Below are 42546 nucleotides of genomic sequence, written 5' to 3'. Positions count from 1 at the left end.
CCTGATCCCATCCCGAACTCAGCAGTGAAACGATGCATCGCCGATGGTAGTGTGGGGTTTCCCCATGTGAGAGTAGGTCATCGTCAAGATTGAATTCCCAGGACCCCTGTCTGCTGATGCAGACAGGGGTTTTGTCGTTTTTGGGCCGGTAATCGGATCGAGCCTCTGATGCCCCGGCAAACCCCCAATGCCGTTGCTATGCTGTTGTAGTCGGGTTTTGGCGACCCAAAGCCCGCGACGGTCACTGGTCATGGGGATTCCAATAATGAAAAACCCTTATGCTCCCGGCTTTTGGTGTGCGACTGCGGCATTGCTGCTGCTCTCAGCCACTTATTTCTATGGTGTCATGCTCACTCACCAGATCGACAAGGCGCTCTTGTTCCTCGATAGCGCTGCGGCGTTGATTGGCGTGATATCCATTGCAATCGTGGCCTGGGCATCGCTTCAGGGCCAACGCATCAAGAAAAAACACCTCGAGCAAGGCAAGACCCTGGTGCTGATTTGGGACACCAAAGTGGCGCTGCGCCGTGTCGAAACGGTGTTTGACCGTTATTTCTGGGGCAGCTATTGGCAGCCAGGCCGCACCTTCCAGGAAGTCATGGGCGAGCTCACCGGCACCCCGCTGGAGAAAAGCCTGGAGGCTCTGAAAACCCAATGCGCAGCCTTGGACAAGCAAGTCACCCAAGAAGGCTGGCACTGGCTCAACAACGCCCGTGAATTGTGTGACGTGGCTAACGCCATGGCCCGGGAGCGCTATCAACTGGACTTTTGCGATTCACGCGCAGAGTCATCGGGGGCGGCGGTGATCAATCGCGATTTTGAAGTGCTGGTGTACACCTGGACGGCCCGACTCAAGACTTTCGATCATCAGCTCGACGAAATCGAAGTCCAATATTCGTAGACCACCTCTCAAGAAAACGTTTTTACCCCTATAAACATTGGGCCCGCAAGGGTGCCTGATGGTAATCTCCCCTCCTCTTTACGGCGTCGAGCCACACCCTTCGCGGGTCAGGGAAGACGACGGCTTTCTTCAACCATGGATATCGATCGGGTCACTCATGAATAAATCAGCAAGCGTACTTCTGGGAATCGTTGTGGCTGTCGGAGCTATCAGCGCGGGTGGCGCCTGGTACACCGGAACCAAACTCGAAGGCGTGTTGAAAAATGCTATTGCCGATAGCAATAAGCAGATGCAGACAGCCTTGTCCGGATCCAACAGCACTGCCGCCCTGGAGCTGGTTTCCATGGACCGTGGCACATTCAGCAGCACCGCCCACTACCGCCTCAAAGGCGAAGGCGAGATATTCGGCGGCGAGTCGGTCGAGCTGCTCTTCGTCGACCGGATCGAGCACGGCCCACTACCATTCTCGCGTTTGATTACGCTCAAGTGGCTGCCGGTCATGGCCACCAGTCACACCGCTCTCGAGCGCAATCCACTGACAGACAAGTGGTTCGCTGCCACCAAGGACCAGTCCCCGCTCAAAGGTGTGGTCAACCTGGGTTACGACGAGTCCATCAACGGCACCTATGAGCTGCTGCCATTGGAGACGAAGCTGGATGAGCAGTCCCAACTCACCTTCTCCGGCCTGAAGATCGACGTGGCCGCCAGCGCCCAGGGACAGAAGGTCAAGGCTGACGGCTACATGGACAGCTTCAAGTTGACCACCGTCGCCGAAGACCAGACACCAGTGCAGGTCGAGCTGAACGGCCTGACATTGGCCAGTAACCTGAGCAAAAGCACCTACGGTTACTACATGGGTGACAACACCCTGCTGATGAGCAGCACCAAGGCCACCTTTGGCGAGCCGAAGTCAGTGCTGGGCCTGAAAAACTTCGAAATGAAGAACAGCAGCAGCGAGAACGGCACCAGCGCTTCGGGGCGTGCCGATTACAAGATCGGTGAGTTGTCGTTCAACGACAAGACCATTGGTTCGGCGCAGATGGCGGTCAGCCTGAAGAACCTGGACATCCCGGCCACCATGTCGCTGATGCAGATTTACCAGACCAAGCTGCAACCCTATGAAAAAGCCGCTGCCGAGGCTGCGGCGGCCGGTGAGCCAGCGCCAGAGTTGAGCCTGACCGAAGCCGAGGAAGCCCAGGTCAAGGCCGACCTGGAAAAACTCCTGGCCGGTGCTCCGCAAGTGGCTTTGGAAAACCTGTCGTTCAACACCGCCAACGGTGAAAGCCGTGCCAGCCTGATCGTTGATCTGGCCAAGCCGCAGTCCATGGACTTGCCACCAGATGAATTGGGCCGTCAATTGCTCGCCCTGCTGGATTTCAATCTCAAGGTTTCCAAGCCGATGCTGGTGGACCTGATGACCGTGCAGGCACAGATGGAAGGCCAGACGGATGCCAAGCTGATCGCCGATCAAGCCACCGCCACCAGCGACATGTTCAGTGCGATGGCAGTGGGTACTCAGCTGGCGACCCTTGAAGGCAACGATGTGGTCACCAAGCTGCACTATGCCAACAATCAGGTCGACTTCAACGGCCAGAAAATGACCGTTGAGCAATTCACGGCATTTGTGATGAGCAAGCTGGGTGGTGGTGGCGTCGCCGTCCAGTAACGCGTTCGAGCAATACCCCAAGCCCGGCCCGTGCATGATGCATGGGCCGGGTTTTTTTATGCCCACCGATCTGCCCTGCGCCGAAATCTGTATCGATTCTGAAGAATTGTGGCGTTCCTGAATATGCCCCGTCCGAGGGTGCAAGACTAGGCCCATTAGAGCTTGGCTGGATTCCTTGATCCGGCTTCCTGTTTGATGGGCAAGGGGGCACTGCGACCCGGCTGGCCATGTAAGGATGCTGACGAATGCCGCGTACTGTGGGTCCTTTTATTCATCGTGGTTTGCGCCCGTTGTTTCGCGTCGCGCTGTGCAGCCAATTGTGCTGGCCGATGCTGGTGCTTGCCGATACCGCCTATGACCAAATGGTGCTCGATGCCCGTGCGGGCCATTACACGCCTGCGCTGACCGCGCTGCGCCAGGTGCCGGCCGACCGGGCCAGCGCCGCGCAGATCAGTGACCACCTGCAAATCGCCAGTTGGGCCGATCTCGACGCCGAGGTGGTGAACGTCTATGAGGCCCAGGGCCGTTATCGAACGCTGCCCGTCCAGGCGTTGACTGCAACGGCCCGTGCCTATCGCAACCTCAAGCGCTGGGATTCGGCGGCCGAGCTGTACCGCCAGGCCTTGGTGATCGACCCTCAGAATCCTGATTTGCAACTCGGCTTGGCCTTGACCCAGGCCGATGCAGGCCGGCCCGACGAAGCTGTCACGCGCGCCAAGGCCCTGGTGGCTGCCAAGCCGACAGATCCGATGCGTCGACTGGCCCTGGGTTATGCCTTGACCCGCGCCGACAGCCCCCACGAAGCGCTGTTTGAATACGACCAAGCCTTCACCCGCGCCGGCAACAGCCCAGAGGTGGCACGCGAATACATCTACGCCCTGCAACGCGCGCGGCTGCCGGAGCCGGCGCTGCGCTTGGCGCGTCTACAGCCGGGGTTGATCGACCGTGGCGTGCAGCGGCGCCTGGAGGGTGACGTCGCGGCCGAACGGGTGCGCCTGGCGGACATGGCCAGCCGCAGCGAACAGGAGCGCTTCGTCATTGCCGACCGCGCCCTGGCCGACTACGACAAGTTGCTCGCCACCTGGACTCCGGTAGCCGAAGCCAAAGACGACGTGCTCCGTTGGCGCATCGATCGCATGGGCGCCCTCAATGCCCGTGCCCGTCGGGCCGAAGTGATTGCCGAATATCAGAAGTTGCTCGCCGAGGCTGTGAGTATTCCTACCTATGCCCTGCGCTGGGTGGCTTCTTCCTATCTGGAGCAGCGGGAGCCGGAGATCGCCGTCGACCTGTACCGCCGGGTCCTGATCGCGCCGGATGCCGATCCTGCGGAGCGCTTTGAAGACAGCACCGCGCTCTACTACGCGCTGTTGGAAAGTGAAAAATCCGAAGAGGCCCGTGCCCTGGCCGAAGACATGGCGAAAGCCCAGCGTCCACGCGTCGAACTCAAGGGCCTGCCGATCGGTAACCCCAACGATGAATGGATGGACGCCCAGCAACTCGCTGCCCAGGCCGGCACCTACGGCGCCGACCTGCCTTCTGCCGAAGCACGCCTGGAAACCTTGGTCAATCAAGGTCCCGGGAACACGGGTATGCGCCTGGCCCAGGCCGATCTGTACCAGGCCCGTGACTGGCCGCGCCGTTCGGAAAGCCTGCTCAAGGAAGTCGAGGCGACGATCCCGCGCAACCGTGATCTGGAAGTCGCCCAGGCGCGTGCCGCCATGGATTTGCAGGAATGGCGGCAGATGGATGCGCTGACCGACGACGTGGTCGCCCGCTACCCGGAAAATGCCCACGTCAAACGCCTGCAACGCCAGCGTGAGGTCCACGACATGGCCGAGCTGCGCATCGAGGCCTATACCGGCAAGAGCTATGGCGGTGGTAGCGGTGACGCCGGTGCAGTCACTGGCAGCCGGGACTTTGGCATCGAAACGCTGCTCTACAGCCCACCCATCGATGAAGACTGGCGGTTGTTCGGCGGTGCCGGCTACGCCACTGGTGATTTCGAGGAAGGCACCGGCCATCACCGCTGGCAGCGCCTGGGTGTGGAGCGTCGCACCCGCGACATGACGCTGGAGGCCGAGGTGTCCAATCACTCTTATGGTTCCGGTGACAAGCAGGGCGCGCGCGTGGCGGTGGCTCGGGACATCGACGATCACTGGCAGTACGGCGGCAGTTTGGATTATCTCTCGGCCAATACCCCGCTGCGGGCCCTCAACAGCGGGATTCGCGCCAATGGCGGTAGCGGCTTCGTCCGGTGGCGTGCCCATGAAAGCCGCGAGTGGCGACTGGCTGTCAGCCCGTCCCATTTCAGCGACGGCAACAACCGCCTCGAAGCCCTGCTGACGGGTCGCGAGGGCATCTACAGCGCGCCGCGCCTGCAAGTGGAACTGGGCCTGGAAGTGGGCGCAAGCCGCAACAGCGGCTCCAACGAAGTGCCTTATTTCAATCCGGAATCGGATTTCAGCGTCATGCCGACCGTGAGCGCCAACCACGTGTTGTACCGCCGCTACGAAACCACGTGGAGCCAGCAATTCCAGGCCGGCGCGGGTACCTACAGCCAGCGCGACTACGGCACTGGGGCCATGGGATTGCTCAGCTACGGTCAGCGTTTCATCTGGAACGACGTACTGGAGGCCGGTGCCGCGCTGAGCTGGCTCAACCGCCCCTACGACGGCGATCGTGAAAGCGATCTGCGCCTGCTTGTCGACCTCACCTATCGCTTCTAGAAGAGTTTGAAGATGCCTGTCATTTCGCGATTCATCCTTCTGCTGGGGGCCTTGCTGATCAGCGCTTGTGCCCAGCAAGCCCCGGCCTTCGCGCCACCTTCGCAGCGTCCGCTGGCGGCCAATGACGCCCCGTGGCCGAAGAACCATGTGCTCGGCATCGCCTACCACGATGTCGACGACCGAGACCCGGACCAGGCACTGGTGGCCGTGCGCACCGAACGCTTGATCGAACAACTGGCGTGGCTGCGGGAAAACAACTACCAGCCGGTCACGGTGGATCAGATCATCACCGCCCGCAATGGTGGCCCGGAATTGCCGCCGCGTGCGGTGCTGCTCAGCTTCGACGACGGCTACTCGAGCTTCTATACCCGCGTCATGCCCATCCTGCGCGCCTATAACTGGCCGGCGATCCTCGCCCCGGTCGGCAGTTGGGTGGATACGCCGCTGAACCAAACGGTGGATTTCGCCGGGGTGCCGCGCAAGCGTTCCGAGTTCCTGACCTGGGAGCAGATTCGCGAGGTGTCCAAATCGGGCCTGGTGGAAATCGCCGCCCATACCGACGCCAATCACAAGGGCATCCTCGCCAACCCGCAAGGTAACCAGCAACCCGCCGCGACCACCCGGCGCTACGACCCCGCCACCGGTCGTTATGAGACCGAGGCCGATTTCCAGGCCCGCCTGCGCAAGGACGTGGCGGCCATATCCGAGAAGATCCGCAAGGTCGCCGGCTACAGCCCGCGCGTCTGGGTCTGGCCTTACGGTGAAGCCGACGGCACGGCGTTGCAGGTGATTGGCAGCGAGGGTTATCAAATGGCCCTGACCTTGGAGGACGGCCTCGACAGCCTGGATAACCTGATGAGCGGCCCACGCTTCCTGGTGGCGTCCGATCCCGATGGCGCTCATTTCGCCGAAAGCATCGTGTCCGTGCAGACGATGGACCCGATGCGCGTGGTGCATGTCGACCTGGATTACGTCTATGACGCGGACCCGGTGCAGCAGGAAGCCAACGTCGGCAAGCTGGTCCAGCGCATTTCCGACCTGGGCGCCAATACCGTATTTCTCCAAGCCTTCGCCGATCCGAAAGGCGACGGCCTCGTGCATTCGTTGTACTTCCCCAACCGTCACCTGCCGGTACGCGCTGACCTGTTTGACCGGGTTGCCTGGCAGTTGCGTACCCGGGCCAATGCCAACGTTTATGCCTGGATGCCGGTGCTCAGTTTCGCCCTGGACGCGAAACTGCCACGGGTCCAGCGCTGGGACCCGGAAACCGGCAAGATCGGCGTCGCCCCGGACCAATACGTGCGCCTGTCGCCATTTGATCCGAAGGTGCGCCAGGTCATCGGCGAAATTTACCAGGACCTGGCGCGGATGAGTTCGTTGGATGGCGTTCTGTACCATGACGACGCGGTGTTCTCCGATTTCGAGGATGCCAGCCCCGCGGCCCTGAAAGTCTATGCCGCCCACGGCTTGCCGACGTCCATCGCCGCCCTGCGGGACGATCCTGCGGCGATGCAGCGCTGGACCCGCTTCAAGAGCCGCTACCTGATCGACTTCACCCATGAGCTGACCGCCAAGGTGCGGGCGATTCGCGGCCCGCAGATCCTGACGGCGCGCAACATCTTTGCCGAACCGATGCTCAATCCGGAAAGCGAAGCCTGGTTCGCCCAAAACCTCGACGACTTCCTCGGCGCCTACGACTGGACGGCACCGATGGCCATGCCACTGATGGAAAAGCAGACCCCCGAACAATCCGGCCCCTGGCTCGAGCGCCTGGTGGACACCGTCAAGGCTCGTCCCGGCGCGCTCAAGCGCACGGTGTTCGAATTGCAGGCCCGTGACTGGCATAGCAAGCCGGCCAGCGACATCGACGGCAAACAACTGGCCGACTGGATGGGACGTCTCAAGCGCAAAGGCGTGACCAGTTTCGGCTACTACCCGGACAACTTCATCGAAGACCAGCCGGCGGTGAAAACCGTGCGGCCGGCGCTCTCCAACAAGTGGAATCCTTGACATGCTCGACAGACTGCTCGCCCTGCTGGTGCTGGCGATCGTCCTTGGGGTGCCCCTGGGCCTGATCTTCCTGGTCACCGGGCAATTCCTGATGGACTTCGTGTTCTTTTACCCGCTGTTCATGTCCGGGCTGTGGATCGCCGGCGGCCTGTATTTCTGGCTGCACTGGGAGCGCCACTGGCCTTGGAAGGACGACACCTTGCCACCGGCCCTGGCAGGCGAGCCGCTGATCAGCATCCTGATCCCGTGCTTCAACGAAGGCGACAACGTCGCCGACACCATTCACGCGGCGCTGGGCCAGCATTATCCGAACATCGAAGTCATCGCCATCAACGACGGCTCCAAAGACAACACCGCCCAGATGCTCGATCAATTGGCGGCCGAAGACCCGCGCCTGCGCGTCCTGCACCTGGCGGACAACCAGGGCAAGGCCGTGGCCCTGCGCATGGGGGCCATCGCGGCGCGCAGCGAATACCTGGTGTGCATCGACGGTGATGCGCTGCTGGCGCCGAACACTTGTGCCTACCTGGTGGCGCCGATGCTGGACAACGCCCGCCTCGGCGCGGTGACGGGCAACCCGCGCATCCGTACCCGTTCAACGTTGATCGGTCGGGTCCAGGTCGGTGAGTTTTCCTCGATCATCGGCCTGATCAAGCGCACCCAGCGGGTCTTCGGGCGAATCTTCACCGTGTCCGGCGTGATCGTCGCGTTCCGTCGCACGGCCCTGCACCGGGTGGGCTACTGGAGCCCGGACATGATCACCGAAGACATCGACATCAGTTGGAAGCTGCAGTTGGATCACTGGAGCATCTTTTACGAGCCCCGTGCGCTGTGCTGGATTCTCATGCCTGAAACCCTGCGCGGCCTTTGGCGGCAACGGCTGCGCTGGGCCCAGGGCGGCGCCGAGGTGCTGTTCAAGAACATCCGTGGCATCTGGCAATACCGCCACCGCTACCTGTGGCCGTTGCTGTTCGAATACTGTCTGTCCACCGGTTGGGCGTTCACCTTCCTGCTGTCGGTGATCTTCTGGGGCGCCGGTAAATTCGTCGAGATGCCAGCCGCCATTGCCGTGGATCACCTGATGCCGCCGGCGTTCACCGGCCTGTTGCTGGCGGTGGTGTGCCTGCTGCAATTCGCGGTGAGCATCCTGATCGACCGGCGCTACGAAAAAGGCCTGTGGCACATCATGTTCTGGGTGGTCTGGTACCCGTTGGTGTTCTGGCTGATCAGCCTGTTCACCACCCTGGTGAGCTTTCCCAAAGTGCTGTTCGGGCAGCATCAGAAGCGTGCGCGCTGGATCAGTCCGGATCGCGGCATCAAACCGTTCGACGATCAGGAAGAGGAAGTGATCCGATGAAAATTATCAGGACCCGGCAACGGCCTTTTCTGGTGGTCATCGATGCGTTTTTCACCGTGCTGGCGTGGGTGGGGCTTTTGTATTTGCTGGTCAATGGGCTATGGCCGCTGCTCGACAGCCAGGCAGGTCCGCGCCTGGGCGGGTCGCTGTTCGACACCCTGGCTACCTTGCAGGTCTATGGTTGGATTGCGTTGGTCAACGCGGTGCTGTTGATTACCTGGGCCCGTTATCAACAGCGCAAAAGCCGCAGCTTCGCCCAGCGTCGACTGCCGGTGCCGGCGGTGGATGACCAAGGCTTGAGCGCCAGTTTCAAGTTGACCGACGAGCGTCTGGACACCTTGCGCCAGCCTGGCTCGAAGATCATCCACAACAACCAGGAAGGCGACATCAGCCACGTCGTGCCGCATTTCCATCTGCTCAGTCCGGAGTTGCAACCTCCGCCCCTGGCGCCGTTGGAGCGGCCACGGGTGATTCACTTACCGGCGGATCAGTCCGTACATTGATGCAAGCTGTGCCGACGCTTTCGCGAGCAGGCTCGCTCCCACAGGGGCTTGGGGTTGTGGCGGATAGTTCGGTCCACACAGAACAAAACTGTGGGAGCGGGCTTGCTCGCGAATGCTGCGTGTCAGTCAATATTGATGCCGGCTGACACACCGCTTTCGCGAGCAAGCCCGCCCCCACGGGGGATTTGGGGCTAGGACGAAAAATCCCGGATCAGCCGCCACGCCTCGTCCACCGGCAACGGTTGTTTCATGCGCTGGGCCAGCGCCGCCATCGCCCGGCCTTCATCGCAGGCCACGGCGGCGGCGACTAGGCCGTTCTTGCCCAGCACGGCGATAAAGGGCGGATGCTCGGGCGTACCCTTGAATTCCACTTCGTCCCAATGCTCGGCGTGACCGAGGTAGTCGTAGCGTTTGCCAAAGTGATACGTCCAGAAAAACGGCACGTCCAGATAGTGCTCGTCGCCCCCGAGCATATTTGCGGCGGCGATGCGCGCCTGTTGCTGGGCCAGGCGCCAATGTTCGATGCGCACAGGCGCGCCGTTCAGGGGGAAGGTCGCGATATCACCCACGGCCCATACGCCATCCGCCACACGCATGCCCGCGTCAACCGACAGCGACTCGTCCTGTTCCCGTGGCAGCTGTGCAAACGGCTCGGTGGCCGGGCGCACGCCGACGCCGATGACCACCAGGTCCGCGGCAAAACGCTGGCCGTTATCCAGCACCACGGCTTCGACCTTGTGCGAGCCCTCGATCCGCGCCGCTTCGCCGTCGGTGTGGTACACCACGCCGTTGGCCCGATGCCGGGCAAGGATGGCCTGGCCGACGCTTTCCCCCAACTGCGCGGCGAACGGCACCGGGTGCCGGGCCAGGACAGTGACGCTCAGCTCGCGCTTGCGCAGGGACGAAGCGACTTCCAGGGCAATGAAACTGTCGCCGATGACCACCGTCCGTTGCCCTGGCCGGACCGCGTCGAGAATCTGGCGGGCGTGGGCGATGGAACGCAGCACGAAGACTTGCGGCAAATCGATGCCAGGCAACGCTAGCGTCTTCGGCTCCCCGCCCGTGGCGATGAGCGCGGCGTCGTAGTCCAGGCGCCGGCCATCGGCGAGGTGGATTTGCCGGGCACCAGGGTCCAAATGGGTGGCCTCGCCATGGAGCCTTTCGATGCGTTGCTGGGTGAAGTAAGTTTCATCGCGCAGCGGCGCCGTCTCGTTGACCGCCATGTCGCCGGCCAACACATATTTGCTCAGCACCGTGCGGTCGTAGCCGGCTTCGGCTTCGCGGTCGATCATCAGGATGCGTCCGCCAAAGCCCCTCTCCCGCAACGCCGCCGCGCAAGCCGTGCCGGCCGCACCGGCACCGATAATGACGAACGTGCGCGCGTCATCGGCCGGCGGGACTTTATCGGCCGGCAGTGGCTGGTCATCGACCCAGACGTCACCGTCCCGCACCTCGACGTGATAGCGCGTCAGGCTGTCGAGGGCCGGCGGCTCGCACAGGGCGCCGTCTTCAGCCCGGAACGCCGCCTTGTGCCATGGGCATATCAGCCGTCCATGACACACCGCGCCCTTCGCCAGAGGGGCGCCGGCATGGGGGCATTTGCCTTGGAAGGCGCGCACCTGATCGCCTGCACGCAGCAGCAGGATAGGGGTGTCGTTGATCTTGACTTCGAGGCCGCGGTCTTCGCGAACGTCGGCAAAACGGGCGACTTGATGCAGAGACATGATCGTTCTCCGGCTGGCGTTTCCCGTTGGAGTCGCAGGGCCGGAACGAGGTTCAGCGCAATTGTCACTGCACCCTTGGCGAAGCTGCGGCTATAGTTCGCAAGCCGTCCATGGCCTGACACGCACAAGGTGCCCCGGTATGACCCGATTGAAGATTCTCACCCCTTGGCTGGCGGCCGTCGCCCTGGTGCTGTGCGCACAAGGGGCTGCCCAGGCCGAGGAGCGTTTTACCCTCAGTATTCCCGGCGTGTCGGACGACCGTCTCTTCACTGCCGCGCAGGCCAGTGACGCCAACACCTGCGGTGGCAAGAACATTTCCCCGGCGCTGAGCTGGAACGCCGGCCCGCCAGGCACCCTCAGCTACGCCATCGTCATGTTGGACCCGGACGGCCAACGGGGCCAGGGTGTCGACCACTGGATCCACTACGGCATCAAGGCCTCCACGCGGCAGATTCCGACGGGCGCCGGAACCAAGTCCTCGTTGGAAGGCATGAGCGGTATCAACAGCAAGAACACCCACGGCTACATCGGCCCATGCCCGCCTATCGGCGACAGCGCTCACCATTACCTGATCCAGCTCTTCGCCCTCGACCTGCCGCCGGAAGCCTTGCCCGCCGGCCTCACACGGGCCCAACTGATGGAAAAAATCAAAGGTCACGTCCTGCGCAACAGTAGCGTCGTGCGCCGCTACCACCGCTAGACAACGCAACTCCCCGTGGCGAGGGAGCTTGCTCCCGCTGGGCTGCAAAGCAGCCCCCATGACGCTGGCCCAGACACAACATTGGCATCACGCGCCAAAAGCGAGCACTATCGAGCCCCTGTTCACTCATGCCGGAGGATGGCGATGACGCAGAAACCCGACGGCATCGCCCGCCTCTTGAACTGCCCCACCAAGGGCGACGAAATACGCCGGGCCATTGCCCAGAGCCGCAAGGATTTCCTGCCTGTCGACGAGGCCGAAGACGCCGAGCCAGGCCAGCCACCGGTTGAACCGGTGGACAATGATCGCGACGACTGAGCCGTCGCCTCTTTCAACCGACTTGTTCAAATCTGCCTATGACTGCTGCCACTGTTCTAACCGGTGATCGATTCAGCCGCTCCGATTACAAAACCCTGGGCCTGGCCGCCTTGGGCGGCGCGCTGGAAATCTACGATTTCATCATCTTCGTCTTTTTCGCCCTGACCCTCAGCCAGTTGTTCTTCCCGCCGGAAATGCCCGATTGGCTGCGCTTGCTGCAAAGCTTCGGGATTTTCGCCACCGGTTACCTGGCCCGACCCCTGGGCGGCATCCTCATGGCGCACTTTGCCGATCGCCTGGGGCGCAAGCGCGTGTTCAGCCTGAGCATCCTGATGATGGCCTTGCCGTGCCTGCTCATCGGGGTGATGCCGACCTACGCGCAAATCGGTTATTTCGCTCCGTTGCTGTTGCTGGCGCTGCGTATTTTGCAGGGCGCGGCGGTGGGCGGCGAGGTGCCCAGCGCCTGGGTGTTCGTGGCCGAACATGCGCCGTTGCATCATCGCGGCTATGCCCTGGGTTTCCTCCAGGCCGGCCTGACCTTCGGCTACTTGCTGGGTGCCTTGACCGCAACGGCGCTGGCGCGGATCTACACGCCGGCGGAGATTCTCGATTACGCCTGGCGTCTGCCGTTCCTGCTGGGGGGCGTCTTCGGGGTGATCGGCGTCTGGTTGCGCCGTTGGTTGAGCGAAACGCCGATCTTCGTGGCCCTGCAAGCCAATCGCGAAGGCGCTGCGGAACTGCCGTTGCGCACGGTCCTGCGCGACCACCGCCAGGCCTTGCTGCCCGCCGCCATCCTGACCTGCGTGCTGACCTCGGCCGTGGTGGTGTTCGTGGTCATCACCCCGACCGTGATGCAAAAAAGCTTCGGCATGACCCCCAGCCACACCTTCGCCCTGAGCAGCCTGGGCATCGTCTTCCTGAACATCGGCTGCGTCCTCGCCGGCCTGATCGTCGACCGCATCGGCGCCTGGCGCACCGTCATGCTCTACAGCCTGCTGCTGCCCCTGGGCATCGCCGTGCTCTACGCCAGCCTGATCAGCGGCAGCGCCTGGCTGGGCCTGGCCTACGCCGTGGCCGGCCTGGGCTGTGGCGTGGTCGGCGCGGTGCCATCGGTGATGGTCAGCCTGTTTCCGCCGAAGATCCGCGTGTCCGGCATCTCGCTCACGTACAACATCGCCTATGCCCTGTGGGCGAGCATGACCCCGTTGATGCTGATCGCCCTGGTGCCGTGGAGCCCGTGGGTGTGCGTGGGGTATTGCGTGGTGATGGGCGCGGTGGGCGTGGCTGCGGCGGCGTATTTTCCCGGGCGGCATGGCAAGGCAGCGCAGCAGTCATTGGCGTGTGAAGCCTAATCGGGATTTTCAATCGGACCGCACTCTGCAAGACCAGACAACTTGAGCGCGCGTTCAAACCCCGTAGAATGCAGCCGCCATTCACGCCGCTACCCCTCAAGGACGAATTCAAACATGCGAGTATTTAGCCTCTTCCTGGCCCTCTGCCTTATGGCAGGCTGCGCTTCCAAGCCCGATTACTACATTTCCCCTGCGCCGGTGGCGATCCCCGAGACCGCCACCTATTGGATCGACACGTTCAACGTTGAAGTCGTCGGCAAAAACGAACGCTTCCTGCCTGACGAAAAAGTTCGCGACAAGTTGCACACCGACCTGATCGTCCGCCTGCTCGACGGCAATCGTTATGCCTCCAGCAAGGAAACCGCGGACTATCTGTTGGATATCAATGCCGTCTATGCGCGCCGTATTCAAGATACCCAAGGTGGCTTCATGAGCAATATCGTTGCCGACGGTACGTATCTGGCCAGTGTCGATTTCAATTATCAGGTCAAGGTGAAGAAGGCCGGTGTCGAGGTGTTGCACTTTGCCCAGGCCCGCCAGGGGCTGATGCCGGGAGGGGCGGTCGGCCAACTTGAGGCCATGAGAGGCATTGCGGGCGCCCTGACGAACAGGGGCAACTCCGATGTCGAAGACTATTACACCGGTCATTTGAGCGGATTCATCGACGACGACCTGCGGGGCATTCCGTCCCGCTAGCAATGCCTGCGTAGCGGGCACCGGGCTGGCCACGTTCAAGGTGGCCAGCCCCGTCTTTGCAGCGTTGGAAAAAATATTTCTTGGTCGTTAACCCGAACCGCGTGTGCCCTGCGTCTGACGCTGTGAACGGATCATTCATTCACGAGGTTCAGCCCATGTCCCGTCCACTTCTTTTTATGCGTCCTGCTGCCCAAGGTTTCGCCGTGACTTTGCTGGTGGCGTTGGCCGGTTGTGGGTTGTCTTCCTCCCGGGAGACGGCCATTCCATCCGAACCGGTGTCCGTGGCGCCCAGCGTCGTACCGCAAGGCGAGATCGCCGAAGTGCGTCAGTCGACGGTCAAGCGCATGCTCATGAAGCCGGCAGCGATGCCGGCCCCCAGCGTAGCGAGCGATGCCATCGCTGCGGGTTATCGCGCCGAGCCGCGTGAACAGTACGAAAAGCTCCCGGACAACCCGATCCACAGCGTGGCCGAAACGCCGGTCTCGACCTTCAGCGTGGATGTCGATACCGGCAGCTATGCCAATGTGCGACGTCTGCTCAACCAAGGCAGCCTGCCACCCGAAGGGGCGGTGCGGCTGGAGGAAATGGTCAATTATTTTCCGTACAGCTACGCCCTGCCCACCGACGGTTCACCCTTTGGCGTGACCACCGAAGTGGCCCCGTCACCGTGGAACCCCCACACCCGCTTGCTGCGCATCGGCATCAAGGCCAGCGACCGCGCCGTGGCGGACCTGGCGCCGGCCAACCTGGTCTTCCTGGTGGACGTTTCCGGCTCCATGGACCGTCGCGAAGGCCTGCCGCTGGTCAAGAGCACGCTGAAACTGCTGGTGGACCAATTGCGCGACCAGGACCGAGTGTCGCTGGTGGTTTATGCCGGTGAATCCCGGGTGGTGCTCAAGCCCACGTCGGGTCGCGACAAGGCGACAATCCGCAACGCCATCGATCAACTCGACGCCGGTGGTTCCACGGCGGGCGCTTCGGGTATCGAGCTGGCCTATCAGATGGCGCGGGAGAGCTTCATCGACAAAGGCATCAACCGCATCCTGCTGGCCACCGATGGCGACTTCAACGTCGGGGTCAGTGATTTCGACAGCCTCAAGCAGATGGCGGTGGACCAGCGCAAAAGCGGGGTATCCCTGACGACGCTGGGCTTCGGTGTGGATAACTACAACGAACACCTGATGGAGCAATTGGCCGACGCCGGTGATGGTAACTACGCCTACATCGACAACCTGCTCGAAGCGCGCAAGGTCCTGGTGGACCAACTCAGTTCCACCCTGGCGGTGGTGGCGCGGGACGTGAAGTTGCAGGTGGAATTCAACCCCGCCCAGGTCAGCGAATATCGCCTGTTGGGCTATGAGAATCGTGCATTGAAGCGTGAGGACTTCAACAATGACAAGGTCGACGCGGGCGAGATCGGCGCCGGGCATACGGTGACGGCCTTGTATGAAATCGTTCCGAAGGGCGCGCCGGGCTGGTTGGAGCCGCTGCGCTATGGCAGTACCCCTAAGTCGGAGGGCACCTTGGGTGAGTTGGCCATGTTGCGCGTACGCTACAAGCCGGCGGAGGGCGGCAGCAGCCGATTGATCGAGCATCCCATCGCCAGCGTACAGAACGACCGCAAGCCCAGCGATGACCTGCGCTTCTCCGCCGCCGTGGCGGCCTTCGCCCAACAGCTCAAGGGCGATGGGCGCTACACTGGGACGATGACCTTGAAGGACACCGCGCAATTGGCGCGCTCGGCCCGCGGTGACGATCCGTTCGGGCTGCGTGGCGAGTTTGTGCAGTTGGTGGAGCTGGCCCAGAGCCTTGAGCCTGCGGCCAAGCGCTGATCCCGAGCGCAACGCGGATCAAATGTGGGAGCTGGCTTGCCTGCGAAGGCGGGGTGTCAGGCACAGAAGTTTCGCCTGGCGCGCCGCCTTCGCGGGCAAGCCCGGCTCCCACAAGGTCCTCTGCAATTGGCAAGACCGTGTTCTACATCGAAAGGAGTTCGCCCCCCACATGCCCGCTGCGCTTGATCCTCCCAGCGACGAATCGCTGCTGGCCCGCTACCGCAATGGCGACGGGGCTTCTTTCGAAGCGTTGTACGCCCGCCATCGACAAGGGCTTTACCGCTTTCTCGTGTCCTTGAGCAACAAAGCCGAACTGGCCGAGGAAGTGTTCCAGGACACCTGGCTCAGCCTGATCCGCAGCACCACCCAGCCACAAGGCCGGGCGAGTTTTCGCACATGGCTGTTCCAGATCGCCCGCAACCGCTTGATCGACCACTGGCGCAAACACGGCGTCCATAACCCGTTGCACGACAGCTACGACGAGCAACTGCACGTCCAGCCCGACGACACCAGCGGCCCCGAGCAACAGCTGAGCCTGAGTCGCGACCAGGCGCGTCTCGATGCCGCGTTGCAGGCCTTGCCCGAGGACCAGCGCGAAGTCTTCCTGCTGCGCCTGCACGGCGACCTGGAGCTGCCACAGATTGCCGCCCTGACCGGTGCCCCGCTGGAAACGGTCAAGAGCCGCTTGCGTTACGCCCAGCAGAAACTGCAGCGACTGCTGGCCGAGGAGGTACCCGCATGATCGACCCCAAACACACCCCGGACCTCGACGACGAAAGGCTTGTCGAGCATTACCGCCAACACGCCAGCGGCGAGCCGCCGGCCTCCCTGGACGCCTTCATTCTCGCCACCGCCCGTCGCGAAGCCCCCGCGCCTGCGCCCAGCCTGTGGCAACGCTGGCTGCAGATGTGCCAACAGCCGCGCTGGCAGATGGCATTCGCCACGGTCGCCGGCGTGGCGCTGATGATCGGCCTGGTGGTGCGCACCCCAGCGCCCCACGACGAGCTGGCGGCATCCGCGCCGATGGAGTTTTCCGCCGATCGGCAAGCGCCCGCCGTTGCCGCTGCACCGCCGCCGGCCATGCCCGCCCCCGCACCGATCACCCGCATGGCGCCCCAGGGCGAACTGGCCCGAGCACCGATAAGCCCCGTGCAATCGTTGGCGGAAAAGCCCGCGGCGAAGATGAGCAAATCCGCGCCGGCTGCGTTGCCGTCGCTGGAGCAAGGCTTGATGGAAATCCTGCGTTTGCGGCAGGCGGGGGATACCAAGGCCGCAGATGAAAAACTGCTGGCGCTGCACAAACGTTTTCCCAAGGAAGACTTGCCGGCGCGGTTGGAGGCGTTGCGCAAGCGTTGAAGTTGGCAACGTCCGTGGCGAGGGAGCTTGCTCCCGCTGGGCTGCGCAGCAGCTCCAAAACCATTCAACAGGGGAGCATCAGGAAACGGCTGTCAGGTTTTTACGACTGCTGCGCAGCCGAGCGGGAGCAAGCTCCCTCGCCACAAGGCAGCAAAAACAAGAAAACCCGCACAAGGCGGGTTTTTGGAGAGACTCGTAGACTGTCCGGGACAGGTCTAGCTTTTTCGATATGGTGCACCAGGCGGGATTCGAACCCACGACCCCTGCCTTCGGAGGGCAGTACTCTATCCAGCTGAGCTACTGGTGCAGCGCGGGCGCCATGATACTCATATGCGTGGCGGGCGTCCATGCTACTGAATCGCCTGCGTTTTCGTGCGGCTCGGCGGCTGTTGGCTACGCTGATCAGAAAAAACGGGCAAATGAGGCTTTTTCGTTCTTTTTTTCGAACAGGCTATTGTCCTTCACCCCTATCGGCCCTAGGATTCGTTTGAGATTTCAAACGCTCTTGTCTGGGTGCTGAACCGCACGTCTGTGCTTATGTGCGTTATTTCTGTGCTTCAGCCCGGTGAATGATTTCCCTGACGGCAGCCCCCGAGGCGCCTTTCTACAACTCTAATTCGCTCCGCGTGCGCGCGGTGCTGTTAAGGAAAGCCGACATGCAGCTTAAAGACACCCAGTTGTTCCGCCAGCAAGCCTTTATCGATGGCGCTTGGGTCGATGCGGACAATGGTCAGACGATCAAGGTCACCAACCCGGCGACGGGCGAAGTACTGGGCACTGTGCCGAAGATGGGCGCCGCCGAAACCCGTCGTGCGATCGAAGCCGCCGACAAGGCGCTGCCGGCCTGGCGTGCGTTGACTGCCAAGGAGCGCGCCAACAAGCTGCGCCGCTGGTATGAATTGCTGATTGAAAACCAGGACGACCTCGGTCGCCTGATGACCCTCGAACAAGGCAAGCCGCTGGCCGAAGCCAAGGGCGAAATCGTCTATGCCGCCTCGTTCATCGAATGGTTCGCGGAAGAAGCCAAGCGCATCTACGGTGACGTGATTCCCGGCCACCAGCCCGACAAGCGCCTGATCGTGATCAAGCAGCCAATCGGCGTGACCGCAGCCATTACCCCGTGGAACTTCCCGGCCGCGATGATCACCCGCAAGGCTGGCCCGGCCCTGGCTGCCGGTTGCACCATGGTCATCAAGCCGGCTTCGCAAACGCCGTTCTCGGCACTGGCCCTGGTGGAACTGGCGCACCGTGCCGGCATTCCGCAAGGCGTGCTGAGCGTGGTCACCGGCAGCGCCGGCGACATCGGCGGCGAGCTGACCAGCAACCCGATCGTGCGCAAGCTGTCCTTCACCGGTTCGACCGAGATCGGTCGCCAACTGATGGCCGAATGTGCCAAGGACATCAAGAAAGTTTCCCTGGAACTGGGCGGCAACGCGCCGTTCATCGTGTTCGACGACGCGGACCTGGATAAGGCCGTCGAAGGCGCGATCATTTCCAAATACCGCAACAACGGCCAGACCTGCGTTTGCGCCAACCGCCTGTACATCCAGGATTCGGTGTACGACGCGTTCGCTGAAAAACTCAAGGTGGCGGTGGCCAAGCTCAAGATCGGCAACGGCCTGGACGATGGCACCACCACCGGTCCGTTGATTGATGGCAAAGCGGTCGCCAAGGTGCAGGAACACATCGCCGATGCCGTCAGCAAAGGCGCGACCGTGCTGTCGGGCGGCAAGGCGATGGAAGGCAACTTCTTCGAGCCGACCATCCTGACCAACGTACCGAAAAACGCCGCCGTGGCGAAGGAAGAAACCTTCGGCCCGCTGGCGCCGTTGTTCCGCTTCAAAGACGAAGCCGAAGTGATCGCGATGTCCAACGACACCGAGTTCGGCCTGGCCTCGTACTTCTATGCTCGCGACCTGGGCCGTGTGTTCCGTGTGGCCGAGGCCCTGGAATATGGCATGGTCGGCGTCAATACCGGGTTGATTTCCAACGAAGTCGCGCCGTTCGGCGGCATCAAGGCTTCGGGTCTGGGCCGTGAAGGCTCCAAATACGGCATCGAGGATTACCTGGAAATCAAATACCTCTGCCTGGGTATCTGATCTGCTTCAAGCGCAAAGGGCACGAGAGCGCTGTCCCTTTGCGCGTTTCACCCGTTCTGTTTCTTGTGGCCGGAACGTTGCGGCAGTCGATCATCGCATGCTGTCGCAGTCGCCTCCCCGCCATGTACGCCTTGAGCTACGCCGACCGATGAGCGGCGAATGAGGACTGTAATGAGCAAGACTAACGCTGACTTGATGGCCCGCCGTACCGCCGCTGTTCCCCGTGGCGTCGGCCAGATTCACCCGATCTTTGCCGAATCGGCGAAGAACGCCACGGTGACCGACGTTGAAGGTCGTGAGTTCATCGACTTCGCCGGCGGTATCGCCGTGCTGAACACCGGCCACGTGCACCCGAAAATCATCGCCGCCGTGACCGCACAGCTGAACAAGCTGACCCACACCTGCTTCCAGGTCCTGGCCTATGAGCCGTACGTGGAACTGTGCGAGAAAATCAACGCCAAGGTCCCAGGTGATTTCGCCAAGAAAACCTTGCTCGTGACTACCGGTTCGGAAGCGGTGGAAAACGCCGTGAAAATCGCCCGTGCCGCCACTGGCCGTGCCGGTGTGATCGCGTTCACCGGCGCGTACCACGGTCGTACCATGATGACCCTGGGCCTGACCGGTAAAGTCGTGCCGTACTCGGCCGGCATGGGCCTGATGCCCGGTGGCATCTTCCGCGCCCTGTACCCGAACGAACTGCACGGCGTGAGCATCGACGATTCCATCGCCAGCATCGAGCGCATTTTCAAGAACGACGCCGAGCCCCGTGATATCGCCGCCATCATCATCGAGCCGGTCCAGGGCGAGGGTGGTTTCTATGTGGCGCCGAAAGCATTCATGCAGCGCCTGCGCGCCTTGTGCGACCAGCACGGCATCCTGCTGATCGCTGACGAAGTGCAGACCGGTGCCGGCCGTACCGGCACGTTCTTCGCCATGGAACAGATGGGCGTTGCCGCCGACCTGACCACCTTCGCCAAATCCATCGCCGGCGGCTTCCCGTTGGCCGGTGTGTGCGGCAAGGCCGAGTACATGGACGCCATCGCACCGGGTGGCCTGGGCGGCACCTATGCCGGTAGCCCGATCGCCTGTGCGGCGGCGCTGGCGGTAATGGACGTGTTCGAAGAAGAACACCTGCTGGACCGTTGCAAGGCCGTGGGCGAGCGCCTGGTGACTGGCCTCAAGGCGATCCAGAAGAAGTACCCGGTCATCGGTGAAGTGCGTGCCCTGGGCGCGATGATCGCCGTGGAACTGTTCGAAAACGGCGACACCCACAAACCGAACGCCGCGGCTGTGGCCCAGGTGGTGGCCAAGGCCCGTGACAAGGGCCTGATCCTGCTGTCCTGCGGCACCTACGGCAACGTCCTGCGGGTGCTGGTGCCGCTGACCTCGCCGGACGAGCAATTGGACAAGGGCCTGGCGATTATCGAAGAGTGCTTCTCCGAACTCTGAGTTTGTGCGCTGACCCACAAAAAACCCGCTTCGGCGGGTTTTTTCATATCCGGCATCCGCTCCCTGGCGTTTCGAGCTGTCTGGAACGGCGGTTATTGTCTAAGGTGCATGTATTGCAAGGGAGCGATGCGGCATGACTGCTGTGGATTTACCCGCTGTACCGCGTGTGCTGATCGCCGAGGCCGATCCGGCGTCCAGGGAGTTGCTTGAACAGGTGTTGTCAGGTGTGCGCTGTGATGCCCGGATAGACACGTGCGGCGAAGGGCGGCAGGCCCTTGAGCTGTTGGCCCATAATCCTTACGACCTGGTGATCGCCGATTGGGAGCTGCCAGGTGTCGATGGCCTGAGCATTCTGCGTGGCTTGCGCCAACAGCATCGTACGCCGGCGTTGCCGTTCATCCTTGTGAGCCAGCGTAACGACAGCGCCAGCGTGCGCGAGGTCTTGCCGCTGGCGCCGACGGCCTATCTGACCAAGCCCTTGAACCGGGAGAGCCTGGCCCAACGTTTGCTGGGGCTGCTTCTGAGTGGTGAAGACACTTCCAACGCCGCGCCGATTCCAGGGCCGGGACTGACTTTGCCCACCTTTCTGGAGCGTCGGCGTGACCTGTCCGAAGGCGCGCCCTTGATGACCGATGTGCAAGTGGCGATCAAGCGCAGCCTCAACCCCGGCGGCCTGGATCTGAAACTGCTCGAAGAAGAACTGCGCACCGACCCGCAGATCACCGCGGTGCTGATCGCTGCGGCCAACAGCGCTGCCCAGCATCAGGGCGGCGGTCCGGTGCAGACCGTGGCCCAGGCGCTGCACCAGCTCGGCACCGGGCAAAGCATGAACCTGATCCTCGGCCTGACCCTCAAGCGTTGCGCCCGGCTCAGCGTTCCGTGCCTGGCGGACTATGCCGAGCGTTACTGGGAGCTGTCGCTGCACACCGCCGAGTACGCCCGGACGATGGCCCGCTTGCTGGACCTGGAGCAGGAGCGCTGTTACTGCGCCGGGTTATTGCATCGCCTGGGTGACCTGGCGTTATTGCGCTGCCTGGAGGAATGGAAGCAGGCCGGTGGCGAGCTGGATGAGCCGGAGGAAGTCGGCGACTCGCTGGAAAAATTCGGCGCCAGTTTCGGCTCGGCATTGCGTGCCCGCTGGCGTTTGCCGCTGGAGCTCAGAGAGCTGATCGCGGCGGTCTACGGCCTGGGTGGCGGGGTATATTCCCGTGAAGCCTTGGTGATGAACATGGCGGCGCAGATGGCGCATCTGCCCGCCCATGAAGGCCTTGAAGAACTGGCCCGTGGCCGCACGGCGCGGTTGCTGAAGATCGGCTTGCCGGAATTGATGCGGTTGCGCCGCAAGTAGCCCCACCACCTGACCCTGTGGGAGCGAGCCTGCTCGCGATGGCGCCAGTCCAGACAACCCAGAACCCGTGGCGAGGGAGCTTGCTCCCGCTGGCCTGCGCAGCAGGCCCCCAGCATGCTGACAGGCAGAACGCGTTGTTCGATTTTACGACTGCTGCGCAGCCGAGCGGGAGCAAGCTCCCTCGCCACAGGGTCTGTGGCATGGCTGGATTCAATTGAGCTGCGATTGGCGTCAAGCCGCGATGATGCGGTTCTTCCCCTTGCGCTTGGCCTCGTACATGGCCGCGTCGGCGCGGGCGAACAGGCTGTCGAGGGACTGGTCCTCGGGAGTAATGGCGGTGAGCCCCTGGCTGACGGTAATGCCGAAGGTCTGCTCGCCGCAGCGGAACATCAGCCGCTGGATTTCCCGTTGCAAGCGCTCGGCTACTTGCAAGGCCATGTCGGGGGGGCAGCCGGGGAACACTGCCGCGAACTCTTCGCCACCGATGCGCCCGAACAGGTCACCGCGCCGCAGCACGGATCGGCCGCTTTCGGCGATCTTCTGCAACACGGTATCGCCTTCCTGATGGCCGTAGGTGTCGTTGATTACCTTGAAGTCATCGATGTCCAGCAACAGGAACGCCATGGGCGTCCCTTGTAGCCGCGCCTGCTCGAATTCACGGTTGGCGCATTCGAAGAAATGCCGGCGATTGCTGCTCTGGGTCAGCACATCGGTGGTCGCCAGTCGCTGCAGTTCACTTTCCAGCAGCTTCTTTTCAGTGATGTCTTCGGCGATGCCGACCACGATCACGGGTTGCCCGGGCTCGGCCTGACGGTTGATGAAGCACTTGTCGCTCAGCCAGCGCACCTGGCCGTCGCCGGCGATGATGCGGTATTCACGGTCTTCGACGGCGCCCTTGACCAGCACCTCGGCCAGGCTGCGTTCGGCGTACTCCAGGTCGTCGGGGTAAATTGCGTCGCGCCATTCGTTGTAGTCCGCCAGGACCAGGCCGGCGGGACGGCCGAAGATGCGCTCGTAGGCGGGGCTGACATACAGCACTTGCCGGGTTTCCCAGTTGAACGCCCAAAGCACGGCATTGACGCTGACCAGCAGCGAGCTGAACAGCTGCTCGCGCTCGCTCAGTCGCGCCACTTCACCCTGGGCATGCATCAGCGCCATGAGCGTCTGGGCCGCCTCGGGCCAATGAGGTAGGGAGTAATCCTGCAGGTTCTTGTCGACCATCGGCACAAATCTCAAAGAGCGTGCACTGCTGTGGGTTCGCACGCACTTTTCTCCAAAGCCCGCCTGGATGGCGAAGTGCTCTTTGAGATAGGGGATTTGGGACGAAGTTCCTTTTCAGGCGACGAAGGGCGGGGGATTTAGCGAGTCAGATACCACGTGTTGAACCTGTGGCGAGGGAGCTTGCTCCCGCTGGGCTGCGGAGCAGCCCCAAGACGGTCAATTCAATTGATCTGATGCACCGAGCCAGCGGGTTTCAGGGCTGCTGCGCAGCCCAGCGGGAGCAAGCTCCCTCGCCACAAGAAGCCCTTTCCACATGGCGTTGTCGGGTCAGGCCGTGGCAGGCCGTAGCGAGTAGGTCTTGAGCTGATCGGCAAAGTCGCGCAGGGACTGGATGCCGCTGGCCTCGGCTTCACTGACCCATTCCTTGATGGCAGCGAGCATGTCGTGGCCGTTGCTGCTGGTCTTGACCCAGATCTGCTGCAAGGCCAGGCGTTTCTCGTAGATCACCTTCAGCGCCTGGCTGTGTTCGAGCATGTTCTGGATGCGCACATGGTGACGGTCGTCCAGCAGGCTGGTCTCCCGCGACAGCAGGCGTTTGGCGCGGTGGAACTGATGACGCACCGAGTGATCGACCTTCTCCAGTTCCTGCTTGACCAGCGGCGCAATGACCAGCCGGCGGTACTGCGCCATGATCTGGAAGCGGTTGTTGAGAATCGCCATGGCCGTGTCCATGTCCAGGTGGCCCTTGCCTTCGACCCGGTGGGCGATCGGCGCAACGCGCTGGACCTTGGCCAGGCGCAGGAAACTGAACACCTTGATCCAGGCCCAGCCCAAATCGAATTCCCACTTGCGCACCGACAGCTTGGCCGAGTTGGGGTAGGTGTGGTGGTTGTTGTGCAGTTCTTCACCGCCAATCAGGATGCCCCAGGGCACCAGGTTGGTCGCCGCGTCGCGGCATTCGAAGTTGCGATAGCCCACGGCATGGCCCAGGCCATTGACCACGCCGGCGGCCCAGACGGGGATCCACATCATCTGGATGGCCCAGATGGTGATACCGATGGTGCCGAACAGCAGCAGGTCGATGACGCCCATGATCGCCACGCCCAACAGCGGGAAGCGGCTGTAGAGGTTGCGCTCGATCCAGTCGTCGGGGCAGTTCTTGCCGTAGATGCGCAGGGTTTCGGGATTTTCCGCCTCGGCGCGGTACAGCTCGGCGCCTTTGCGCAACACCGTGGACAAGCCCTTGATGACCGGGCTGTGGGGGTCATCCTCGGTTTCGCATTTGGCGTGGTGCTTGCGGTGGATGGCGGTCCACTCGCGGGTGTTCTGCGCCGTGGTCAACCACAGCCAGAAGCGGAAGAAATGTTTGAGACCGGCGTTGAGCTCCAGGGAGCGATGCGCCGAATAACGGTGCAGGTAGACCGTGACGGCAATGATTGTGACGTGGGTCATCAGCAGGGTGACTGCCACCAGTGACCAGGCCGACAAGCCAAGAAAACCTTCGTACCACATAGGCTGTAGGGCCCTCGATAAAGATAGAAACCGCCGTTGCATTATCACCAGCCCCACAGATAAAACCAGTCGGCCTTTCAGATAAGAGTGGCTGAATGTTTCTTCCTCTATAATCCCATCACTTTGTAGGGACATGGATGGCCGAATGCCTGCCTATCAACGCAGTGCCATGCGCGTAGCGCTGCTTTACCTCGTGCTGTCAGTCACCTGGCTGCAGCTGATTGGTTATTTATTGAGCAGTTTCTTCGATCAATTCGTCGATAGGCAGCGCTGGCTGCTGATCAACGGTTATGCCTGGGTGCTGCTCAGCGCCGGGCTTATCTTCCTGGCCCGGGCGCGAATCTCGCGGTTTTTCGCCAAGGGTGAGCACGGCATCGATCGCGAGCGCCTGCGCCAGGCCGCCGCCGTCTTCGATTGCACCCGCGAAGGGGTGTTGGTGACGGACCGCAATGGCTTGATCGTGCACGTGAACCGGGCGTTCATGGCGATCACCGGTTATGCCCGGGACGAAGTACTGGGGCAGCGCCCCAATCTGTTCAAGTCCGGACGCCATGGGCCGGAGTTCTATCGCGACATGTTTACCACCCTGGCCAGCCAGGGCGAGTGGAGCGGTGAGATCTGGAACCGACGTAAAAGTGGTGAGATCTATCCGCAATGGCAGACGATTCGTGTCATTCACGATGATAACGACCAGGTCAGTCATTACGTCGCGGTGTTTTCGGACATCAGCGCCATCAAGGATTCGGAGCATGAGCTGGCGCACCTGGCCCATCACGACCCGCTGACAGGCTTGCCCAACCGGCTGCTGTTTTCCGATCGCGCGGAGCAAGCCGTGGCGTCGGCGCAGCTTCACAAGCGCGGATGTGCGCTTCTGCTGCTGGATCTGGATCATTTCAAGAACATCAACGACAGCCTTGGGCACAACGTCGGTGACGAGTTGCTCAAAGGCGTGGCCGAGCGTTTTCTCGGGCTGTTTGCGCCGGGTATAACCCTGGCGCGACTAGGCGGTGACGAGTTCGCGGTGCTCGCGGAAAACTGCTCGCAGCCAGGTCAGGCGGCGGCCTTGGCCCGGCGTATCCTCGATGCGCTGAAAGAGCCGGTGCAGCTCGGCGACCAGTCCTTGTTTATCAACGCCAGTATCGGCATCAGCCTGTTCCCCGGTGATGCCCTCAGCGCCGGGCAATTGCTGCGCAACGCCGACTCGGCGCTGTTCAAGGCCAAGAGCGCCGGGCGCGACGGCTACGCCCTGTACACCGAAGAGCTCACCGCCCACGCCCAGCAACGGGTCGAAATTGCCTTCGAACTGCGTCGTGCGCTGCAACAGCAAGAGTTGCGTGTTCATTACCAGCCGGTACACGACCTGGCGAGCAGCCGTTTGATCGGTGTCGAGGCGCTGGTGCGTTGGGAGCATCCGACGCGGGGGCTGGTGTCGCCGGCCGAGTTCATTCCCATCGCCGAGCGTACCGGGCTGATTGCCCAGATCGACGCCTGGGTCATGGACCAGGCCTGTCGGCAGATGTGCCGGTGGCAACAGGCGGGTGTGGCGCTGTCGTTCGTCGCCGTCAACGTATCGAGTCGGTTGTTTGCCCGTCGTGAGTTGTATGACCAGGTCGCCCAGGTGTTGCACGACACGGGCCTGGATCCGGCGTGTCTGGAGCTGGAAGTGACGGAAAGCGCGGTGATGGAAGACCCGGAGGTGGCGCTGGAGCAGATGCATCGCCTGCGGGAGTTGGGCGTGCGGCTGGCCATCGACGATTTTGGCACGGGGTATTCGTCGCTGCTGCGGCTCAAGCGTTTGCCGGTACAGAAGCTCAAGATTGATCAGGGTTTTGTCGCGGGGTTGCCGTGGGATGAGGATGACGCCGCGATCGTCCGGGTGATCATTGCCTTGGCCCATAGCATGGGGATGCAAGTGCACGCCGAAGGAATCGAGCAGCGCGAGCAAGCGGCGTTCTTGCTTGGACTGGCGTGTGAGCTGGGGCAGGGCTACTGGTTTGGCCGGCCCGTCGCGGCGGCGCAGTTGGATTGGGAGCGGGCGCCGGCTATTGCTTGAGCGTCAGTGGTATTGATGTTGGTTGACCCACCGCCATCGCGAGCAAGCTTTGCTCCCACAGTTGTTTTTGGGGTGATCGAAATATCCGCAACACCCCCAATCCCCTGTGGGAGCGGGCTTGCTCGCGAAGGCGTCTGTTCAGTCTGTATCCATGTCGCCTGATACTCCGCTTTCGCGAGCAAGCCCGCTCCCACAATGGTTTTGTGTTGAACTTGAGATTCGGTTCGAAACAGAACCCTGTGGGAGCAAAGCTTGCTCGCGATGGCGTCGGCTCAGCTTGCATCAGAGCAAAGCGCTACCCCTTGGCCCCAGGTGCCGCCATCTCCTTGGTTTCCAAATGATCCAACGCCCGCTCAACCAGCAACTGAACCCCATCGGCCATGCGACTGATCGCCAGGGCGACGCAGCGGCGTGAGTCATCCACGTCATCAGCCAGGTCGGCGGCGATGGTGCTGATGGAGAGCAGGTCTTCGGAGGCGTTGGCGAGCAGGGTTTCGGTGTCTATGTGGGGGGACACGATGAAGAGTTGGTTTTTGTCGGGTTCGGGCGGTGAGGCGGGCTTGGGCTTGAGGTAGTAGTCGAGGGCGCGGGTGGCGGCGTCATCGAGCTTTTTTTCTTCCTGCGCTTGGACGCGGGATTTGTGGCCGCTTTGCGGCGGGTTCGGCGTAGGTTTGAACATGGGTAGGTTTCCTATAGAGAACCGCCCTGGATCGCTTGCACGCAATGAAGGGTGGCAGCTGTGTGCGAGTGTGCAAGACCGAGCAACCATACCCAAAACTCGGCAGATCCGAAGATCTCCCGAACACAGCCGCCATAAAACACGGGCGCGAACGCGCCACGAATGGCTAGAAGCATTAAGGGTTGGTGTTTTACCCGGACTTGCACGTCCGTGTCACCGTTTTTTGCGATGACGAACCAAGGTTAGCGGTGCAAAACCAGGGTGCCTAGTTCATGCACAGCCCTACGTCTTGAAGGAAATCTCCGAGGATTGGGCCGGGAAAAAGTCCCCAATCACTCCTGCCGTAGGACCCCGGCTACTTTCTGTTATTTTGGTTATATAAAAATTCTTAAATAGTCTTTTTAAGAATATCTGCACTTATCTAGTATTGCTCCCACGCCGCAAGCAGTGCCGCCCACTGCCAGGCATTCATTCAAAGGAGCAGCAGCATGAGCGCATCTCTACGTAGCGTTGACGGCCAGGACGAAGCAACCATCTTGCGCGAGATCCAGAGCGCGTTGCGCGACCTGCGTTTTGGGGCAGTGGAAATCACCGTGCACAACGCCCAGGTGGTGCAGATCGAGCGCAAGGAAAAATTCCGCTTGCAGCAACCCAGTCATAAGCCGTCTTGAAAGCCAAAAGATCGCAGCCTTCGGCAGCTCCTACGGGGGGCTTGGCGCAGGAGCTGCCGAAGGCTGCGACCTCTTTCTAAAAGCCAAACGAATTTCCAGAAGCCATAAGAAAACCAGAATTCCAGGAGCTTTCACCATGTCGTCCATTCGTCGTTATGCCCTGGCCGCGCTGGCCAGTGCTGTTTTTGCAGGTTCCGCCGTCGCCAAGGATTACGAGTTGCTCAACGTGTCCTACGACCCGACGCGCGAGCTGTACCAGGATTACAACGCCGAATTCGTCAATTTCTGGAAGAAGGCGCACCCGGACGACAGCGTGAAGATCCAGCAATCCCATGGTGGCTCGGGCAAACAAGGCCGGGCGGTGATCGATGGTCTGCGCGCCGACGTGGTGACCCTGGCCCTGGCCGGTGACATCGATGAAATCGCCAAGCTGGGCAAGTCCCTGCCGGCGGACTGGCAAACACGCCTGCCGGACGCCAGCACGCCCTACACCTCGACCATCGTGTTCCTGGTGCGCAAGGGCAACCCCAAGGGCATCAAGGATTGGGATGACCTGATCAAGAACGACGTGTCGGTCATCACCCCGAACCCGAAGACCTCCGGCGGCGCTCGCTGGAATTTCCTCGCCGCCTGGGCCTATGGCCTGAAGGCCAATGGGGGTGACGAAGCCAAGGCCAAGGAATACGTGCAGGCGCTGTTCAAGCACGTGCCGATCCTCGACACCGGCGCTCGTGGCTCGACCATTACTTTCGTCAACAACGGTCAGGGCGACGTGTTGCTGGCCTGGGAAAACGAAGCCTTCCTGGCGCTGAAAGAAGACGGTGGCGCCGACAAATTCGACATCGTCGTGCCGTCGCTGTCGATCCTCGCCGAACCGCCGGTGGCGGTGGTGGACAAGAACGCCGAGAAGAAGGGCAATGCCGAGATCGCCGAAGCGTACCTCAAGCACCTCTATAGCCCGGCCGGCCAGGAAATCGCCGCGAAAAACTACTATCGCCCGCGTGACAAGGATGTGGCCGCCAAGTACGCCCGACAATTTCCAAAGGTGGAGCTGGTGACCATCGACAAGGACTTCGGCGGCTGGAAAACTGCCCAGCCGAAGTTCTTCAACGATGGCGGCGTGTTCGACCAGATCTATCAGGCGCAGTAAGCTGGGCTAGTCGGATTCAGGCCGTAATTCATTGTGGCGAGGGAGCTTGCTCCCGCTGGACCGGGCTGGCGCTCCAGTGCGAAGCGCTCCCAGAGTTTTCTGGGGCTACTTCGTAGCCCAGCGGGAGCAAGCTCCCTCGCCACGGTAAGCGCGTTCTCAACCAAGGACCTTTATGTCGCGTCGCATATCCCCCGTCATACCCGGCTTCGGGCTGACGCTGGGCTACACCCTGGTGTACCTCAGCCTGATTGTGCTCATCCCCCTGGCGGCGATGTTCGTGCATGCCGCTCAACTCACCTGGGAACAATTCTGGGCGATCATCTCGGCGCCCCGGGTGCTGGCGGCCTTGAAGCTCAGCTTCGGCACCGCGCTGTACGCCGCGATCATCAACGGCGTGATCGGTACGCTGCTGGCCTGGGTGCTGGTGCGCTACACCTTCCCCGGCCGCAAGATCATCGACGCAATGATCGACCTGCCGTTCGCCCTGCCCACCGCCGTGGCCGGTATCGCGCTGACGGCGTTGTACGCGCCGACCGGCCTGGTGGGCCAATTCGCCACTGACCTGGGCTTCAAGATCGCCTACACCCCGCTGGGCATCACCCTGGCGCTGACCTTCGTGACGCTGCCGTTCGTGGTGCGCACGGTGCAGCCGGTGCTGGCCGATATCCCCCGTGAAGTCGAAGAAGCCGCCGCCTGCCTCGGTGCCAAGCCGTGGCAGGTGTTCCGCCACATCCTCGTGCCGGCGCTGTTGCCAGCCTGGCTGACCGGTTTCGCCCTGGCCTTTGCCCGTGGCGTGGGCGAGTACGGTTCGGTGATTTTCATCGCCGGCAACATGCCGATGAAAACCGAGATCCTGCCGTTGCTGATCATGGTCAAGCTCGACCAATACGACTACACCGGCGCCACTTCCATCGGCGTGCTGATGCTGGTGGTTTCCTTCGTCCTGTTGCTGCTGATCAACCTGCTGCAGCGGCGCATCGAAACCCCATAAGGAGGCGCGAATCATGTCTCAATCGTCTATTTCCGCAGCCTCTACCAACGCTGCCCGTCGTGGCAGTGCGACGTCGCGGCGGGTCTTGATCGGCCTCGGCTGGCTGATTTTTGCGCTGTTCTTGCTGTTGCCACTGTTCATCGTCGTGTCCCAAGGGCTGAAGCTCGGACTGGGGGCGTTCTTCACCGCGATCTTCGAACCCGACGCGCTGTCGGCGCTGAAGCTCACCGTGATTGCCGTGCTGATCTCGGTGCCGCTGAACCTGGTATTCGGCGTCAGTGCCGCGTGGTGCGTGAGCAAATATTCGTTCCGCGGCAAGAGCATGCTGGTGACGCTGATCGACCTGCCGTTCTCGGTGTCGCCAGTGATCGCCGGTCTTGTCTACGTGCTGATGTTCGGCGCCCAGGGCCTGTTCGGGCCGTGGCTGTCGGATCACGACATCCAGATCGTGTTTGCGCTGCCGGGCATTGTGCTGGCGACGATCTTCGTTACCGTGCCGTTCGTGGCCCGTGAGCTGATCCCGCTGATGCAGGAACAAGGCACCCAGGAAGAAGAGGCCGCGCGCCTGCTGGGCGCCAATGGCTGGCAGATGTTCTGGCATGTCACCGTGCCGAACATCAAGTGGGGCCTGATCTATGGCGTGGTGCTGTGTACCGCCCGGGCCATGGGTGAGTTCGGCGCGGTGTCGGTGGTCTCCGGGCACATTCGCGGGGTGACCAACACCCTGCCGCTGCACGTCGAGATCCTCTACAACGAATACAACCACGTGGCCGCGTTCGCCGTGGCGAGCCTGTTGCTGATCCTGGCGCTCTTCATCCTGCTGCTCAAGCAGTGGAGCGAAAACCGAATCAACCGCCTGCGCGCCAGCGCCGCGGAGGAATAAGTCATGTCGATCGAAGTCCGTAACGTCAGCAAGAATTTCAACGCCTTCCGGGCCCTGGACGACATCAGCCTGGACATCCAGAGCGGTGAGCTGGTAGCGCTGCTCGGGCCATCCGGTTGCGGCAAGACCACCTTGCTGCGGATCATCGCCGGCCTCGAGACCCCGGACCAAGGCAACATTGTGTTCCACGGCGAGGATGTCTCCGGCCACGACGTGCGTGATCGCAACGTCGGTTTCGTGTTCCAGCACTACGCCTTGTTCCGCCACATGACGGTGTTCGACAACGTTGCTTTCGGCCTGCGCATGAAGCCCAAGGGCCAGCGTCCGAACGAAAGCCAGATCGCGACCAAGGTCCATGAACTGCTGAACATGGTGCAATTGGACTGGCTCGCCGACCGTTACCCCGAGCAGTTGTCCGGCGGCCAGCGCCAGCGTATCGCCCTGGCTCGCGCCTTGGCGGTGGAGCCCAAGGTGCTGCTACTGGACGAACCGTTTGGCGCCCTCGACGCCAAGGTCCGCAAGGAACTGCGCCGCTGGCTGGCGCGGTTGCACGAGGACATCAACCTGACGTCGGTGTTTGTGACCCACGACCAGGAAGAAGCCATGGAAGTCGCCGACCGCATTGTGGTGATGAACAAGGGCGTGATCGAGCAGATCGGCTCGCCGGGGGATGTCTACGAAAACCCGGCCAGCGACTTTGTGTATCACTTCCTTGGCGACTCGAACCGCCTGCATTTGGGTGAGGACCGGCATGTGCTGTTCCGCCCGCACGAAGTCTCGCTGTCGCGCTCGGAGCTGGAAGACCACCACGCCGCCGAAGTGCGCGACATCCGCCCGCTCGGCGCTACCACTCGGGTGACCCTGAAGGTGGAAGGCCAGAGCGAACTGATCGAGGCGGAAGTGGTGAAGGACCATGACAGCCTGGTGGGGCTGGCGAAGGGTGAGACGCTGTTCTTCAAGCCGAAGGTCTGGCAGAAAGTCGCCAACCTTTAAAGGCATCCCGAGCACGGGATTTGTGAACGGCGCAGACCTATCGTGGGAGCGGGCTTGCTCGCGAAAGCGGTGGGCCAATTGACGACGATATTGATTGTGCCGCCGTCTTCGCGAGCAAGCCCGCTCCCACAAGGAGATTTGTGTACGACGCAGATCCATTGTGGGAGCAAGGCTTGCCCGCGATGCAAACACCTCGGTGTAGCTGATAGACCGAGGCGATGCCATCGCGGGCAAGCCTTGCCCCCACAGGTTCGCGCTCCACAAGGGTGGCAGGCTGGTATGGCAGTGTTGTCAGGCCGCCGAACGCTGGTTGCGCAACGCCACCGGCCCGGCGCGCTCTTCGATGGCGCGCTTCAGTTCGCCGCGAAGCCCCAGCAGGAAGCCGGCTTCCACCACCACAAACAGCGGCCCGACAATCAGCCCGGTGAGGTCGTCGACGAACGCCGGCTTGCGGCCTTCGTAATAGTGGCCGACGAACTGGATCACCCAGCCCACCACGAACATGCCCAGGCCACTGCCCAGCCACACCGAGGTGCTTTGTGCGGCAAGTACCTGGCCCAGCCAGACGGCGAGTCCCAGCAGCACCGTCATCAGCACGCCTAGTTGTAATTCCAGGCGCAGATAGAACCAGGCACTGGCCACCGCCACCAGCAGCGCCGGCGACACCAGCACCGGGCCCACTGGCCATCCCGGCCGTGACAGCAGCACGGCGACGGCGACGAAAATCAGCGGGATCCCGATGAAGTGGCTGGCGATGTTGCGCGGGTCGCGATGATACGCGGCGTATTGACTGAGATGATCGACGAGGCTTTTCATTGTTGTTCCTCCTGAGGTGATGCCTGCATGATGCCCGGGTATCACCAGGCGTTCTGTCAGTTAGCCGACACTTGTCCCGGAGTTTCCATGAATTCCCATCCCTGGCACTCACACCTGATGGCGGGCCACTGGTACAGCCACCTGACTGCTGAGTTACAGAATAGTCTGCTGGGCATGGCGCGGGTGCGCCATCTGCCGCCGGGCCACCGGCTGTTCCAGCGCGGCGATCCACCCTGTGGGTTGTATGCCGTGCTGGAAGGCGCGGTGCGCGTCGGTGCGGTGAACGAGCAGGGCAAGGAGGCGTTGCTGAGCGTCGTGGAAGCGCCTCATTGGTTCGGTGAAATCTGCCTGTTCGATGGCCAGCCACGGACCCATGATGCGGTTGTGGTGGGTCAAGGCGTGCTGCTGCACGTGCCCCAGGCGCCGTTGTTGGCTTTCCTGCAGGAGCAACCGATCCACTGGCGCCATCTTGCCTTGTTGATGAGCCACAAACTGCGCCTGACCTTCATCAACCTCGAACACTTGAGCCTGATGCCCGCCCCGGCCCGCCTGGCCCACCGTCTGCTGATGATCGCCGAAGGCTACGGCGAAACCGAACCGGCCCGGCGGGTCCTGCAACTGCCTCAGGAACAACTGGCGCTGATGCTCTCGCTGTCACGCCAGACCACCAACCAGATCCTCAAGGACCTGCAGGCCCAGGGCATTCTTCACCTGGGCTACGGCGAGATCGAGATCGTCGACATCGAGCGGTTGCGAGCCCTGACCACGCCCTGAGGTCCCGCCCCGCATCCGTGGGAGCGGGCTTGCTCGCGAAAGCGGTGGGTCTGTTGGCTGGGATGTTGACTGTGCTGCCGTCTTCGCGAGCAAGCCCGCTCCCACAGGATTTTTGTGCGTCCCGGATAAAATGTGGGAGCGAGCCTGCTCGCGATAGGGCCAGTGCAACCAACCCAAATCCCTAGCGCAACCCATCCCGGAACTGCCCCGGCGTCATGCCGGTCCAGCGTTTGAAGGCGCGGCTGAAGCTGCTGGCGTCGGCAAAGCCCAGCAGATAACTGACTTCGCTCAGCGAGCATTGCGGATCGCGCAGGTGCAGCAATGCGAGGTTTTCCCGGCATTCGTTGAGCAGTGCGTCGAAGCGGCAGCCTTCGTCGGCCAGGTGCCGTTGCAGGCTGCGCAGGCTCAGGTGCATGGCCTGGGCGATGCGTTCGGCGCTGGGCTCGCCTTCGGGCAGTTGCGCCTCGATGGCCGCGCGAACCTTGCGCTCCCAGGTCAGTGGCTGGAGCTGGGCGAGGGTGCGTTCGAGCACCGTTTCGTTGTGTTCGGCCAGTTCCGGGTTGGCGTCGTCCAGGTGGCTGTCGAAGTCGCTGAGGTTGAATTCCAGGCAATCCTGGGCGGCGCCAAAATGCACTGGCGAGCGGAACACCTTGTGCCACGGGCTCGGGTCCGTCGGTTCCGGACGCCGCAGGTACACCGCCAGCGGTGCGTAGTCTCGGCCGAGGCGGTTGCGGCAGGTGCGCACGTAAATCGCCGCGAACGCATCGATGGCTTCAAACGCCGGCGCCGGCCGGCCCGGGGGCACATCGAGGCTGAAGCGGTAGCGGTCTTCGCCACGGTTCAATTGCAGGGCCAGGGCATCGCTGACCACCGGGTGATAACGCACGATCCGCTCGAACACTTCCCGCAGGCTGCCGCTGGCCACCAGCGCATAACCCAATGCGTGGAAGGTGGTGGGGCTGACGAAGCGCGACACCCGCAGGCCGATGGCCGGGTCGCCGCTGGCCTGCACCGCCAATGCCCACAGGCGCGTGGTGGCCGAGAGCGGGTAGCGGGCGTCCGGGTCGTCCATCCATTGCGGGTCGAGGCCGGCCTCGACGCACAAGGCATGGCTGTCCAGGCCCAGCGCATCGAGCTGTTTGCGCAGGGCGCGGGTCCAGCTGGCGAGGGAAGTCGGTTCCGTCATGACGATTGGCGCTTGCGGTCAACAGGTTGGCGTTTACGGCTACCACCCCGTGGGACAACGCCCGGCAGGATGAGCACATCTCTAACAAAGGATGTAAGCCATGCACGGCACTTGCGCAAGCCCCGAGCGATTGAATGCACAACAACGAGCGGCCCATATTCGCCAGGTGGTCCTGGCCCGAGGTGAGGAATTGCGTCAGCGCTACCCGATTCTGCGTCATCAGGATGCGCTGGGTGCGGGCATCCTGGCGTTCGCCCTGGTGGGGATGATCGGTTCGGCGCTGCTCTACCTCAACGGTGACCTCGCAGGCTGGGCGTGCCTGTTGCTCAACGCGTTTTTCGCGTCCCTGACCCATGAGCTGGAACACGACCTGATCCACAGCATGTATTTTCGCAAGCAGCGCCTGCCCCACAACTTGATGATGGGCCTGGTGTGGCTGGCGCGGCCGAGCACCATCAACCCGTGGATCCGCCGCCACCTGCACCTCAACCATCACAAGGTGTCCGGGAGCGAGGCTGACATGGAAGAGCGGGCCATCACCAACGGCGAACCTTGGGGGTTGGCGCGGTTGCTGATGGTCGGCGACAACGTGATGTCGGCCTTCATCCGCCTGCTGCGGGCCAAGACCTGGGCGCACAAGCGCAGCATCCTCAAGCGTACGTTGAAGGTTTATTTTCCGCTGGCGCTGCTGCACTGGAGCGCCTGGTATGTGTTCCTCGGTTTCCACGGGGTCAACGGCGTCGCGAGCTTGATGGGAACTTCAATTGACTGGTCGGCAAGCACGCTGGCAACGATGCAGGTGATCGACATCGCGGTGGTGGTGATCATCGGACCGAACGTGTTGCGCACCTTTTGCCTGCATTTCGTCAGCTCGAACATGCATTACTACGGCGACATCGAGCCGGGCAATGTCATCCAGCAAACCCAGGTGCTCAACCCGTGGTGGTTGTGGCCGTTGCAGGCGTTCTGCTTCAACTTCGGCAGCAGCCATGGCATTCATCATTTCGTGGTGAAGGAGCCGTTCTACATTCGCCAACTGACGGTGCCGGTGGCCCATAAGGTGATGCGCGAGATGGGCGTGCGGTTCAATGACTTTGGTACGTTCGGGCGGGCGAATCGGTTTGTGCGGGAGGAGGGTGTGGTGCGGGAGGAAGGGGATATGGCCCAGGCCTAAGGACAGGGGCAAGCCTTTGTGGCGAGGGAGCTTGCTCCCGCTGGGCTGCGCAGCAGCCCCAAAATACAAGGGCCGCTACGCGACCCAGCGGGAGCAAGCTCCCTCGCCACAATGGTATGCGTCAAGACCGGGAACAGGTCAGAACTGGTAACTCACGGTCGCCGCCACATTGCGCTCTTCGCCCATGTAGCAATAGCTCAGGCTGGCGCACGAAGCGACGTAGGTTTCGTTCGTCAGGTTGTTCGCGTTCAGGCGCACATCCACGCCTTTCAAACCGACCTTGCCCAGGTCATACCCCACCGAGGCATCGAACAGCGTGTAGGACGGCACCTTCATGGTGTTCTCCGCATCGGCCCAGCTGTAGCCGACATAGCGCACGCCGCCGCCCAGGCGCAGGCCATCGAGAGCGCCGCTGTCGAACTTGTAGTCAGCCCAGAGCGAGGCCATGTGGCGCGGAGCCTGGGTCGGCGAGTTGCCTTTGTTTTCGATGATATTGGTGGGCGTGCTGAGGGTACTGACCATCGACTTCGAATATTCGATGTCGGTGAAGGTGTAGCTGCCCAGCACCTTGAACTGCTCGGTCAACTGCAGGTGCGCTTCCAGTTCCAGGCCTTGGGAGCGTACGGCACCGACGGCGCGGTAGAAGTTTTCCTGGGGCAGTTTGGTCGCAAGGTTTTCCTGGTCGATGCGGAACAGCGAAGCGGTGTAGAGATCATCGGTACCGGGTGGTTGGTACTTCAGGCCCAGTTCCCATTGCTTGCCATCGGTGGGCGCCAGTGGATTGCCGGCGCTGTCGGCATAGGAGTTCGGGTTGAACGACTCGGAATAGCTGATGTACGGCGCCAGGCCGTTGTCGAACAGGTACAGCGCGCCGACCCGGCCAGTGAGCTTGGTGCGTTTGTCGTTGATCTCGGTGCCTGCCGGGCGACCGAGCTCGGCGATGCGGTTCTCATCCGAGGTTTGGACCCAGTCCTGGCGCAGGCCCAGGGAGAAGCGCCATTTGTCCATTTCGATCAGGTCTTGCAGGTACACGCCGGTCTGCTCCAGGCGCCGCAGGTAGCTGGTGTCATAGCGACCGGTGATGGCCGAGTTGCCATAGACCGGGTCGAAGGCGTTGATCGGCGCGAGGCTGCCGCTGGTCCAGTCGACCACGGTTTTGCGCCGCTGGTAGTCGGCGCCCATCAGCACGGTGTGCTTGGTCGCGCCGGTAAAGAATTCGGCCTGCAGCATGTTGTCGACGATGAAGGCGTGGAGCTTTTCTTCGGCGCCCGTGTAATAGCGGTTCAGCTCGTTGCTGGTGGGGGTGGTCCAGTCGTAGGCATAGACCTGATCGTTGGTGACGTCGGAGTCCAGGTACCGGAAGTTCTGCCGGGCGGTGAAGACGTCGTTGAAGCGATGTTCGAATTGATAGCCGAACGACTGCTGGTCGCGTTCGTAACCGTCGACGCCCGGCTCGCCTTCGAAGAAGTTTTCGGAGATCCGCCGGCCGTTGCGCTGATGCAAGGTGCCGTCGGCCGGCATGCCACCGTGGTAGCCGCCGTCGGGGTCATGCTGCAGGTAGGCCTGGAGCGTCAGCGAGGTGTCTTCGCTGAAGTCGATGTTCACCGTGGGCGCGAGGGCGAAGCGCTTTTCCTTGTTGTGGTCGAACTGGGTATCGGACGTGTCCGCCAGGCCGACCAGGCGATAGGTGATGCGTTTGTCGTCATCCACCGGGCCGCTGAAATCGAAGCCCATGCCCCGTTGGCCCTGGGTGCCGACCGTGGCCTGGATCTGGTGATAGGCCTCGTACAGGGGCTTTTTACTGGTCAGCGCCACCAGGCCGCCGGGTGAACTGCGGCCATAGAGCACCGACGACGGCCCCTTGAGGATATCGACTCGCTCGAGGAAATACGGATCGACCTGGATGGAGCTGTAGGTGCCGCTGTCGCCCATGGACTTGAGGCCGTCGAGGTAGATGTTATCCACCGAGCCGTCGTTGAAGCCGCGCATCGCCACGTAGTCGTAGCGATGGGTGGCGCCGTAGGGGTTGGTCAGCACGCCGGGGGTGTAGCGCATGGCCTGGGACACGGTTTGCGCGCCCTGGTCGTCCATTTGCTCGCGGGTCACCACGGAGACGCTCTGGGAAGTTTCGCGCAGGGCGGTACTGGTCTTGGTGGCGACCTGGCTGTGGGTGGCGTTGTAGCCTTCCATGCTGCCCAGCGCATTACCCAGGGCGAAGCCCTTGATGTCGGTGCTCGGCAGTTCCAGGGTGCTGCCAGCGGTCTCGGTTTGCAGCACGTAGCTGCTGCCATCCTGGCTGACGGCAACCAGTCCCGAGCCACTGAGCAACTGGCTCAGGGCCTGCTCGGGCGAGTATTCGCCCTTGAGCCCCGGTGACTGGACGCCGCCGGTTTGCGCCGGGGTGCTGGCCAGGGTGATCCCGGCTTGGCGGGCGAACTGGTTCAGTACATCGCTCAGCGGGCCGGGGGCAATGTTGTAGCTCTGGCGGCTGGCGGTCACGCCGTCTTGTGCGGCCACCGCGAGCATCGGCACCACGCTGACCCCCAGCGCCGTGGAGAATAGCGCGGCATGAATGGCCTGGCGCAACAGGCCCGGTTGCGAAGAGAAGCCGAAGGGGTTCTTGAGAAGTACGCGCTCAGTCATTGTAGGTTCCGTTGGAGTCGCTGAAGGCCGATAAGGGTTGCTTACTGTCCTAGCCGGACGCCGGCCTGAAACCCGCCAAAAAAATCAGGCCAGGCGTTCCACCGTGATCCACCAACGGGTTCGATAGCGGATCTGCACCGGGAGCGTGCGTGGCAGGACGGCGAGCAATTTGTCGGTGTCCTCCAAGCGGAAAACGCCTGACAAGCGCAGGTCGGCAATCGACGCTGCGCAGTTCAAATAGCCTGGGCGGTAGCGGCCTACTTCGTTGAGAAAATCTGCCAGGCGCATGTTGCGCGTGACGATCAACCCGTCTGCCCAAGCCCCTGCGTCCATGTCCAGCGGTGGCGCCAGGGTCGCTGTCGCTGCGGTGATCAAGTAGCTTTGCCCGGCTTCCACCTGGATGGGCGAGCCATCGCTGTTTGGGTGCGAACGGATAACCACCCGCCCGCTGGTGACGCTCAGCCGTGTGCAGTCGCTGTCCTGGCGCACGACGAAACGCCCCTCCAGCCCTTCGAACAGTCCATGGCGGCTTTTCACCAGCAGTGGGCGCCCGGGGTCGCGGCCACAAGTGACCATGATTTCGCCGCGGGCCAGGGTGATCAGGCGCTGCTGGGCGGTGAAATCCAGGTCGGCGGCGCTGTGGGTATTGAGTTCCAGTCGCGTGCCATCTGGCAATTGGTACCCTCGGCGTTCACCGGTGACAGTGGCGAAATCGGCATTCCACGACTGCCAGGCCAGGTCCTTGCCCAGCCACGCCGCGCCGCCCATCAGGGCGACGCCCGACAGCAACTTCAGGGCCTGGCGACGACTGAGGCGCTGGGCGCTGTTTTCCAGGGTGTCCAGGGCGATGTGGGCACCGGGCACGGCCCGCAGGTTCGAGGTTATTTCGCTGTGCAGCGATTGCACCCGTTGCCAGGCCAGCTCGTGTTCAGGGTGGGCGGCACGCCAGGTGTCGCACTGTTGGCGCAGGCTGGGGTGAGTGGCGTGGTTGCGCAGGCGCAGCAGCCAGTTGATCGCCTGCCTCACGACCTGTTGCGACGGGCCGTTGCGGCGGCTCTGCAAGTGATCCGCCGGCTCAGCTTTCATAGCGCAACACGTAGCAGTGGTACAGCGCATCGGCGACGTAGCGCTCCACCGAGCGCAACGAAACGCCCATCTGTTCGGCAATCTGCTTGTACGTCAGGCCTTCGCACTGGGCCAACAGAAAGGCCTTGCGGACTTTCGGCTTGAGGCCTTCGAGCATCCTGGCAATGGCTTCGAGCAATTCCAGGATCAAGGCCTGGGCTTCGGCGCCGGGGGTTTCGGCTTCCGGCAGGTGCGCTATGGTTTGGAGGTAGGCGCGTTCGATTTCTTCCCGCCGCCAATGGTCAATCACCAGGCCTTGGGCGATGGTGCGTAAAAAGGCGCGTGGGGCCCGAAGCTCCGGGCGTTCGCTACGCTGCAACAGGCGTACGAAGGTGTCCTGGGCCAGGTCGGCCGCATCGGCGGCATTGCCCAAGCGGGTGCGCAGCCATGTGTTGAGCCAGCCGTGATGCTGGCTGTAGAGCGCCTGTACTGCAAACTCGGGAGATGACATGGACGCGACGGCCTGGATGTTACGAATGATAACGTGTCGCATTGTCATCAGCCGCCGGCGAATTTGCAACCACCGTTCAACCCGGCGAGCCTCCTGTCGACTATTTGTACAAATGCCTAATTATTTGTACAAGCTTGCCGACAGAGTGAGTATGCGTGCACCAAAGTGGAGCAAGTGACAAGACTGCCCGCGCTGTTACATGGAACGTTGCAACCTGGAATGCACCCCCACTCCTTGCATAAGAAGCCCCATCGATGAATCTAAAGTTCAGCCACAAAATCCTTCTTGCCGCCTCTGGTGTGGTGGTCCTGGCTTTTGCCCTGTTCACGCTCTACAACGATTATTTGCAGCGCAACACCATTGGCAGCAGCCTGGAGTCGTCCATCGAACAGTCCGGCGACCTGACGGCCAGCAGCATCCAGAACTGGATGAGCGGGCGGATCCTGATATTGGAAAACCTGGCGCAAAACATCGCGCATCAGGGCACTGCTGCAGATCTGCCGGGGCTGGTGGATCAGCCGGCGCTGACGTCGAACTTCCAATTCACTTATGTGGGCCAGGCCAACGGTGTCTTCACCCAACGCCCGGACGCCAAAATGCCTGACGGCTACGACCCGCGTCAGCGCCCTTGGTACAAACAGGCAGTGAGCGCCGATAAAACCATGTTGACCCCGCCTTACCTGGCGGCGGTGGGTGGCCTGGTGGTGACCGTGGCCCTGCCGGTGAAGCACAACGGCGAATTGCTTGGCGTAGTGGGCGGCGACCTGAGCCTGGAAACCCTGGTGAAAATCATCAACTCCGTGGACTTCGGTGGCATTGGCCATGCGTTCCTGGTCAGTGGCGACGGTCAGGTGATCGTCAGCCCCGACAAGGACCACGTGATGAAAAACCTCAAGGACATCTACCCAGGTACGCCGGTGCGCATCGGCAAGGGTATCCAGGAGGTCGAGCTGAACGGCCAGAACCGTATCCTTTCGTTCACCCCGGTGACCGGCCTGCCGAACGCCGAGTGGTACATCGGCCTGTCGATCGATGAGGCCAAGGCCTACGCGCCGTTGAGCCAGTTCCGTACGTCGGCGCTGATCGCGATGTTTGTCGCGGTGGCGGCCATTGCCTTGCTGCTGAGCCTGTTAATCCAGGTGCTGATGCGCCCGTTGACCACCATGGGCCGTGCCATGCAGGACATCGCCCAGGGCGAAGGCGACTTGACCCGGCGCCTGGTGGTGCAGGGCAAGGATGAGTTCGCGGTGTTGGGGGGGTCGTTCAACCAGTTCGTGGAGCGGATTCACGCCTCGATCGCGGAAGTGTCTTCCGCCACGCGCCAGGTGCATGACCTGTCGCAGCGAGTGATGACCTCGTCCAACGCTTCGCTCGTCGGCTCGGATGAGCAGAGCGCCCGCACCAACAGTGTGGCAGCGGCCATCAACCAGTTGGGCGCCGCCACCCAGGAAATCGCCCGCAATGCCGCCGATGCCTCGCAACAGGCCAGCGGTGCCAGCGAACAGGCCGATGACGGTCGCCAGGTGGTGGAAAAAACCATCCAGGCCATGACCGAGCTGTCGCAGAAGATCAGCCTCTCGTGCACCCAGATCGAAACCCTGAACGCCAGCACCGACAACATCGGGCACATCCTGGACGTGATCAAGGGCATCTCCCAGCAGACCAACCTGCTGGCGCTGAACGCGGCCATTGAAGCGGCTCGTGCCGGTGAAGCCGGACGCGGGTTTGCGGTGGTGGCCGATGAAGTGCGCAACCTGGCGCACCGCACCCAGGAGTCGGCGGAAGAAATCCACAAGATGATCACCTCGCTTCAGGTCGGTTCCCGTGAAGCGGTGACCACGATGAACGCCAGCCAGACCTCCAGCGAAGAAAGCGTGGAAGTGGCCAACCAGGCCGGCCTGCGACTGGTCAGCGTGACACAGCGCATCGGCGAGATCGACGGCATGAACCAGTCGGTTGCAGCCGCGACCGAAGAGCAGACCGCTGTGGTTGAAACCCTCAACATGGACGTCAGCCACATCAATCTGCTGAACCAGCAAAGCGTGGCCAACCTCAATGAAACCCTGAAGGACTGCGATGCCTTGTCCCAACAGGCCAATCGCCTGAAGCAACTGGTGGACAGCTTCAAGATCTGACCTCAGTCGCAAGCCGACCCAATCCCCTGTGGCGAGGGAGCTTGCTCCCGCT

The 42546-nt window shown here is 62.2% G+C and carries 34 protein-coding genes, 1 tRNA gene, 1 rRNA gene and 1 pseudogene; 27 read left to right on the top strand and 10 right to left on the bottom strand.

The features are described 5' to 3' along the window. From rrf to pgaD, 7 genes are all read left to right on the top strand, one after another. Positions 1–89: ribosomal RNA gene (gene rrf, locus HU767_RS24475) — 5S ribosomal RNA — on the top strand; the annotation flags it as partial. Positions 90–265: 176 nt separating this feature from the next. Next, positions 266–901: an NADH:ubiquinone oxidoreductase subunit N gene (locus HU767_RS24470; RefSeq protein WP_186710838.1), complete on the top strand. Its 636-nt coding sequence runs from the start codon at positions 266–268 to the stop codon at positions 899–901. A 157-nt stretch (positions 902–1058) separates the two neighbouring features. Continuing rightward, the gene (locus HU767_RS24465) at positions 1059–2567 is read left to right on the top strand and encodes a YdgA family protein (protein WP_186710840.1); all 1509 of its coding nucleotides are present in this window, start codon (positions 1059–1061) and stop codon (positions 2565–2567) included. A gap of 245 nt (positions 2568–2812) precedes the next feature. Then, a complete protein-coding gene (gene pgaA / locus HU767_RS24460) occupies positions 2813–5293 on the top strand; it encodes a poly-beta-1,6 N-acetyl-D-glucosamine export porin PgaA (RefSeq protein WP_186730678.1) in 2481 nt (826 codons plus the stop codon). 12 nt (positions 5294–5305) lie between these two features. Next, the gene (pgaB, locus tag HU767_RS24455; protein ID WP_186730677.1) at positions 5306–7303 is read left to right on the top strand and encodes a poly-beta-1,6-N-acetyl-D-glucosamine N-deacetylase PgaB; all 1998 of its coding nucleotides are present in this window, start codon (positions 5306–5308) and stop codon (positions 7301–7303) included. 1 nt (position 7304) lies between these two features. After that, on the top strand, positions 7305–8660 hold the full coding sequence (gene pgaC / locus HU767_RS24450; RefSeq protein ID WP_186730676.1) for a poly-beta-1,6-N-acetyl-D-glucosamine synthase: 1356 nt from the start codon (positions 7305–7307) through the stop codon (positions 8658–8660). Then, positions 8657–9163 (top strand): poly-beta-1,6-N-acetyl-D-glucosamine biosynthesis protein PgaD, encoded by a 507-nt coding sequence (gene pgaD, locus HU767_RS24445; RefSeq protein ID WP_186710847.1) that lies wholly within the window; start codon positions 8657–8659, stop codon positions 9161–9163. The genes pgaC and pgaD overlap by 4 nt, the downstream gene beginning before the upstream one ends. A gap of 191 nt (positions 9164–9354) precedes the next feature. Here the strand turns inward: pgaD and HU767_RS24440 are convergent, their stop codons facing one another. Continuing rightward, a complete protein-coding gene (locus HU767_RS24440; RefSeq protein ID WP_186730675.1) occupies positions 9355–10887 on the bottom strand; it encodes an FAD-dependent oxidoreductase in 1533 nt (510 codons plus the stop codon). 139 nt (positions 10888–11026) lie between these two features. On the opposite strand from HU767_RS24440, the gene HU767_RS24435 reads away from it, so the two are divergent. The 7 genes from HU767_RS24435 to HU767_RS24405 all read left to right on the top strand — a co-directional run bounded on the left by HU767_RS24435 (position 11027) and on the right by HU767_RS24405 (position 17141). After that, complete coding sequence (locus tag HU767_RS24435) at positions 11027–11587, top strand: YbhB/YbcL family Raf kinase inhibitor-like protein (RefSeq protein WP_186730674.1); 561 nt, start codon at positions 11027–11029, stop codon at positions 11585–11587. 144 nt (positions 11588–11731) lie between these two features. Next, complete coding sequence (locus HU767_RS24430) at positions 11732–11905, top strand: hypothetical protein (RefSeq protein WP_186709969.1); 174 nt, start codon at positions 11732–11734, stop codon at positions 11903–11905. Positions 11906–11943: 38 nt separating this feature from the next. Continuing rightward, on the top strand, positions 11944–13257 hold the full coding sequence (locus HU767_RS24425) for an MFS transporter (protein ID WP_186709970.1): 1314 nt from the start codon (positions 11944–11946) through the stop codon (positions 13255–13257). 114 nt (positions 13258–13371) lie between these two features. Further along, complete coding sequence (locus tag HU767_RS24420; RefSeq protein WP_186709972.1) at positions 13372–13953, top strand: hypothetical protein; 582 nt, start codon at positions 13372–13374, stop codon at positions 13951–13953. 155 nt (positions 13954–14108) lie between these two features. Then, positions 14109–15785 carry a VWA domain-containing protein gene (locus HU767_RS24415; protein WP_186730673.1) on the top strand — a complete coding sequence of 559 codons (1677 nt, stop codon included), beginning with the start codon at positions 14109–14111 and terminating at the stop codon, positions 15783–15785. A 169-nt stretch (positions 15786–15954) separates the two neighbouring features. Beyond that, complete coding sequence (locus tag HU767_RS24410) at positions 15955–16527, top strand: RNA polymerase sigma factor (RefSeq protein WP_186709975.1); 573 nt, start codon at positions 15955–15957, stop codon at positions 16525–16527. After that, positions 16524–17141, top strand: coding sequence for a hypothetical protein (locus HU767_RS24405; RefSeq protein WP_186730672.1), 618 nt, complete (start codon positions 16524–16526; stop codon positions 17139–17141). Before HU767_RS24410 ends, HU767_RS24405 begins: the two co-directional genes overlap by 4 nt. A 230-nt stretch (positions 17142–17371) precedes the next feature. Here the strand turns inward: HU767_RS24405 and HU767_RS24400 are convergent. Then, positions 17372–17448, bottom strand: a tRNA-Arg gene (locus HU767_RS24400). A gap of 349 nt (positions 17449–17797) precedes the next feature. Between HU767_RS24400 and gabD the strand changes: the two genes are divergently transcribed. The 3 genes from gabD to HU767_RS24385 all read left to right on the top strand — a co-directional run bounded on the left by gabD (position 17798) and on the right by HU767_RS24385 (position 22037). After that, complete coding sequence (gene gabD / locus HU767_RS24395; RefSeq protein ID WP_003196484.1) at positions 17798–19240, top strand: NADP-dependent succinate-semialdehyde dehydrogenase; 1443 nt, start codon at positions 17798–17800, stop codon at positions 19238–19240. Positions 19241–19411: 171 nt separating this feature from the next. Further along, the gene (gene gabT, locus HU767_RS24390; RefSeq protein WP_092204970.1) at positions 19412–20689 is read left to right on the top strand and encodes a 4-aminobutyrate--2-oxoglutarate transaminase; all 1278 of its coding nucleotides are present in this window, start codon (positions 19412–19414) and stop codon (positions 20687–20689) included. 133 nt (positions 20690–20822) lie between these two features. Next, positions 20823–22037 carry an HDOD domain-containing protein gene (locus HU767_RS24385; RefSeq protein WP_186709978.1) on the top strand — a complete coding sequence of 405 codons (1215 nt, stop codon included), beginning with the start codon at positions 20823–20825 and terminating at the stop codon, positions 22035–22037. A gap of 231 nt (positions 22038–22268) precedes the next feature. On the opposite strand, the gene HU767_RS24380 is transcribed toward HU767_RS24385, so the two are convergent. Further along, positions 22269–23258, bottom strand: coding sequence for a sensor domain-containing diguanylate cyclase (locus HU767_RS24380; RefSeq protein ID WP_186709979.1), 990 nt, complete (start codon positions 23256–23258; stop codon positions 22269–22271). A 327-nt stretch (positions 23259–23585) separates the two neighbouring features. Beyond that, the gene (desA, locus tag HU767_RS24375; protein ID WP_186709980.1) at positions 23586–24770 is read right to left on the bottom strand and encodes a delta-9 fatty acid desaturase DesA; all 1185 of its coding nucleotides are present in this window, start codon (positions 24768–24770) and stop codon (positions 23586–23588) included. A 145-nt stretch (positions 24771–24915) separates the two neighbouring features. On the opposite strand from desA, the gene dibA reads away from it, so the two are divergent. Both dibA and HU767_RS29210 read left to right on the top strand, forming a co-directional pair. Continuing rightward, positions 24916–26823 (top strand): phosphodiesterase DibA, encoded by a 1908-nt coding sequence (dibA, locus tag HU767_RS24370; protein WP_186709982.1) that lies wholly within the window; start codon positions 24916–24918, stop codon positions 26821–26823. 106 nt (positions 26824–26929) lie between these two features. Next, positions 26930–27019: pseudogene (locus HU767_RS29210) on the top strand (metal ABC transporter ATP-binding protein); the annotation flags it as partial. A 99-nt stretch (positions 27020–27118) separates the two neighbouring features. Here the strand turns inward: HU767_RS29210 and HU767_RS24365 are convergent. Beyond that, complete coding sequence (locus HU767_RS24365) at positions 27119–27502, bottom strand: DUF6124 family protein (RefSeq protein WP_186730671.1); 384 nt, start codon at positions 27500–27502, stop codon at positions 27119–27121. 488 nt (positions 27503–27990) lie between these two features. Here HU767_RS24365 and oscA point away from each other — a divergent pair, with 488 nt between their 5' ends. The 5 genes from oscA (at position 27991) to HU767_RS24340 (ending at position 32190) form a co-directional block, all read left to right on the top strand. Continuing rightward, entirely contained in the window at positions 27991–28173 is a 183-nt protein-coding gene (gene oscA, locus HU767_RS24360) for a sulfur starvation response protein OscA (RefSeq protein WP_003186967.1), read from the top strand. 136 nt (positions 28174–28309) lie between these two features. Then, a complete protein-coding gene (locus HU767_RS24355; RefSeq protein ID WP_186709986.1) occupies positions 28310–29323 on the top strand; it encodes a sulfate ABC transporter substrate-binding protein in 1014 nt (337 codons plus the stop codon). A 172-nt stretch (positions 29324–29495) separates the two neighbouring features. Next, positions 29496–30314 carry a sulfate ABC transporter permease subunit CysT gene (gene cysT / locus HU767_RS24350; RefSeq protein WP_013692011.1) on the top strand — a complete coding sequence of 273 codons (819 nt, stop codon included), beginning with the start codon at positions 29496–29498 and terminating at the stop codon, positions 30312–30314. Positions 30315–30327: 13 nt separating this feature from the next. Continuing rightward, positions 30328–31197 (top strand): sulfate ABC transporter permease subunit CysW, encoded by an 870-nt coding sequence (gene cysW / locus HU767_RS24345; RefSeq protein WP_024618577.1) that lies wholly within the window; start codon positions 30328–30330, stop codon positions 31195–31197. Positions 31198–31200: 3 nt separating this feature from the next. Beyond that, entirely contained in the window at positions 31201–32190 is a 990-nt protein-coding gene (locus tag HU767_RS24340) for a sulfate ABC transporter ATP-binding protein (RefSeq protein WP_047700099.1), read from the top strand. Between the two features lie 291 nt (positions 32191–32481). On the opposite strand, the gene HU767_RS24335 is transcribed toward HU767_RS24340, so the two are convergent. Continuing rightward, positions 32482–33006 (bottom strand): Mpo1-like protein, encoded by a 525-nt coding sequence (locus tag HU767_RS24335; protein ID WP_186730670.1) that lies wholly within the window; start codon positions 33004–33006, stop codon positions 32482–32484. A gap of 87 nt (positions 33007–33093) precedes the next feature. Here HU767_RS24335 and HU767_RS24330 point away from each other — a divergent pair, with 87 nt between their 5' ends. Continuing rightward, positions 33094–33780 (top strand): Crp/Fnr family transcriptional regulator, encoded by a 687-nt coding sequence (locus tag HU767_RS24330; RefSeq protein ID WP_186730669.1) that lies wholly within the window; start codon positions 33094–33096, stop codon positions 33778–33780. A gap of 181 nt (positions 33781–33961) precedes the next feature. On the opposite strand, the gene HU767_RS24325 is transcribed toward HU767_RS24330, so the two are convergent. Next, positions 33962–34966: an AraC family transcriptional regulator gene (locus HU767_RS24325; protein ID WP_186730668.1), complete on the bottom strand. Its 1005-nt coding sequence runs from the start codon at positions 34964–34966 to the stop codon at positions 33962–33964. 100 nt (positions 34967–35066) lie between these two features. On the opposite strand from HU767_RS24325, the gene HU767_RS24320 reads away from it, so the two are divergent. Then, positions 35067–36140: a fatty acid desaturase gene (locus HU767_RS24320; RefSeq protein ID WP_186730667.1), complete on the top strand. Its 1074-nt coding sequence runs from the start codon at positions 35067–35069 to the stop codon at positions 36138–36140. 138 nt (positions 36141–36278) lie between these two features. Here the strand turns inward: HU767_RS24320 and HU767_RS24315 are convergent, their stop codons facing one another. The 3 genes from HU767_RS24315 to HU767_RS24305 form a co-directional block, all read right to left on the bottom strand. Further along, a complete protein-coding gene (locus tag HU767_RS24315; RefSeq protein ID WP_186730666.1) occupies positions 36279–38783 on the bottom strand; it encodes a TonB-dependent siderophore receptor in 2505 nt (834 codons plus the stop codon). Between the two features lie 84 nt (positions 38784–38867). Then, positions 38868–39869 (bottom strand): FecR family protein, encoded by a 1002-nt coding sequence (locus tag HU767_RS24310; RefSeq protein WP_186730665.1) that lies wholly within the window; start codon positions 39867–39869, stop codon positions 38868–38870. Next, the gene (locus HU767_RS24305) at positions 39859–40359 is read right to left on the bottom strand and encodes a sigma-70 family RNA polymerase sigma factor (protein ID WP_186710005.1); all 501 of its coding nucleotides are present in this window, start codon (positions 40357–40359) and stop codon (positions 39859–39861) included. Before HU767_RS24305 ends, HU767_RS24310 begins: the two co-directional genes overlap by 11 nt. Before the next feature lie 254 nt (positions 40360–40613). Here HU767_RS24305 and HU767_RS24300 point away from each other — a divergent pair, with 254 nt between their 5' ends. Next, on the top strand, positions 40614–42494 hold the full coding sequence (locus HU767_RS24300) for a methyl-accepting chemotaxis protein (RefSeq protein WP_186730664.1): 1881 nt from the start codon (positions 40614–40616) through the stop codon (positions 42492–42494). Positions 42495–42546: the final 52 nt, after the last annotated feature.

The organism is Pseudomonas sp. SWRI179 (assembly GCF_014268705.1).
Lineage (GTDB): Bacteria > Pseudomonadota > Gammaproteobacteria > Pseudomonadales > Pseudomonadaceae > Aquipseudomonas > Aquipseudomonas zanjanensis.
This window is presented reverse-complemented; position numbering and strand designations above follow the sequence as displayed.

Excerpts from the sequence above, each read along its gene's own strand:
- HU767_RS24470 (WP_186710838.1), top strand. The coding sequence starts at position 266 with ATGAAAAACCCTTATGCTCCCGGCTTTTGGTGTGCGACTGCGGCATTG.
- HU767_RS24465 (WP_186710840.1), top strand. The coding sequence starts at position 1,059 with ATGAATAAATCAGCAAGCGTACTTCTGGGAATCGTTGTGGCTGTCGGA.
- pgaA (WP_186730678.1), top strand. The coding sequence starts at position 2,813 with ATGCCGCGTACTGTGGGTCCTTTTATTCATCGTGGTTTGCGCCCGTTG.
- pgaB (WP_186730677.1), top strand. The coding sequence starts at position 5,306 with ATGCCTGTCATTTCGCGATTCATCCTTCTGCTGGGGGCCTTGCTGATC.
- pgaC (WP_186730676.1), top strand. The coding sequence starts at position 7,305 with ATGCTCGACAGACTGCTCGCCCTGCTGGTGCTGGCGATCGTCCTTGGG.
- pgaD (WP_186710847.1), top strand. The coding sequence starts at position 8,657 with ATGAAAATTATCAGGACCCGGCAACGGCCTTTTCTGGTGGTCATCGAT.
- HU767_RS24440 (WP_186730675.1), bottom strand. The coding sequence starts at position 10,887 with ATGTCTCTGCATCAAGTCGCCCGTTTTGCCGACGTTCGCGAAGACCGC.
- HU767_RS24435 (WP_186730674.1), top strand. The coding sequence starts at position 11,027 with ATGACCCGATTGAAGATTCTCACCCCTTGGCTGGCGGCCGTCGCCCTG.
- HU767_RS24430 (WP_186709969.1), top strand. The coding sequence starts at position 11,732 with ATGACGCAGAAACCCGACGGCATCGCCCGCCTCTTGAACTGCCCCACC.
- HU767_RS24425 (WP_186709970.1), top strand. The coding sequence starts at position 11,944 with ATGACTGCTGCCACTGTTCTAACCGGTGATCGATTCAGCCGCTCCGAT.
- HU767_RS24420 (WP_186709972.1), top strand. The coding sequence starts at position 13,372 with ATGCGAGTATTTAGCCTCTTCCTGGCCCTCTGCCTTATGGCAGGCTGC.
- HU767_RS24415 (WP_186730673.1), top strand. The coding sequence starts at position 14,109 with ATGTCCCGTCCACTTCTTTTTATGCGTCCTGCTGCCCAAGGTTTCGCC.
- HU767_RS24410 (WP_186709975.1), top strand. The coding sequence starts at position 15,955 with ATGCCCGCTGCGCTTGATCCTCCCAGCGACGAATCGCTGCTGGCCCGC.
- HU767_RS24405 (WP_186730672.1), top strand. The coding sequence starts at position 16,524 with ATGATCGACCCCAAACACACCCCGGACCTCGACGACGAAAGGCTTGTC.
- gabD (WP_003196484.1), top strand. The coding sequence starts at position 17,798 with ATGCAGCTTAAAGACACCCAGTTGTTCCGCCAGCAAGCCTTTATCGAT.
- gabT (WP_092204970.1), top strand. The coding sequence starts at position 19,412 with ATGAGCAAGACTAACGCTGACTTGATGGCCCGCCGTACCGCCGCTGTT.
- HU767_RS24385 (WP_186709978.1), top strand. The coding sequence starts at position 20,823 with ATGACTGCTGTGGATTTACCCGCTGTACCGCGTGTGCTGATCGCCGAG.
- HU767_RS24380 (WP_186709979.1), bottom strand. The coding sequence starts at position 23,258 with ATGGTCGACAAGAACCTGCAGGATTACTCCCTACCTCATTGGCCCGAG.
- desA (WP_186709980.1), bottom strand. The coding sequence starts at position 24,770 with ATGTGGTACGAAGGTTTTCTTGGCTTGTCGGCCTGGTCACTGGTGGCA.
- dibA (WP_186709982.1), top strand. The coding sequence starts at position 24,916 with ATGCCTGCCTATCAACGCAGTGCCATGCGCGTAGCGCTGCTTTACCTC.
- HU767_RS24365 (WP_186730671.1), bottom strand. The coding sequence starts at position 27,502 with ATGTTCAAACCTACGCCGAACCCGCCGCAAAGCGGCCACAAATCCCGC.
- oscA (WP_003186967.1), top strand. The coding sequence starts at position 27,991 with ATGAGCGCATCTCTACGTAGCGTTGACGGCCAGGACGAAGCAACCATC.
- HU767_RS24355 (WP_186709986.1), top strand. The coding sequence starts at position 28,310 with ATGTCGTCCATTCGTCGTTATGCCCTGGCCGCGCTGGCCAGTGCTGTT.
- cysT (WP_013692011.1), top strand. The coding sequence starts at position 29,496 with ATGTCGCGTCGCATATCCCCCGTCATACCCGGCTTCGGGCTGACGCTG.
- cysW (WP_024618577.1), top strand. The coding sequence starts at position 30,328 with ATGTCTCAATCGTCTATTTCCGCAGCCTCTACCAACGCTGCCCGTCGT.
- HU767_RS24340 (WP_047700099.1), top strand. The coding sequence starts at position 31,201 with ATGTCGATCGAAGTCCGTAACGTCAGCAAGAATTTCAACGCCTTCCGG.
- HU767_RS24335 (WP_186730670.1), bottom strand. The coding sequence starts at position 33,006 with ATGAAAAGCCTCGTCGATCATCTCAGTCAATACGCCGCGTATCATCGC.
- HU767_RS24330 (WP_186730669.1), top strand. The coding sequence starts at position 33,094 with ATGAATTCCCATCCCTGGCACTCACACCTGATGGCGGGCCACTGGTAC.
- HU767_RS24325 (WP_186730668.1), bottom strand. The coding sequence starts at position 34,966 with ATGACGGAACCGACTTCCCTCGCCAGCTGGACCCGCGCCCTGCGCAAA.
- HU767_RS24320 (WP_186730667.1), top strand. The coding sequence starts at position 35,067 with ATGCACGGCACTTGCGCAAGCCCCGAGCGATTGAATGCACAACAACGA.
- HU767_RS24315 (WP_186730666.1), bottom strand. The coding sequence starts at position 38,783 with ATGACTGAGCGCGTACTTCTCAAGAACCCCTTCGGCTTCTCTTCGCAA.
- HU767_RS24310 (WP_186730665.1), bottom strand. The coding sequence starts at position 39,869 with ATGAAAGCTGAGCCGGCGGATCACTTGCAGAGCCGCCGCAACGGCCCG.
- HU767_RS24305 (WP_186710005.1), bottom strand. The coding sequence starts at position 40,359 with ATGTCATCTCCCGAGTTTGCAGTACAGGCGCTCTACAGCCAGCATCAC.
- HU767_RS24300 (WP_186730664.1), top strand. The coding sequence starts at position 40,614 with ATGAATCTAAAGTTCAGCCACAAAATCCTTCTTGCCGCCTCTGGTGTG.